This is a genomic window from Veillonella sp. KGMB01456 (genome assembly GCF_023051165.1).
Classification (GTDB): domain Bacteria; phylum Bacillota; class Negativicutes; order Veillonellales; family Veillonellaceae; genus Veillonella_A.
Genome location: NZ_JALKIG010000009.1, coordinates 1 through 57,671 on the forward strand (window position 1 = coordinate 1; position 57,671 = coordinate 57,671).

General features: G+C 44.0%; 42 protein-coding genes, 1 tRNA gene and 1 pseudogene. 4 read left to right on the plus strand and 40 right to left on the minus strand.

All coding sequences use genetic code 11. The annotated features are described in order from the left end of the window. Nucleotides 1-140: 140 nt before the first annotated feature. Nucleotides 141-229 (minus strand) — tRNA-Ser (locus MXE28_RS04075). A 231-nt stretch (nucleotides 230-460) separates the two neighbouring features. On the opposite strand from MXE28_RS04075, the gene MXE28_RS04080 reads away from it, so the two are divergent. From MXE28_RS04080 to MXE28_RS04090, 3 genes are read left to right on the plus strand one after another with little or no spacing between them, the layout of a single operon-like run. After that, nucleotides 461-1,924 (plus strand): hypothetical protein, encoded by a 1,464-nt coding sequence (locus tag MXE28_RS04080; RefSeq protein ID WP_156704359.1) that lies wholly within the window; start codon nucleotides 461-463, stop codon nucleotides 1,922-1,924. 21 nt (nucleotides 1,925-1,945) lie between these two features. Then, nucleotides 1,946-3,754, plus strand: coding sequence for an ABC transporter ATP-binding protein (locus MXE28_RS04085; protein ID WP_156704361.1), 1,809 nt, complete (start codon nucleotides 1,946-1,948; stop codon nucleotides 3,752-3,754). Beyond that, nucleotides 3,751-5,523 (plus strand): ABC transporter ATP-binding protein, encoded by a 1,773-nt coding sequence (locus tag MXE28_RS04090; RefSeq protein ID WP_021842267.1) that lies wholly within the window; start codon nucleotides 3,751-3,753, stop codon nucleotides 5,521-5,523. The genes MXE28_RS04085 and MXE28_RS04090 overlap by 4 nt, the downstream gene beginning before the upstream one ends. A 208-nt stretch (nucleotides 5,524-5,731) precedes the next feature. Here the strand turns inward: MXE28_RS04090 and MXE28_RS04095 are convergent, their stop codons facing one another. From MXE28_RS04095 to MXE28_RS04110, 4 genes are all read right to left on the minus strand, one after another. Next, entirely contained in the window at nucleotides 5,732-8,785 is a 3,054-nt protein-coding gene (locus MXE28_RS04095) for a YadA-like family protein (protein ID WP_156704363.1), read from the minus strand. Nucleotides 8,786-9,209: 424 nt separating this feature from the next. Then, complete coding sequence (locus MXE28_RS04100; protein ID WP_226974455.1) at nucleotides 9,210-9,995, minus strand: sulfite exporter TauE/SafE family protein; 786 nt, start codon at nucleotides 9,993-9,995, stop codon at nucleotides 9,210-9,212. Between the two features lie 332 nt (nucleotides 9,996-10,327). After that, complete coding sequence (locus MXE28_RS04105) at nucleotides 10,328-11,047, minus strand: LrgB family protein (protein WP_021842264.1); 720 nt, start codon at nucleotides 11,045-11,047, stop codon at nucleotides 10,328-10,330. Continuing rightward, entirely contained in the window at nucleotides 11,041-11,418 is a 378-nt protein-coding gene (locus MXE28_RS04110; RefSeq protein WP_021842263.1) for a CidA/LrgA family protein, read from the minus strand. Before MXE28_RS04110 ends, MXE28_RS04105 begins: the two co-directional genes overlap by 7 nt. Before the next feature lie 227 nt (nucleotides 11,419-11,645). On the opposite strand from MXE28_RS04110, the gene MXE28_RS04115 reads away from it, so the two are divergent. Then, nucleotides 11,646-12,596 (plus strand): LysR family transcriptional regulator, encoded by a 951-nt coding sequence (locus MXE28_RS04115; protein WP_156704367.1) that lies wholly within the window; start codon nucleotides 11,646-11,648, stop codon nucleotides 12,594-12,596. 247 nt (nucleotides 12,597-12,843) lie between these two features. On the opposite strand, the gene MXE28_RS04120 is transcribed toward MXE28_RS04115, so the two are convergent. The 35 genes and pseudogenes from MXE28_RS04120 to MXE28_RS04290 form a co-directional block, all read right to left on the minus strand. Then, on the minus strand, nucleotides 12,844-14,694 hold the full coding sequence (locus MXE28_RS04120) for a hypothetical protein (RefSeq protein WP_021842261.1): 1,851 nt from the start codon (nucleotides 14,692-14,694) through the stop codon (nucleotides 12,844-12,846). 215 nt (nucleotides 14,695-14,909) lie between these two features. Beyond that, nucleotides 14,910-16,205: a nickel-dependent lactate racemase gene (larA, locus tag MXE28_RS04125; protein WP_156704369.1), complete on the minus strand. Its 1,296-nt coding sequence runs from the start codon at nucleotides 16,203-16,205 to the stop codon at nucleotides 14,910-14,912. Continuing rightward, on the minus strand, nucleotides 16,192-17,388 hold the full coding sequence (locus tag MXE28_RS04130; protein ID WP_021842259.1) for a DNA polymerase IV: 1,197 nt from the start codon (nucleotides 17,386-17,388) through the stop codon (nucleotides 16,192-16,194). Before MXE28_RS04130 ends, larA begins: the two co-directional genes overlap by 14 nt. Before the next feature lie 18 nt (nucleotides 17,389-17,406). After that, nucleotides 17,407-17,742 carry a metalloregulator ArsR/SmtB family transcription factor gene (locus MXE28_RS04135; RefSeq protein ID WP_021842258.1) on the minus strand — a complete coding sequence of 112 codons (336 nt, stop codon included), beginning with the start codon at nucleotides 17,740-17,742 and terminating at the stop codon, nucleotides 17,407-17,409. A gap of 641 nt (nucleotides 17,743-18,383) precedes the next feature. Then, nucleotides 18,384-18,947, minus strand: a complete 564-nt coding sequence (gene ahpC, locus MXE28_RS04140) for an alkyl hydroperoxide reductase subunit C (RefSeq protein WP_021842257.1) — start codon at nucleotides 18,945-18,947, stop codon at nucleotides 18,384-18,386. 397 nt (nucleotides 18,948-19,344) lie between these two features. After that, complete coding sequence (locus MXE28_RS04145) at nucleotides 19,345-20,919, minus strand: glycine betaine ABC transporter substrate-binding protein (RefSeq protein ID WP_226974501.1); 1,575 nt, start codon at nucleotides 20,917-20,919, stop codon at nucleotides 19,345-19,347. Further along, complete coding sequence (locus MXE28_RS04150) at nucleotides 20,920-22,047, minus strand: ABC transporter ATP-binding protein (protein WP_247239835.1); 1,128 nt, start codon at nucleotides 22,045-22,047, stop codon at nucleotides 20,920-20,922. Between the two features lie 239 nt (nucleotides 22,048-22,286). Beyond that, nucleotides 22,287-22,928: a TrkA C-terminal domain-containing protein gene (locus MXE28_RS11620; protein WP_021842254.1), complete on the minus strand. Its 642-nt coding sequence runs from the start codon at nucleotides 22,926-22,928 to the stop codon at nucleotides 22,287-22,289. A 2-nt stretch (nucleotides 22,929-22,930) separates the two neighbouring features. Further along, nucleotides 22,931-24,544: a CTP synthase gene (locus MXE28_RS04160; RefSeq protein WP_127057858.1), complete on the minus strand. Its 1,614-nt coding sequence runs from the start codon at nucleotides 24,542-24,544 to the stop codon at nucleotides 22,931-22,933. Nucleotides 24,545-24,608: 64 nt separating this feature from the next. Beyond that, on the minus strand, nucleotides 24,609-26,273 hold the full coding sequence (gene argS / locus MXE28_RS04165; protein WP_226974499.1) for an arginine--tRNA ligase: 1,665 nt from the start codon (nucleotides 26,271-26,273) through the stop codon (nucleotides 24,609-24,611). Next, nucleotides 26,239-26,697: a DUF1934 domain-containing protein gene (locus tag MXE28_RS04170; RefSeq protein WP_226974498.1), complete on the minus strand. Its 459-nt coding sequence runs from the start codon at nucleotides 26,695-26,697 to the stop codon at nucleotides 26,239-26,241. Before MXE28_RS04170 ends, argS begins: the two co-directional genes overlap by 35 nt. 112 nt (nucleotides 26,698-26,809) lie before the next feature. Next, nucleotides 26,810-27,109: a GIY-YIG nuclease family protein gene (locus MXE28_RS04175; protein WP_021842250.1), complete on the minus strand. Its 300-nt coding sequence runs from the start codon at nucleotides 27,107-27,109 to the stop codon at nucleotides 26,810-26,812. A gap of 95 nt (nucleotides 27,110-27,204) precedes the next feature. Further along, nucleotides 27,205-27,867, minus strand: coding sequence for a peptidylprolyl isomerase (locus MXE28_RS04180; RefSeq protein WP_021842249.1), 663 nt, complete (start codon nucleotides 27,865-27,867; stop codon nucleotides 27,205-27,207). Between the two features lie 159 nt (nucleotides 27,868-28,026). Next, nucleotides 28,027-28,800 (minus strand): HAD-IIB family hydrolase, encoded by a 774-nt coding sequence (locus MXE28_RS04185; RefSeq protein ID WP_021842248.1) that lies wholly within the window; start codon nucleotides 28,798-28,800, stop codon nucleotides 28,027-28,029. A 53-nt stretch (nucleotides 28,801-28,853) separates the two neighbouring features. Further along, nucleotides 28,854-29,096, minus strand: coding sequence for a DUF1653 domain-containing protein (locus MXE28_RS04190; RefSeq protein ID WP_021842247.1), 243 nt, complete (start codon nucleotides 29,094-29,096; stop codon nucleotides 28,854-28,856). Between the two features lie 106 nt (nucleotides 29,097-29,202). Then, nucleotides 29,203-30,453, minus strand: coding sequence for an ATP-binding protein (locus MXE28_RS04195; RefSeq protein ID WP_226974497.1), 1,251 nt, complete (start codon nucleotides 30,451-30,453; stop codon nucleotides 29,203-29,205). Nucleotides 30,454-30,675: 222 nt separating this feature from the next. Further along, a complete protein-coding gene (gene ilvC / locus MXE28_RS04200) occupies nucleotides 30,676-31,686 on the minus strand; it encodes a ketol-acid reductoisomerase (protein ID WP_021842245.1) in 1,011 nt (336 codons plus the stop codon). A gap of 48 nt (nucleotides 31,687-31,734) precedes the next feature. Next, nucleotides 31,735-32,223, minus strand: coding sequence for an acetolactate synthase small subunit (gene ilvN / locus MXE28_RS04205; RefSeq protein ID WP_021842244.1), 489 nt, complete (start codon nucleotides 32,221-32,223; stop codon nucleotides 31,735-31,737). After that, on the minus strand, nucleotides 32,213-33,943 hold the full coding sequence (gene ilvB / locus MXE28_RS04210; RefSeq protein WP_226981830.1) for a biosynthetic-type acetolactate synthase large subunit: 1,731 nt from the start codon (nucleotides 33,941-33,943) through the stop codon (nucleotides 32,213-32,215). The genes ilvN and ilvB overlap by 11 nt, the downstream gene beginning before the upstream one ends. Nucleotides 33,944-34,187: 244 nt before the next feature. Continuing rightward, nucleotides 34,188-35,411 carry a threonine ammonia-lyase gene (gene ilvA / locus MXE28_RS04215; protein ID WP_247239836.1) on the minus strand — a complete coding sequence of 408 codons (1,224 nt, stop codon included), beginning with the start codon at nucleotides 35,409-35,411 and terminating at the stop codon, nucleotides 34,188-34,190. 250 nt (nucleotides 35,412-35,661) lie between these two features. Then, nucleotides 35,662-37,320, minus strand: coding sequence for a dihydroxy-acid dehydratase (gene ilvD / locus MXE28_RS04220; protein ID WP_156704379.1), 1,659 nt, complete (start codon nucleotides 37,318-37,320; stop codon nucleotides 35,662-35,664). A 251-nt stretch (nucleotides 37,321-37,571) separates the two neighbouring features. Further along, nucleotides 37,572-37,724 carry a hypothetical protein gene (locus MXE28_RS04225; RefSeq protein WP_021842240.1) on the minus strand — a complete coding sequence of 51 codons (153 nt, stop codon included), beginning with the start codon at nucleotides 37,722-37,724 and terminating at the stop codon, nucleotides 37,572-37,574. A gap of 254 nt (nucleotides 37,725-37,978) precedes the next feature. Beyond that, nucleotides 37,979-39,394: an amino acid permease gene (locus MXE28_RS04230; protein ID WP_156704382.1), complete on the minus strand. Its 1,416-nt coding sequence runs from the start codon at nucleotides 39,392-39,394 to the stop codon at nucleotides 37,979-37,981. A gap of 321 nt (nucleotides 39,395-39,715) precedes the next feature. Further along, nucleotides 39,716-41,077, minus strand: a complete 1,362-nt coding sequence (gene brnQ, locus MXE28_RS04235; protein ID WP_247239837.1) for a branched-chain amino acid transport system II carrier protein — start codon at nucleotides 41,075-41,077, stop codon at nucleotides 39,716-39,718. 286 nt (nucleotides 41,078-41,363) lie between these two features. Then, on the minus strand, nucleotides 41,364-43,373 hold the full coding sequence (locus tag MXE28_RS04240) for a molybdopterin-dependent oxidoreductase (protein ID WP_226974492.1): 2,010 nt from the start codon (nucleotides 43,371-43,373) through the stop codon (nucleotides 41,364-41,366). Between the two features lie 335 nt (nucleotides 43,374-43,708). Further along, the gene (locus MXE28_RS04245) at nucleotides 43,709-44,839 is read right to left on the minus strand and encodes an Ldh family oxidoreductase (RefSeq protein ID WP_021840102.1); all 1,131 of its coding nucleotides are present in this window, start codon (nucleotides 44,837-44,839) and stop codon (nucleotides 43,709-43,711) included. Nucleotides 44,840-45,381: 542 nt separating this feature from the next. Next, complete coding sequence (locus tag MXE28_RS04250; RefSeq protein ID WP_021842071.1) at nucleotides 45,382-46,578, minus strand: M48 family metalloprotease; 1,197 nt, start codon at nucleotides 46,576-46,578, stop codon at nucleotides 45,382-45,384. 12 nt (nucleotides 46,579-46,590) lie between these two features. After that, entirely contained in the window at nucleotides 46,591-47,937 is a 1,347-nt protein-coding gene (gene dnaB, locus MXE28_RS04255; RefSeq protein WP_021842070.1) for a replicative DNA helicase, read from the minus strand. 1 nt (nucleotide 47,938) lies between these two features. Then, complete coding sequence (gene rplI, locus MXE28_RS04260) at nucleotides 47,939-48,385, minus strand: 50S ribosomal protein L9 (protein ID WP_021842069.1); 447 nt, start codon at nucleotides 48,383-48,385, stop codon at nucleotides 47,939-47,941. Beyond that, on the minus strand, nucleotides 48,382-50,397 hold the full coding sequence (locus tag MXE28_RS04265; protein ID WP_127057870.1) for a DHH family phosphoesterase: 2,016 nt from the start codon (nucleotides 50,395-50,397) through the stop codon (nucleotides 48,382-48,384). Before MXE28_RS04265 ends, rplI begins: the two co-directional genes overlap by 4 nt. A gap of 24 nt (nucleotides 50,398-50,421) precedes the next feature. After that, nucleotides 50,422-51,378: a DUF2232 domain-containing protein gene (locus MXE28_RS04270; protein ID WP_021842067.1), complete on the minus strand. Its 957-nt coding sequence runs from the start codon at nucleotides 51,376-51,378 to the stop codon at nucleotides 50,422-50,424. Nucleotides 51,379-51,549: 171 nt separating this feature from the next. Beyond that, the gene (locus MXE28_RS04275) at nucleotides 51,550-53,688 is read right to left on the minus strand and encodes a ribonuclease J (RefSeq protein ID WP_156704103.1); all 2,139 of its coding nucleotides are present in this window, start codon (nucleotides 53,686-53,688) and stop codon (nucleotides 51,550-51,552) included. 503 nt (nucleotides 53,689-54,191) lie between these two features. After that, nucleotides 54,192-54,908, minus strand: coding sequence for a uracil-DNA glycosylase (locus tag MXE28_RS04280; protein ID WP_021842064.1), 717 nt, complete (start codon nucleotides 54,906-54,908; stop codon nucleotides 54,192-54,194). A gap of 135 nt (nucleotides 54,909-55,043) precedes the next feature. After that, nucleotides 55,044-56,759, minus strand: a complete 1,716-nt coding sequence (locus MXE28_RS04285) for a glycosyltransferase family 39 protein (protein WP_156704105.1) — start codon at nucleotides 56,757-56,759, stop codon at nucleotides 55,044-55,046. A 149-nt stretch (nucleotides 56,760-56,908) separates the two neighbouring features. Then, nucleotides 56,909-57,493: pseudogene (locus MXE28_RS04290) on the minus strand (DedA family protein); the annotation flags it as partial. Nucleotides 57,494-57,671 lie beyond the last annotated feature (178 nt).

A 57,671-nucleotide genomic window follows, 5' to 3' on the forward strand; every position in this document is an offset into this window, starting at 1 on the left:
TATCTATCTAGGTTTACAGCACTTTTTACACACACTTTTTGTCCTATAACTCAAATCATGCAGAAAGCAGGAATACCCCATTAACACAAAATCCCTTATAGAACTACTATTTAGCTCTATAAGGGATTTATATTTTCTTATGGCGGAGAGGGTGGGATTCGAACCCACGGCCCCTTGCGGAGTCACTGGTTTTCAAGACCAGCTCCTTAAACCACTCGGACACCTCTCCAAATTAAACTATTACCTTAATATATTACCGTGTTTTGTCCAACAAATCAAGCCCTTACCGCAACTTTCCGCTGAAACGTACCGTAAATCCTGTAATCCTCCTATTTACTTCATCAAAGTTTTCTTTGTACTCTCAGCTAAAACAGGCTATAATTAACATATCGAAATTTATAATTATTATGTGAAATTTACTCGAGTTTAATAAACGAATTAAACACATCTGAGGAGCTCCATGAAATACACAAATAAAAATCAAACAAATACAAACTCATCAAATACCGCCAATACTTCCGGCACTGCCCGTAAAAATCATAAACGCAAAGCTATTGCCGCTATAATGACGATTGCCTTAGCCATGTCCGCATCAGCCTATCCGCTCAATTCCGTACATGCAGTAGATCCGGTTAACGCCTATATCGCCGCCAAAATCATCCCCTCTTTCTCGTTACCGTCACTTAATCCGATTAAAGCGGCCGGCAAATTACTGGGTCTCGTAAGCGATTCCGATGATGCCGTGAAAAAAGGCAAAAAAGTGGACAACAACTACAAGTTTAAAGCCACTAAAGTAGCGAACGGCTCAAAGACTTTTAAAAATTCTCTCAACAATAACCAGAATAATCAAAATGTAATTTTAGTACAGAAAACCGGCAAGGCGAAAGTGAAAAAAGCGGAACTCATTAAAACCGGTCATAGCGACAGCGAAGGTCTCAGCCTGTGGCGCGGTCAAAACGCCGCTCTTCTAGTTGCGCCATATAGTCAGGCCACGATTGAAAACAGCACTATCACTACCAACGGCGACGGCGCTTCCGGCATCGTTGGTAGCGGTAAGAAAGTAAAAATTACCGCTAAGGATTTAACGATTCGCACGAATAACCGCGTATCCCAAGGCATCGGTGCTGCCTATGGTGCCGAAATTTCCTTAAAGCAGAGTAATATCAGCACCTACGGTTCTCAAAGTCCGGCCCTCGCCACCGCAACGAAAGTCGACAGTAGCCTCACTGCTGATGGCGTCACCCTTCGTACTTACGGCCAAAACAGCCCCCTCATCAGCTCAACCGGCACGATGAAGTTGAATGCTATTAACGGTGAAGCATCGAATGGCACATTCGGACTTTTGGAAGGCAATACGGACGTGACATTTACCAATTCACAGCTAAAAGGAGCCAATGGTTTTTACCTATATCAAACCGATTTAGGCACCGCTGAAAAAGGGACGACCAAGCTCACCATTAACCAAAGCCGACTCACCGAAACGGGCTCTACGCCGCTTTTTACCATTCTCGGTGCTAAAGCCCAAATAAAACTCCAAGGCAATACTATCAGCCAACCGAGCCGTGCTCCATTCTTGCAGGTACTATCCGGCACGGGCGATACATCCGACCTAAATCGTGCAGCGGCGGCTATCAACAGCACCGGCAACACTAACAGCCAAGTACGTTTACAAGCCAATCAACAGGCCATTAACGGCGATATACTAGCCGACCGCGGTAGCAAGCTGGACATTAAGCTTTCGCAAAACTCCACATTTACCGGTGCCATCAATCCGAACAACAGCGCTAAACAGGCTTCTTTAAGCCTTAGCAAGGATTCTGTGTGGAATGTAACCGGTGATTCCTATCTGACGGAACTTAACAACGACGATTCAACCAACAGCAATATCCATACTAACGGTCATACGGTAAAAATTGTAAAATAATTACCCAAAGGAACGATTTATATGAAATTTATCACAACTTATTTAAGCCCCGTAAAATGGGCTTTTTTAAGCGCCTGCCTGCTCTCCTTAATTCATGTAGTCAGTGCGCTTACTGTGCCGACTTTAACGGCCAGCATCATTAATGAAGGCGTTTTGCAAGGCGACTTGGACGCCATCAGTCGCCTCAGCGTTGCCATGCTCGCCGCCTCTTTGGTAACCGTCATCGGCTCACTCAGCGCCGTATACTTGGCCGCCCATATTGCGTCACGCGTCAGCCTCAACCTGCGGCAGCAACTCGTGCAGGCGTTGCAGGACTTCTCTTTGTCGGATTTTTCAAAATACGGCACCGGCACCTTGCTCATGCGTGCCACCCGTGATGTGGAAAAAATCCAGTCCGTCCTCGCCAAAGGCATCAATATGATTCTCCCCATGCCGCTCATGATTATAGTCGGTTTAGGACTCACTTTTTACAAAAGCTTCGAAATGGGGCTCATCATTTTAAGCCTCATGGTCATCATGGTAGTGCTCATGATAAGCATTCAAAAACGGGCCCTCCCTATCGTCATGGCCGTTCAGCAGCAATTAGATAAACTGACCGACCTCGTGCGCGACCATATTATCGGCATGTCCGTGATTCGAGCTTTTAATCGCACGGACGATGAAAAAGCTGCTGAAATTGGCATGTTCACGGAATTATCCAACAAGGAAACTCGTCTGGCCCGCACCTACGCCATCGGACTGCCCAGTATCCTCATTATTTTCAACATGAGCACCGTGGTTATCCTCTGGCTTGGCGGCTATCAGATTGACTCCGGTGTGCTCCAAATCGGTGATATTATGGCCATCATCGAGTACGCCACCCTCATTTTGATGAACCTCATTATGGCTGTATTCGTGCTTCTCGACGTGCCGGAAGCCATTATTTGCTATCGACGTATTAGAGAGTTATTAGTTCATTCTGAAAACCCGACAGTTAGTTCTAAGCAAAATACAGTAACTGATAACGTTTATTTACATGCAACGGAAAGTATCTCCGGCCAAGTACCACTGTTAGAATTTCGCAATGTTACCTTCCGCTATGACGATGCGGAAGAAGCGGCCTTAAAAGATATTTCCTTCACCCTCAACGCCGGCGAAACGCTGGCTATCATGGGTGACATCGGTTCCGGCAAAAGTACCTTGGCCAAGCTCATTTTAGGCCTGTATCCTATCGAGTGTGGCGACATTCTCTTTAACGGTCAGTCAATTTTTAGCCAACCCATTGAAGATGTGCGCTCACAAATCGGCTATGTGCCGCAAAAAGCCTATCTTTTCACCGGTACCATTGCCATGAATTTAGAATTTGGCAAAAGCCAAGCCTCGAATGCACCGCTGACACGTGAAGATATTGAAGAAGCGGCAAAATTAGCGGGCGCCCATGAATTTATCAGCCGTTTCGAAGACGGTTATGAGCACGAACTTGCTCAAGGCGGTACCAACCTATCCGGCGGTCAGCGCCAACGCCTCGCCATGGCTCGTGCCTTAGTTCGTAAACCTCGTCTTTTAATTTTTGACGACAGTTTCTCTGCCTTGGACGGCATCACCGAACAGCAAGTGCGTAAAGCCGTAGCCGAGGAGATTAGCAATAGCAACGGCAATAGAAACAGCGATGGCATTACCTCCGGCAGGGCATTCATATCTATTGAACAGAAGGTCAGCGCCGCCCGAAAAGCCGATAAAATCCTGGTCATCAACCAGGGTGAATCGATGGGCGTAGGCACGCACGAAGAACTCTTGGCTCATTGCCCAATCTATCAGCAGATTGTAACATCACAGGAGGTGGCACTATGAAACTGGTCAAACGATTCCTCCTGGACTCACGCAGTCAGTGGTGGCGCCTCGGTTTTCTAACCATAGCCTTAATCTTGGCCGCGAGCTTTGAAATTATCGCCCCGCGCCTCTTAGGTGACATTGTCGATGCCATCGTTCAGGGCCTCGAACAGCACCGTGAAATCAACGCCATTTTAGACGGTACAATCGATACAGTCCTTCTACTCATCATTTTTTACAGCTGCCACGCCGTATTCACATACGTTAGTGAATTTATCATCGCCGGCAGTGCACAACGCATGGTATTAGCTTTGCGCAGCCGCGTAAGCCATCAGATTCATCATTTACCGATGTCCTATTTCAATCAACACAACCGTGGCGATATGTTAAGTCGCCTTACGAGTGACTTAGACTCCGTCGGCGAAACGCTCCGTGAAGGCATTCCGGGCCTCATCTCATCGTTTATCGGCATCGTCGGTGCCGTCGCCATGATGATTTGGATTAGTCCGCTCCTGGCTGCGATTATTCTCGGCGTTATCATCGTCGGCGTTCTCGGCTTAACCTTTACGTCTAAAAAAGCGCGCACTATCTACCTGCGCAATCAAGAGGCTTTAGGTGCTGTGAACGGCGGCATTGAAGAATTAATTTCAGGCAAGCAAATCATACAGTCTTTTGGTCTTGAAAAAGTCTCCACCGACCACATGACGGATTTAAATACACGTCTCTTTACGCGTGAACGACAATCCGGTTTTATGGGGCAGCTCATCATGCCGTTGGTTAACTTCATCAACCAAATAGGCTACGTCCTCGTTGCCATCCAAGGCGGTCTCTTCGTGTTGCGCGGCTATATCACCCTTGGTGACATCCAAGCCTTTTTCCTCTACGTAACACAAGTATCCGACCCGATTTCGCGCAGTTCCTACATCTTAACCCGATTTCAAGAAACACACGCCGCCTTAGGTCGTATTTACGAGATTCTGGACGCTCCGATGGAGGATGACTCAGGAACCTTACAAGACGTGCCTAACTCTGTTGCGGGCGCCGCATCAAGTACTAATGCCATTGAATTTAGTCATGTGAACTTCGGTTACAGCGACGATAAACCGCTTATGACGGATGTAAACTTTGAAATCCCCAGCGGCCACGTCGTAGCTATTGTAGGCCCTACGGGGGCCGGCAAAACCACAATCATTAACCTGCTCATGCGTTTTTATGAAATATCCGGCGGTACCATTACTATTCACGGTACGGACATTCGCAAATTAAGCCGCGAAGCCTTGCATCGTCAAATCGGCATGGTATTGCAAGACACGTGGATTTTTACAGGCACCATTGCTGAAAACATCGCTTACGGTAAGCCGGATGCAACGCGGGAAGAAATTATCCATGTTGCGAAACTGGCCATGGCGGATCATTTTATCCGCACCTTGCCACAAGGCTATGATACGATCTTAAAAAATGGTGCCGATGACCTCTCGCAAGGGCAGCGCCAATTACTGACGATCGCTCGTGCCTTTTTGGTTAACCCAAGCATTCTCGTACTTGACGAAGCCACCGCCAACGTTGATACGCGTACAGAAGTGGAAGTGCAAAAAGCGATGAATCAACTCTTAAAAGGCCGTACCGGTATCGTCATCGCCCATCGATTATCCACCATTCGTGACGCCGATTTATTGCTCGTTGTGAATAACGGTCAAATCGTTGAGCAGGGTACTCACCAAGAACTCTTGGCTAAGGGTGGTTATTATACGGAATTGTATGAAAACTACGCCAAGGGGATGACGGTGTAAACATGCATTCTAAATGCAATTGAATAAAAGATTCTATATACGGACAAGGCCTTATCGGCGGTAGGACGTATAGACTTATAAAGTAAAACGGGATTGTTCCAAGGTTATTACCTCGGAACAATCCCGTTTTTATTTAATTAAAGAGAAGCCAATTTAACTATCTCACACAGCTACCATATTAGAAATTGATAGCAGCGGTTTAGTTCAACTATTTATTAGCCAACTGGCGCATAATTTCCTGAACTTGCGTACGTAATTCCGCATTTTCCTGAGCCTGCTGTTGAACCTGAGCCCGTAATTCTTCAATCGTAGAATTCTGGTTTGCTAATTGCTTAGACTGTTCAGATACAACTTCGGCTAAGGCAGATTTCGAGTAATTCGAATACTCGTTACTGCTACCGAACTTAACACTTACGCCGGCATTAAACATGTTTTCACCGCCGCCCATGCTGGTGCCGATGGAGAATAACAAGTCATTCGTCGGACGATAGAACGCACCAATTGCTACAGCATTAGCCGATTTGTAGTTACCGTAACCGGCGGCAAAATCCCATTTAGCAGTCGGATCGTAATCTTGCGGATGCAATGCTGCTAAAGCGGCCGCACCGGCACCGACACGATTAATACGATTGTCCAGTTTGTTAACCTGACTGTTCAAGCTGGTTACGTTATTGGTAATATTGCTTACTTCGTTGGAAATGGAAGTAATATTATTGGTGTTCTGCGTAATCTGAGTCGTATTAGCAGCTACTTGGCTATCTAAAGCACTCAGGTTTTGGCCGGCTGACTTAGATTTTTTCACGTAAGTACCGTCTTCAGCAACGCGTGTTTCATTATAAACAGTACCGCCGGTAACAATTCCTTTATTGTCTGCAACTACCTTGCCATCGGTGTTCACTTTGATTTTGTAATTAGTTCCGCCGATACTATTCTTTTCTGTGCTGTCGATAGTAATTGTGCTATCACCATCAGCATTGGCAATGGTATTTCTCGTATCAACGGCAGCTGCAATTGTAGACAAGTTAACGCTTCCGGAAATGATTTCTTTTCCATCGGAATTCTTAATAGATAGACCTAATTTATTATCTTTAAAGCTCAAAGCATCCGTACTTTCCTGTAGCCCTGTACCCGCAGCATCCAAAGCCGCTTTAAGCTGCGCCACGTTGACCGCATCGGTATCATTGGTACCGGCTGCAACATTGGTAATTTGACGAGTTAAACCTGTTTCACTATCACCAACGGAAACAGCCGCCGCACCGGATTGCCAAGCGGATGTAATCTGAGTTTTTTCCGATACAGCTGCCGTATAGGCTTTATTGGCATCATTCACGGCTGTTTCTGCCGTATCCATAGCGGCTCTTGCTTCATCATTGGCAGTCTTAGCAGCATCCATCCGTTCTTTAATTTTTTTACCTTGATTCGAATCATGGTCAATACTGTTATAAGCATTTACAGCCTGAACATAATCGGCATTTTTGGCCAGATAATCAGAAACCTTGGTTTCATAATCAGCTTTAGCTGTCGAAAGAGCGGATTCCAAATCAGGGATACTGCTATTTAATTCGGCAAATCGATCTTCTTTGCCGGCATAAGCAACAATAGCCACTTCATTTTCAAAATCTTTACCTGTAATCGGATTATAGCCAAATAACCCTTTGTCAACAGCCGATACAGAATTACTGCCGATAGCCACGCCACCATCATGTTGTACGTCCGTATTATAGCCGAGCATAACAGCGTTGCTGATATTTTCCGTATGTTCACGTAACGGTTTTTGCACCTTCACCGCATAGTGCAGCGTATCTCCTGTCCACTGTAAATTTCCGGTCACATGTTCAAAACTCTTAGGCGTATGAGATTGTTCTTCATAGCCTACTTTCGTTCCCATAGTTCCAAGAATTACGTTATTTTTGCTACCCGATAAGGTATGGTAATCACCGATGACAACATCCGTAGTTGCGTCGCTAAGCGTATTGCCGCTCCCCATGACAGAGACATGATTCACATTAGTGGCTTTATTTTGATAACCGGTAACCATATTATAATCACTGACTGCAGCTTCGGTGCCGCTTAAAGTATTGCCCGTTCCAAAGATGGAAGATCGTCTTGCATAATCCGACACATTGCCGTTCCCAAGTGCAAATACGGAACCCCCATTTAAAGTTGCAAACTCACCCATCACCTCGGAAGAACGATCTGTATAACCAAAATCGTCCCCTGCATGATAATAGAGCTCGCCCCAACGGCCCGTCATAAAACCGCCTTCAATACCTTCAGTCATATTACCGGCTGCATTGGTCACACGGTTACCGGTACCGAAAACCATGGAACTCAAAGACGAATCAACTTTATTCAAAGTCCCAAAAGTTCCGGTTGCAATCGAAACACCCATTCCATTCTCGGAACTAAGCTTATTATCCACGCCATAAAGAGAGGAATAAACAGTCATTCCCTCAATGGTTGAACGAGTGCCAACAGCTGTACTGAGAGGCCCTAAGCTCTGAACTCTATGCCCGATTGCTGTAGTGCCATCGGCTCCCAATGCATGGTAACCAATAACAACCATTTTCCGATTACCAACTCCGATAGTCTTCTTTTCTTCAGGTGATAAAGAGCCTATGATAATAGAATCCAGAATATTACTGCCTTTTTGATTATCACCGATAATAATACCTGCTGCCGCACCGTCAATATCATTATTATTACCGATAACCGTTAAGGAGTCCCATTCATTGCGATACGTATGATTACCGGTAAGGACATTACCGCGACCAATGGTTAAGTCGGAAATATTAGGTTCACGGCCTTCCGGATGACCATAGTCAGTAACGGTACCAACATCTCGACCGATTATTTTATTATTATCACCGATAACGTTTTGTTTACGACTCCCCCGTACTTCGTTGTTATTACCTAGAACACGAGTATCAACGCTGGCTTCATATCTTGTTCCACCCTGCCATGGGTAGCTCTTTGTTACCTTATTATCATTACCTACAATATTAACGCCATTGGTGTCTTCAACGGTATTGGTATCCCCAATAACATTGGCATCTTCACTGCCGGTCACTGAATTTTCCGTCCCCACGACACGAGCCGTTTTGTCATCAGTTACGGTATTCGTTGTCCCCGTAGCGGTACCACTGTCTACAACGATGTTTTCTGCTGCTAACACTTGCCCGCCTAATAACAGACTCAATAATACGGCACTGCTCAAAGAAGCTTTGACTATGCGACGACGATTTTGATGCTTTGTTTCCATCCTAAAACTCCTCTCATACCCTATACCATATAACACTTTTACCATGCGATGAACTCAAATTATACCCCTTATAAATTCATCAAATATTCACTATAATTAAATGCTAGCACTTTTATCATGTAGGGTCAATGAGAGTATTAGTTCATATTTATCACATTTGCCCAAAATACAATCAATATAGCATAATTTTCTTTGATAAAACAATCTATATCACTTCATCTAACCTTTACAAGCTTAACAAATTCACACTATAACCATCCCATTACAATCATCAATATTTTGCGATAATTCATTGATAAAATTTTAGTAAGTATCTTGTTTTCCAACAAAAAAAGAACCGCCAAAACAATTTATCTTGCCTTGTAACGGTTCCTATCATAGATGTCATCAATATTCAATTATAATTCACTAATAGCCGAGCATCTTACCACAACATTCCCGACGTCCAAATCAATCGCAATGCTAAAATCCCTACTCCTAAAGAGAACACCATAAGAATACTGGTAGCTTTAAGACGTTTAGCAATAGCCGCACCAAGTTGGGCCCCAATGACGGCCCCAATGCCGCAGGCAATGGCGATATTCCATTGAATATGACCCAAGGAATAATGTGTGACTACACCTGTAATCGTGGATAAGAATAATATAAACTGGCTCGTAGCCGTTGCCACATGTGTGGGGAAGCCCAAAATATACACGAGCGCCGCCACGTGAATGAGCCCGCCGCCGATGCCGAAAACGCTGGAAATAAAGCCGACTACCACACTGATTAAACAACCGATAGTTTTACTATAGGTCAACTCATGAAGTTGCAAAGATTCTTCCTTGCGTTGTCCTTTCGTCCAGTTTTTATAACCGATAAACGTCGACATGCAGAGTAGGAATAAACCGAACCAGAATTTCAACATGGATATGTCGAAGCCTTCCGACGCGACAGCGCCAAGATAGGATCCGGGAATCGTAGCCAGCGTAAACCAGATTGCCGCACTGTAGAGTATTTTTTTCTGCTTAATAAACGCTGTCGAAGCGGACATGGCATTGAACATAACAATAGTGAGCGAGGTACCGACTACCATGGCCGGCGACCAGTCGGTAAATAAATATAAGAATACCGGCACGAAAATTAAGCCTCCGCCGGCGCCTATGAGTGTCCCGAAGGCTCCTACACCAATACCCAGCACAATAAATCCCAAAAGCACGCCCCACGACATGCCCAAAATCAATCCTGTTGCCCCATCCATAGCCGACTCAACCTCATTTCTCTTTTTTCAAAACACCGACTTAAAATAGCGTAACTACTCTTAATACTGCAAATACACCACGTATTTGATTATATCCATATTTTTATTCAGTATATCGCAAAATAAACAGAAACGCCATCACTTCCTGGTTATAGCTGTTCGTGATTCAGCTACAATCCCGCAAATGATGGCGTTTTTGTTTACGTAAGTTTGTGTAAGTGTGTGTAAATACGTATATAGTTAACTGATTGTTCGTGTCAATCAAGGAACTACCTTAAATCGGTATATTTGGTTGTTTTTGCCTATAAAACGGCGGATACGGCTGTTACGATTGGCGCAATGACCGTTGTCATGATGCCCATGAAAATCATGGCCAAAGAGGCAATAGCACCGGTTTTAGGGCCGTCTTCATAGGCTTTAGCAGTACCGGTCCCATGAGCCGAAATACCGTAAAGCATGCCTTTTAACAAGCGGTTATGAATATGAGCCCGTTTAATCATCATGGTGGTCATAATCATACCGATAAGGCCGGTTGCAATTACGAGGATGGCCGTAATCGTAGGGTCGCCGCCCATTGTATCAGACGCAGCTAAGGCTAGCGGCGTCGTTACGGAACGCGGAGCAATACTGTGAACGAGTTCAGGGCTAAGTCCGATAAGTTCGGCGAGTCCCATAGAACCCAAGAACGCCACCGAACAACCCATGCCGATAACAACCAAGAGCGGAATAAAATATTCTTTTACTACGCCACGGAATTTATACAAAGGCACCGCAAAGGCCACGGTGGCCGGTTGCAACATCATCGTGATGTACTGGCTGCCTTCCTGATATACATCGTACGGAATATTCATAGTTACGAGGAATAAACCGATAACTACCGGCACGCCCAACAACGGGGTAAAATAGAGTTTTTTGCCGGAACGTTCATACAATTTTTTAAAAAGAAAATACAAAACTACAGTGCCCACTAACGATTCGATGATATGAATACTAATCATCTGAAACGGTGAATAATTTACCATAATTTGTACCCCTTTCTACGTAATTTCATAACACTCAAGGTAATAACCGTAACGGAAATCAAGAGTGTTACAATACTCGTTACGATAACGCCCAAGAGCATAGCCCCCGTACTGCCAAATAATTGTGTATATTGAATAACCCCTATAGCGGACGGAATGAAGAACAACAAAAGTTCCCCGATTAAAACGGCCGCTCCCTGTTCCACCCAGTTAAGCTTGATGATACCTGAGCAGAGCAACAAAAATAACAAAATCATGCCCACCAAAGTCCCCGGTAATGGCAGGTTCAACCACTCTTTCAAGTAGCCTCCCAACACTCCAATCAAGGCGAGCAATAGAATCTGACCTACTACAATCGCCACACGTTTCATCCTCAAACGCCTCCTACATATCGACTAATTTTTATTCTGCAATATACTGTGTCTTCATTCAATAAACGAATGTTGTATTTATTGTGTACTCGTATAGGGATTTTTCGATATTCCCTTTGTCATGACTTATTGTATCTCATTTTTTCTTAAAAAAATAATATTTTTTCCCTATACGGCCGTATTCTTTTTAGCTATAATAGATGTAGATTATATTGCAGGAGGATTATATGGATATTACCCATTTAAAATATTTTGTCGAAGTGGCTCGCCAGAAGAGTTTCACCAAAGCGGCCCAAACTTTACACGTAAGTCAGCCGTCACTAAGTAAAGCGGTACGCCTGTTGGAAGGGGAATGGAACAAGCAATTATTCCGCCGTCGCGGGCATCGCATCGAGCTTACCAATGAAGCGTGCGCCGTATTGCCGCAGATTGAAGCCTTAGTGAGGCAATTTGAAGTGCTTGAACACCAGATGCATCACACGAATGATACGGAATCGGGTGAATTGAGCCTCGGCATCCCGCCGATGATCGGTTCTTCCTTCTTATCGCCGATTATTCGCGACTTCATGGCCGCCTACCCGCAAATTTCGTTAAAGGTAAGTGAACACGGTTCACCGCAAATCGCCCAGCTTGTACAGGACAATCAATTGCAGGTTGGATTCGTTACCTTGCCGGTGTCTGACTTTACCAACCCGGATACACAAACCTATATCTTTAACCACCAGCCTTTATACTATGTGATGCAACCAGATTCACCATTCGCCCATTACGAGTCCGTTACTCTTCACGAAATTCGCAAAGAACCGCTTGTGTTCTTTCATCCGTCCTTTTCGTTATACGATATCATCTTAGGTCGTTTTCAAGAAATCGGCGTAGTACCGCAAATCGTAGCGCAAAGCAACAACTGGGACTTCATCACGGAGCTTGTAAAAAGTGGTCTCGGCACGGCTATTTTGCCACAGACAATCTGCGAACGTCTTAATAAGGAGCAGTTGGTTTCAATTCCTATCGAGCCCCGCATCAACTGGGTGCTCGGCATGATTTGGAACGAACAGTCCATGATTGTACCGGCAATTCGCCTGTGGGTTAACTATTTCCGCTCTCATGTGGTGGAAGAACGCCTGGTTCACGGCGAAGATCCGGGGCCTGCCCCTTCTATTTTATGTGATTCTAAATAATCACATAAAACAAGCCCCTTACAGCCAATCGCTGTAAGGGGCTATTTTCATTCACTATGCGAAACTATGCAGGTAATTAATTACTTTAATAGTTTCTCCAATGCACGTTGTCGTTTTTTGCATTTTTCTTTCACCGGTCGGCAATGGTTGCCGCACACTTGACAACGACCTTTACTGTCGGTCAGCAAGGCTTTCTTTTCCGCCTTGGTCGTCTCGTGTAGGTCCGGTAATTTCTTACCAAGGCGTTTTATTTTTTTGGATTTTTGTCATCCGAATTGCTATGTAATTTTTGCAGGGCATCATCGATGAAGTCCAATACGCCCAAAGCCGCACCGCGAGCGCTTTCTTTCATATTGTCCGCTACTTCGGAAATATGATCGGCTACTTTGTCAGCTACTTCTTGAGCTCGTTCAGATAATTCATCGGCTTTATCGGCAGCCTGGTCTTTCAAATCAGCCGCTTTATCGGCTAATTCATCTACTTTGTCCGATGCCTGTTCCTTTAAGTCTTGCGCTTTATCAATTGCTTGATCTTTCAAATCAGCCGCTTTGTCGGCTAATTCATCTACTTTGTCGGATGCCTGTTCTTTAAGCTCTTCCGCTTTATCGGATGCTTGGTCTTTCAAATCAGCCGCTTTGTCGGATAGTTCATCAACTTTATCGGCTGCTTGGTCTTTCAAATCAGTTGCTTTGTCGGCTAGTTCATCAACTTTGTCCGACGCTTTATCTTTTAACTCTTCTGCTTTATCAGTTGCTTGATCTTTTAATTCTTCAGCTTTATCAACAGCTTGGTCTTTCAAGTCTTCAGCTTTACCGGCCAATTCTTCAGCTTTATCGGAAACTTTTTCAACAACTTCTTCTGCTTTGCCATCAGTGGCTTGATTCAAATTCTTGGCTAATTCTTCTTTAGTGGACATTTCGTCTACCACCTTTCCTTTGACATCATTCACTTTTGACTGCACTGCTGTTGCTACACTGCCAGCTGTTTTGGAAATCTCTTTTGTTTTGTCAGCCGCGGTGTTAGCTACATCATCAGTCAACTCTTCCAAATTTTGATACCATTCTTCGCTGCGCTCTTGCACGCCTTTTTTGGCGTGTTTCGCTTTTTTCAATGCTTTTTTTGTTTCTTTTTCAGCCGCTTTAGCTGCTTTTTCAGCTTCTTTCGCGACTTTCTTAGCTTCTTTTTTCGCTGCTTTATGGGCTTTTTTAATAGATTTTTTTGCCTGTTTAGCGAGTTTTTTAAATTCTTTCCACTCCGTATGGAGCATCAAATCTTCAAGCGTCATTGTCCCCTCTTTGCCATCCGGCAAGTTTTGGCTCAACATGTCCAAAATATCTTGCAAAAAGATTTCCGATGTTGGGAATACGTTATGATCGTCATCCTCGTCATCATCCACCTCAGCTGCAAACGCCGCCGAATCGGCCGTTCTCACCCCCGCATTCAATACAGCATTCGTTCCTGCCAATAAATTGTCATCCGCATCGGCTTTTACACTATGAGTTAAAGATGATTGCGGAATATCTCTATCAGTAATGGCATCAGCTGCCACTGCCTGTGTTTTAGCTGCCGTCGGTTCAGCCACAAGGGTACCATCTTGACGTGGTACTACCGAGCCGTCACGGCGATTTACAACGGAACCATCCTGACGAGTCACTACTGTGCCATCTTGACGCGTAGCTACAGCACCTTCACGACGTGCCGCTACCGTACCGGCTTGGCGTAATGCAACCGGTCTTTCCGAAACATCTACATCCGCCAAATCCACTTGATCTATGTTTAATTCTTCACTGGTTAGTTCATCCCCTTGGGCCTGAAATTCATCTTCCAAGGAATCATATATATGAAGCTGCTCTAACAAGTCTTGCGTTTCATCGATTTCCTGCCACAAACTGTCCAATAACGCCGTATAAAATAAGCGTGCTTTCACTTCTTCATACGCCTGACGCGTAATATGAAGTTCTTCATATGTCAGGTCTTCAGTACTATCCAGCTCTTCTATTAACTGCTGAATATGACGATCCTCAGCATACTTATTCTGTAACGAACGACGAACCGATTCAATAACAGACTTACCAATGATGCCATGACGATTATGCATACTTCCAGCTCCCATCTTCCTATACCTTCGGTAATAAACATTAAGCTAAAAACAGTAAAAAGCAAATCTATATCATCGAGTGCTGGCTTTTTAGCCATCCCTACACACCCGGATTCGGTGAATCTATCTCTATCTTAAAACAAATTTCTTAAAAATACCAATCTAAACAGTTAAGCCATAACCTAATTCGCTATTAAAGTAATCCTTTGCAGGAATTATTTATTCAATAAAGGCACCGTGTTGCTGGCGAGTGGCATAACCGTTACGGTGTAATCATCGCGACCGATTAATTTGTTCGCAAGCTCAATGGCTTCATCGATGGATGTTACTACATCGATGCCCACGCGGTCACAAATTGCTTTATTTTCCGGTTTCGTCACCAAGATATGGCGATATTTCTGAAAATCTTCGCCTAAATGGAACGCAATAAAGCCCGGTACGGTAAAGCCATTACGCAATTTAATTTCACGTTCTTTCAAATCGCGGGTATCAAACCAACCGAGGAATTCTTCCGGTTCGTGAATATCCGGCAATTCCATAAGCAAAATAACCACGCCACCCGGCTTACATGCAAGCACTGCATTAACCTGGGTTTTAACACCTTGATACAAGTTAATATCTTTCGGATAACCGCCCGCCGAAGCGATAACGCAGTCAGCCAATTCATTAACCGGTACCCCGTAAATCTGTTTAACTAATTTCGTGCCTTCCAGCCATGCATCTTCCCAATGACCGGCCACGAATTTCGCTAATTTACCTTCCGTATTCGCTACGGAATTAATGAGGAAATCCGCTTCTACGGCACGACCATGTTGCATCTGATCGTCATGCATAATATTATTCGTAATATTACCGCTTACGATTTCAGGTTTCGTACCGCCACCAATCTCTTCCGACAAGCAAAGATTGTGGTTTTTTTGAATCGTCTGATAGGATGAAATACCCGGTAAAATGGCCTTACGACCGCCGCCAAAACCGGCAATCAAGTGGTATACGATACCGCCCGTCAAAATGAGACGATCCGCATCTAAAGCGAGTTCATTCACTTCAATCGGTACACCATGAGATGTTTCGCCGATATGACGGAAATGACTGTCCGGATTGATACCGCTACTGTGTTCAATACGAACGCGATTAACGACTTCGTCACCAAACTCGGAACGAGATTCCGCTTCCGATTGAAGACGATGAGCACCATAAGCGATTAAAAGGAAAATCTTTTCATCCGGCACACCTGCTTCGTTCAAATAATTAAGCAAAGTAGGTAAGTAAGCATCATAGCGAATCCAGGCGCGTGTAATGTCGGATACAACGATACATACCGTTTCATCATGCTGCACAATATCTTTTAGCGGCGCCGTGCCGATTGGATTATCCAAAGCTTCAAGAAGCGCTGCCGGAATATCTTCAATAGCGGGATAGTCCGCCCCTTCCACAACATCTACTACTTCTTGAGTGGGTAAATCAAATTCAACCTCGCCGTTGCCATACTTCAATTTAAAGTGTTTCATCGTTATTCTCTTCCTCTCTCTTTTGGTGGGCCAAGCGTTCCCAAAGGGCCCCTTTCATAACAATACCTTCACCGAATTTTTCTTCGAGGTCATCTACAGTCTTTGCCAATTCATCCTGTGACACTTCACTCTCAAATAAAGATGTCTGCCCCCATTCATCGGCAAAATCGCTGACCGTAAGCCCTAAAAGGCGAATCGGTTTATCAATGTTTAGTTTATTATACAACATCAATCCTATACGGTATAGTGTTTCTTCATTGTCAGTAGGCATATCTATGCGTTTTTGACGACTTATAGTCTTAAAATCGTTAAAACGGACCTTAATGGAAACGGTATGTCCTTTCAAACCTTGCTGCCGCAAACGTTTCGCCACTTTATGGGCAAAATAGTGCCATTCGCGGTCAATGACAGCTTCATCGGTCAAATCTGTTTCATACGTCAATTCATTGCCGATGGAATGAATCATGCGATCATATTCTATCGGCCGGTCATCAATGCCTCGGGACAAATCGTAGAGCCGTTTAGCCTGATTGCCCGCTACGGGGCGCAATTTCGACTCATCCCCTAGCGCCGCAATTTGACCGATTTTATAAAAACCCGCTTCATGTAGACGTTTTTCCGTTTGTTTGCCTACGCCCCACAAGCGTTTAACCGGCAGATTGGCAATAAATTTAGCTTCCTGTCCATAAGGTATTACCACCAAGCCATCGGGCTTTCTAATATCCGAAGCCAGTTTTGCCAAATACTTATTCGGTGCGAGACCAACCGAAGCTATAAGGCCGGTCGCATCTAATATATCCTTTTTAATAGCCTTACCGACCGCATAAGGGCCGTCAAAACGATTATGGAGGCCCGTTATATCCAAAAAAGCTTCATCTAGCGATAACGGCTCAATATAGGGTGAATAGCGTTCCATAATAGCATGGACCTGCTCTGAAACAGCATGGTACACTTCGAACCGGGGCCATAAATAAATACCGTCCGGACAAAGCTCACGGGCCTTGGCCATACTCATGGCCGAATGAACACCTAATTTACGAGCTTCGTACGACGCGGTAGATACCACACCACGCGAAGAAAGGCCGCCAACGATAACCGGGCGGCCTCTATACTCGGGATTATCGCGTTGTTCAACTGATGCATAAAAAGCATCCATATCCACGTGCATAATCCAGCGTCTCATATTAACTCCTGTTGTTTCTTATTCAGGTTTATCTTCTAAGCGACAATATTTAATCTGAGCGCAAATACATTCATCTTTGGTTTTGTACAAATCAGGTAAGATCTTAACTAACTCATCAAAAGTTTCTTCGTTGATTGAATAGCGTGTCCATAACCCGTTACGCTGCGAGTTAACAACACCTGCATCAATCAAAATTTTCATGTGATAGCTCAACGTAGACTGCGACAAATTGAAGCTTGCCAAAATGTCACAAGCACATAACTCATTACATGACAACATGTCAATGATATGCAATCTAGTTTCATCACTCAATGCTTTAAAAATCGTTGCCAATCTTTCGTATGATACTTCCATGCCCAATACTCCTTTTTTTAACCTTAGCCATTACCCTTTCGCCTTATTCTATGTAATATATTATATACTAAAACGCAAGATAAATCTAATAATTTCAATGTTTCAAGTTTTCGATAAATATATGAAAAAAAAGCACTAACTTACAAACACTTATTCGACAAAGGTTTTCACGGTTTGTTAATTCATAATTATTAATTATTTTGAATAAGTTAGCATATGAAAGTCAATCAATTTTACTGCATTTTTATGAGGTTTTACTGCTCTTAGCCTTGACAAAAACGACTTTGCAACAATATACAAAAGTAGTCTTTCATTATACATTCGCCACAATTATCTTGAATTCTGCTTTTCCGAACACAATTTCGGTAAAACTCATTGACTAAAGTTGAATATAGCCACAAAAAAATGAATAAATACCCAAATTTTTTCAAAACAAATCAGATTCGAATCATCATTTTTTCATTCAACATTCACATAAAATCAAATGTGTTCAAACAAAAAAATCAGCGGCCGAGACAAGCTCGCGCCGCTGATTTTAGGAAAAGGGATCTCCTAAATATGTCAATGAACAACCTTCTGTAGGGAGGGACTTGCTGTTCATTTATTAACCGGTTAAAAAGGGTTAACCGAATAGTTGAATCTTATAATTTACCTACAAGGTCAAGACCCGGTTTTAAAGTATCTGCACCCGGTTTCCATTTAGCCGGACAAACCTGGTCACCATGTTTAGCTACGAATTGAGCTGCCTGCACTTTACGAACCAATTCATCGGCAGAACGACCGATACCCATGTTGTGGATTTCAGCAGTTTCTACTTTGCCTTCCGGATTTACTACGAAAGAACCGCGGTATGCACGACCTTCTTCTTCGGAGAAAGTTTCGAAGAAGTCAGCCAGTTCATGTTTCTGATCAGCTAACATAGTGTACTGAATTTTTGCGATGTTTGGAGACGCATCAGCCCATGCTTTATGTACGAATTCGGAGTCAACGGATACGGAGAATACTTCTACGCCCATTTCCTGCAATTCTGCATAATGGGACTGTAAATCTTCCAATTCGGTAGGGCAAACAAATGTGAAATCGGCCGGATAGAATACGAATACGCTCCATTTGCCAACTACATCTGCTTTAGTTACTGTTACTACGTCCGGATTGCGGAAACCCTGTAAGGAAAAATCAGGTAATTCTTTGCCGATAATTGCCATTTGTGAGTCACTCCTTGTGTTTAATAAACTTACTATACTTTAAAAACTATCATGAGCTGCATTATTACCAAACAGTAAAAAGCAACCTAACTTGCTATTAGAACAAATATACAGTGCTCTCTATTTTGAATATACAATGTCGCTAATTGATAGTTATTAATAACGGATAATCTATATCGATTACATAATTATCATACACCACGCAACGAAAAAAATCAATACGAAATCGAGTTTCAGTTATGCAATTTATGAAAAAAGGCGATACATTTTTGCAATCTAAAAATAAAGCGATATAGTAATACCACTATACCGCTTTACCTCTTACATTATTCAGTTTTATACACCTTATGTCCCCGCAATCATTAAATCGGTTTATAAAGCCTCATATATCAGTTATTTATTTTACTAAGCCCTTAGCTACCAAAAAGTCATGAGCTACTTCTTTAGGACTCTTATGCTCCACGTCTACTTGATAATTTAACTCACGCATTGTGTCCGTGTCTAAGGTTGCCATCATACGATTAATAACATCTTGTAATTCAGGATGTTCTTCTATGGTTTCTTGGCGAACCAACGGTACACCGTAATACGGCGGAAAGAATCCTTTATCATCAGCCAAAACAGTCAGATTATATTTCTTTAATAACCCATCTGTAGAAAAGGCATCCACTACCTGTACATCACCGCTTGACAACGCCACATAGCGCGTGGCCCCGTCAATGCCTTTAGCATCTTTAAAAGTAAAACCATACTCATTTTGAACGCCGCGTAAACCATCCTGACGATTCAAAAACTCAAGGGTAGTACCGGCCTTCAAAGAGGAGGCAACCTGACTTAAATCACTCATGGTATGCAAATTATACGCCTGTGCCACAGCAGGATCTACCGCCAAGGTATAGGTATTGCTGAAAGGAGCCGCCGCCAACAAGGCAACATCATACTTCTTCGCCAATTCCTCTTTCGTTGTATCGTATACTTCCTGCTCATCGCTTATGGGATCATGTTTTAAAATATCCACATAGGCCGTACCGGTATAATCAATATACGCATCTAAATCGCCTTTTTCCATGGCACTAAACAGCACCTGGGTGCCGCCGGCACCTAAGTGACTTTCTATCTTAATATTTGTATTTTTTTCAATCATTTCACCCAGCATATTACCCAACACTAACTGTTCGGTAAACTGCTTACTCCCGATACGAATCGTATTAGGATCTTTAACTAAATTGGCATATACATTCTGCCCAAACATAAATACCAGTAAGGCTACTACGACGCCGACACTCCATTTCTGGCGACGTCGTTTAGCCGTAAGGGTCGAGCGAGTTTTCAACAACTCAGGCTGCAAACTGACCGGTGTTACCAATGACTCCACTTGAGACAGCACCCAGTCAATGGCCAAGGCCAATATACAGGCAGGAATCGCGCCGGCCAAAATCATACCGTTATTAACGGAACTGATGCCGCTAAAAACTAAAAAGCCCAAACCACCGGCGCCGATAAAGGCGGCAATTGTCATAAGGCCTACGGCCGTAACGGCTGAAATTCGTACACCCGCCATTAACATAGGCAATGTTAACGGTAACTGTACCTTCCATAAAATTTGTTGACGTGTTAAGCCAATCCCGCGAGCCGCCTCAATGGTGCCCGGCGAAATCTGACTGATGCCGATATAGGTATTTTTGACAATCGGCAAGAGGGAATACAAAAACACCACAATGACCGACGGCAAGGTACCAATCCCTAAGAGTGGAATGGCAAAACCCAATAAGGCCATGCTGGGAACCGCTTGAATTAAGTTAGTAGCCCCCATGACCGGCTTATTTAAAGGCTTTACGTAGCTGATTAAAATCCCCAGCGGCAAGCCCACCAGAATAGCTAACCCCACCGCAATGGCAGTTAGCTGGATATGCTCTAACAAAAGACGCATAATCTGATCTATATTTTCAAACATATAACTAAATATACCCAATTATATTACCTCCGCATCATCTACATACTGACTTCCTAAGGTGGTAATTAAACTACTTTGTGTAATGACCCCCGCCAGGCGTTCAGAATCATCCAGTACAATCATATACGGACGGTGCAAGGTCTGAATTGTTTCTACCACATCTAATAAGGAATCCCCCACATGAGCCAATTTCTTCGGCTGGGCCATAATTTCACTGACAGGTCCTTGTAAACTTATTTGCTCACGAATCATACGGGCATTAACTAAGCCTCTAAAACGACGCGTGCCGCGGTCTACAATAATAAGGAAATCTTGAGGGATATCTTTAATTTTTTTCATACAACGGAATAAACTGTCCGTCGGATAGGCGATATTGGTGGCATCAATCATGATGTCTTCCGCTTTGATGAACTCCGGCGAGTTCCAAATACGATTTTTACCAATAAAGCTTTCTACATATTCCGTAGCGGGATTCCGTAAAATTTGTTCCGGCGTATCGTATTGTTCTACATGACCTTCACGCATTAAACAAATACGATCCGAGATTTTAATGGCTTCATCCATATCATGGGTTACGAAAACAATCGTTTTCTTTAATGTTTCTTGTAAACTGCGAAGCTCATCCTGCAAGGACACACGCGTAATAGGGTCAATCGCAGAGAAAGGTTCATCCATCAAAATAACATCCGAATCGACAATAAGCGCTCGTGCTACGCCGACACGTTGCTGCTGACCACCGGATAATTCGATGGGATAACGATTCAATAAATCACAGGATAAATCAACGAGGTCCATCATTTCATTAATCTTCTCAGCCCGACCTTCTTGCGGCATCTTATGAAGATCCATAACTAATTCTAAATTTTTACGAATTGTCATATGCGGGAATAAACCCGTTTGTTGGATAACATAACCAATCTTACGACGCAAGGTTACAGGTTCCATATCATGAATATTTTTACCATTTACATAAATATCGCCACCTGTAATAGGAATCAAGCGATTAATCATTTTAAGCAATGTGGATTTACCACAACCACTACCGCCGATGAGCGAAACAATTTCACCATCGGGAATAGTCAAACTAATATCATGTAATACTTCTTTTTTGCCATATCGTTTCTTTACGTTTTTAATTTCTATCATTCAATACCTCCCTAAAGTAACAACTCAATTCTAACATCAAGTTGTTACTTTAGTCAAATATCGACTTTTATAAATATAGTATAGTATATATTACTTTATGTCATAATGTCCTATATAATACAAAAAAGCGCCCGACTCATGTCAGGCGCTTATTGCGTTATATTGTAAATAAAATTATTAAATTATATAGTCAACCTTTAGTTAACCTTAAAACGTTACCGATTATCTGCCACAGACTGTTAAGCCTCATTTTCATCGGTATTATACAAAAAGCGTTCCAATCGCAACCAGCTGTCAGCGGGGCCGATAAAATAGATTTCTTCGCCCGCCGTAAAGGTAGCATACGGTCCCGGCGATATAATCATAGTCTTATCTTGATTTTCAATCGCCACAATGGTAACACCGGTATGTTGCCATAATTGAATGGATCCTATGGACTGTCCTAAATAACGACAGTCCTCCGTAATGGACATTTTCATAGGTTGCAAAGGATTTTTATATTGGTAATGCCCCACCGAATCAGTTAATTTTTGTATCGTTTCTTTTAATCCCTGCAGGGATTTTGTTTGATTCTCAATTTGCTGAGTCAGCTCGCGTCGCAAAGAGTCCACCGAATCAAAATCGCTAAATTGCATGCGGAATTGTTCGGCTTTCTCTTTAGATAAAACTGTACAGCCACTCCCTTTAGTCACTTCGACAATGCCTAAATCTGCCAGCAAAGCGATGGCACGGCGCGAAGTTTCGGGCGACACACCGTAGTGAACCGATAGAGCGGAGCGCGCAAAAATACGCTCTCCTTCCTTATACCCGCCGGATACAATTTTACCGGCCACATCGGCTGCAATTTGTTGATAACGAGCTGTACGTACAGTTTTACTCACTATTACATTCCTTTAATTTTCAAAATAGCATCAACAAAGCCTTTGAATAACGGATGTGCTTTAGTAGGACGGGATTTCAATTCCGGATGGAACTGAACACCTACGAACCAAGGATGATCTTTGAGTTCCACACATTCAACTAAACGGTTATCAGGGGATGTACCACTGATTACGAGGCCTTTTTCCGTTAATTCCTGACGGAATGCATTGTTGAATTCATAACGATGACGATGACGTTCGTAAATGAGGTCTTCGCCATAAGCTTCACGCACTTTGGTGCCTTCTACAGTCTTACATGGATAGATACCAAGACGCATAGTACCGCCTTTTTGATCTACATCTACCTGATCCGGCATCAAGTCGATTACAGGGTTCATGCAGTCTTCGTCGAATTCGGTAGAGTTAGCAGCTTCAAGGCCGGCTACGTTACGAGCAAATTCCATTACCGCAGACTGCATGCCGAGGCACAAGCCGAGGTAAGGGACTTTGTTTTCACGAGCATATTGGATAGTGCGAATCTTACCTTCTACCCCGCGATAACCGAAGCCGCCCGGTACTACAATACCGTCAACATCTTCATATAACTTAGCCACATTGCATGCGTTTTCTTCCAATTCTTCCGCATCAATCCATTTAATATTAACCTTTGTATCCGTTGCGATACCGGCATGAGTCAAGGCTTCAGCTACGCTGAGATACGCATCGTGAAGGGCTACATATTTACCAACCAAGGCCACGGTGATTTCTTTGTTAGGATGAAGAATTTTATCTACCATTTCTTTCCAAGCTACCATATCGGCCGGCTTATCAGGTAATTGTAATTTTTTAACAACGATGTCATCAAGGCCTTCTTCCTGCATCATCAAAGGCACTTCATAAATCGTGTTACAAGTGCGGTTTTCAATAACGGCTTCCGGATCGATGTCACAGAATAAAGCCAATTTATCTTTCATTTCGTCGGAAATGTGTTTTTCCGTACGGCAAACGATGATATCCGGTTGAATACCGATACTGCGCAATTCTTTTACGCTGTGCTGAGTCGGTTTAGTTTTTAACTCGCCCGCTGCACTGATGTATGGCACCAAGGTTACGTGAATGTAGAGCACGTCGTTACGACCTACTTCTTTTTTAACCTGACGAATGGCTTCGAGGAACGGTAAGCTTTCAATATCACCTACCGTACCACCGATTTCCGTAATAACTACGTCCGCGTTATCTTCTTTACCTACGCGATATACGTTTTGTTTGATTTCATTCGTAATATGAGGGATAACCTGAACGGTACCGCCTAAATAATCACCTTTACGTTCTTTGTTAATAACGGACCAATATACTTTACCGGCCGTTACATTCGAGCGTTTACCGAGGTTGATATCGATAAAACGTTCATAGTGACCAAGATCAAGGTCTGTTTCAGCGCCGTCATCGGTAACGAACACTTCACCGTGTTGATACGGACTCATTGTACCAGGGTCGATATTGATGTACGGGTCAAATTTCTGAATGGTTACATTCATACCGCGGTTCTTAAGCAAACGGCCTAAGGATGCTGCAGTAATACCCTTACCTAACGACGAAACAACCCCACCTGTTACGAAAATATACTTTGTTGCCATGATTCCTCCCAAAGCTATGAATGTATCTACACACTATCGCACGCTGCGACAGTTTTAAAAAATCTTACATTTTTTCCGGTGCGGAAATACCTAAAATACCGAGGCCGTTACGCAATACATCGGCAATCGCCGTGATAAGGCCTAAACGCGCCTGTTGTAAATCGCTGTCTACGCCCATAATACGACCTTGTTTGTAGAACGAATGGAACATGCCGGCCAATTCGTATAAGTAACGAGCAATACGATGTGGCGCACGATGTTCGGCAGCCTCACGAATTTCTTCAGGGTAAGCGCCTAGTTTTTTAATAATATCGAGTTCCAATTCGCTCGTTAAGGTATCAAATTTTACGCCGGCCCAATCGCCGTATTTGATGCCCGCTTCATTCACCTGATTAAAAATGCTGTGAATACGTGCATGCGCATACTGGATGTAGTATACCGGGTTATCATTGCTCTTTGAGGCTGCCAAGTTGATATCAAAATCCAATTGGCTGTCCAAGGAACGCATGAGGAAGAAATAGCGCGCCGCATCTACGCCTACTTCTTCAATCAATTCATCCAAGGTTACGGATTGGCCGGTACGTTTCGACATTTTTACAAGTTCGCCGTCACGATATAAGGCCACCATTTGTAATAACAAAATTTCCAAGCGGTCCGGATTATAGCCGAGGGCCTGCATGGACGCTTTAACGCGCGTCACATAACCGTGATGGTCGGCGCCCCAGATATTAATCATCTTTTTAAAACCGCGTTCAAATTTATTGCGATGGTACGCAATATCCGATGCCAAGTACGTAGGTTCACCGTTTTCGCGGATAACTACGCGGTCTTTGTCGTCGCCGTAGCGCGTGGACGCAAACCACAAAGCACCGTCTTTTTCATACACATCGCCGGTGTCTTTTAAGAATTGAATAGCTTTGGTTACTTCACCGCTTCTATGCAAGGATCGTTCGCTGAACCAGTGATCAAAGTCCACATTGAAATTGCGAAGGCTTACACGCAAGGCATTAAGCTTTTCAGTCAAACCGAATTCTTTAAAGAACGGCAAACGTTCTTCTTCACTCAATACGGCAAAGAAATCGCCACCCCAGTTGATGATACTCTGTGCCGTATCAATGATATCCTGGCCATGATAGCCGTTTTCAGGGAATTCACTCTTCATATCGAGAAGTTCCATATAGCGAGCATCAATGGATTTCGCCAAGTTATCAATCTGATTACCGGCGTCATTAATGTAGTATTCCGATTCTACCTTGTAACCGGCGGCACGCAATAAGTTAACAAGCGCACTGCCGTACGCGGCACCGCGACCGTGGCCTACATGAAGTGGGCCCGTCGGATTGGCACTTACATATTCAACCTGAATCGTATCTTCATCACGAGTAGCTTGAGCACCATAGCAAACGCCTTGTTCCAACACGGATTTCAACGTATCGTAAACAGCGTCTGTTTTCACAAAGAAATTGATAAAACCGGCACCGGCTTTTTCAGCTTTTTCAAGCCAATCATAGTCCATATTGGCAATGATGATATCCGCAATAGCTGCCGGATTCATGCGGGCTACACGGGCCGATTGCATGGCAATATTCGTAGAAAAATCGCCGAATTCTTTCTGTGGCGGTACTTCCAAAACTACTTCAGGGTACGTTCCTTCCGGTAATGCGCCGTCAGCTAATGCTTTTGCTACTGCCGCCTCAATTCCTTGCTTGAGCTTGTCCTTTAGTTCCATACTCTAAATCCTCCTGTAATACGATATCTAATTGATTATAATATTGCCATTCGCCACTGACCGAAATGTCGTAGCCTAAGTGTATTTTACCAATGCCGTCCTCTAAGTCAGACTCCAATTCATGAGTTTTAAACGCCATGTGAAGCTCACCGAAGGGAGTTTCATACACTGATTGCCGTGTCTCGCCGAGCACATACTCATGTCGCACAGACACTTTGCCATTGCGAATTAATACAATGGAACGAGGCTTTAACTTAATCGTTGTATGGGAGCCTTCCATTCCGGATAATTCGGTTTCATTATACATAATATATTTTGTATCATTTTTTTCGTGATATTCACCGGGAGAAACCATTTCAATGACTGTATCATGCCCGTCCGCATCCCGTTGAATACTCTTTACACCAACTAAAACGCGCTTCATCGAAGTCCTCCTTTCCACTTTTGACACATCAGTTTGTTATCAAAAATTTTATTAAACTATACATCAGTTAATTATACCATAGAAAGAGCTTTATTTTAAGAAAATTCTTCGCTTAAACGCCTTGAAGAATGTCCTCAATTACCGTAGGATTCGCCTTTTTAAAAGCCGCCACCAAGGCTCTTTTTTGGTCCCTCGGCATGCGTTTTACCTGGTATTCCATGGACTGCGCATCCTGTTTGCGCTCAAAGGCGGTAAACCACACGAGGCTCACCGGCCGGCGTGTTCTGGTATATTTGGCGCCGCCCGGAATTTCGCCGTTATGAGCCGCCACACGTTGCTTCAAATCAACCGTCCAGCCCGTATACAACGATCCGTCCGCGCATTCTACCATGTATGTGTAAAATTGACTCATAACTGCCTCCCCTCATACAGTTTGCACTACTTTAATATCTTTATTATTGTTCTATTTACAGCTAATAATTGCTCTATTTACAGCTAATAATTACTCTATTTGCTACTACCTTGAGTGTCCGTAATCGGCTCCAAAGTAATAGACTTGATCACAACCGGCGCCAACGGCTTGTCATTTTTATCGGTCTGTACTTTGCCGATTTTAGCGACTACATCCATGCCCTGCGTAACAACGCCGAAAATGGTATGCTTATTATCGAGCCACGGCGTAGGCCCCAAGGTGATAAAGAACTGTGCCCCACCTGTATTCGGCCCGCGGTTGGCCATGGCCAAAAGGCCCATTTTGTTAAAATGTAAATCATTTACAAATTCATCCGGAATAGTATACCCCGGACCACCTTTACCGTCATCGCCGCCTTGAATCATGAATCCGTCAATAACGCGATGGAATGTTAAATCGTTATAATAACCTTGTTTTACCAAGTAGTCGAAGTTTTTAACCGTAATCGGTGTTTTAGTGCCGTATAAACGAACTTTAAACGTGCCTTCCGTAGTGTTAAACACGGCATAATGATCTTTGACCGGCGTGTTATCAAGCGTCGGTGCTTGCAAGGTACCGGTCTGGCTGTTCTGTGCTGTATTTTGGTCGGCCGAGCTGCCTGCAGCCGTACCGCAAGCGGCGGTTACGAGCATGGTCATCCCCAACAAACCAACCGAGCACAAACGTCGCCAATTTGTATAAAAATACGTCAGCTTCATCTGTACCTCCAATATATGAAAAACCGCTCACAAACAATATGAGCGGTACTTTCGACATTTCATTATAGCACAGAGTATTAAATTAGGCTAGAGGAATTTTTAAATTCTTCGATTTTCATTTGTGAAGCGCGGCCCTATGGGCATCAACAGAGCAACAACTTAAATCCAACCGAAATTTTTACAAGCTTCGTAAATGCCGTCATTATTACAATCGGCCGTAATATAATCAGCCGCCGCTTTAAGCTCTTCACGGGCATTCCCCATGGCGATGTTAAGCCATTCCGGATTAAACATGGACAAATCATTATAGCCGTCGCCGAACACTACCACATCGGCCGGTTCCATGCCGTAATGGGCAATCATGCGACGCACGCCTTCCCCTTTAACCATAGGTTCAAACAAGATACAATCATTGCCATAGCGAATGATGTCATTCGACATATGAACGACGCCGGTGGCAGCTTCCTGTTCCGGTGTCATGTAGGCATAAATTTTGTAAAAATGTTCTACCTTACGATAGTCAAAATTCGGATCGTATTTGGTCGTGCATACATCCCAAACCGGATGCCAGTTAAGCACTTCTTCATACGGTGTAACTCGGACCAATTCATTCACATCGGTTACGGCCCAGTGAAGCCCCAACCTGTCCAGTTGTGCCAAGTAGTTAAGGCACGCTTCTCTATCCAAGCCTTCCATAAATAATATCTCATTATTAACGGTCACACTCTTACCGCCATCAGCCACAAAGTCATGCACATTCGCCATATCGGCAAAGCGTTTCGCATCGATTTGCAAGCGCCCCGTCGCCAAGGCTACGCGATGACCGTTCGCCTTTAACGTATCGAGCGTCATTTGAGCACTTTTTGGAATAATGCCATCCGGCCAAACAGCCAGCGTGTTATCAACGTCAAAAAAGAAGAATTTCTTTTTCATCAATGCCTCCCATCACATTAATATTTCATATAATTATACAGTTAAATGTGTTTTTATGCTTTGTCACGGCCCGACATCAGTTTAAACCGTTCTTTCTGTGTTACATCAGGATATTTTTCATGGTCTACCGGACTGGCAAACATAGACAACGGACGAATGTACGTCTTACGTTCACCATATAACTGCTGATACACAACGAAAGGTTCCCCCGTTTCCGAATGAACGGCGATGTCTTTTACGTAATAATACATGCCTTTGAAGTGGCGATATAAGCCACCTACTACGATTTCGTGCATACGACCTCCCATAAGTTGTGATTAAGAATAAAACTCATTGTTTCGCTTTTTTTATTGTAACATATGAGGGCGAAAATAAATACTTTTAAACTTATTTCACTACGGTTTATCTCTTATAACGAGTAGCTCGCCCCAATCCTATTTTAGTAATATATTGTTTTTCTATTAACGAATTAAGTAATCGAATTACTTTACCACGCTTATATCCTAAATGTTCAACTACTTCTGCTGTTGTTAGTTCTCTATTTTCGTTAAATGCAGATAATACAACCCTTTCATCATCAGTTAATCTTTCCCTATCAGTTACTACCGGCAACACAACCGTAATTGTGTTGTCCATAACGATAAATTGGGGTTGTATTGCTTTTCCTTTATAAGCTTCTTTAATACGACGAATACCGGTTCCCAATCTTTCAATTAAATGTAACCTATAAAATAAACTTCCCAAAATCGGGTTTCTTAAACTTGAAATATAGCCTTCTAAATATTCTTCCTTGCTCAAGCCATTAGGTAAGCCGCCCGGTGATGATATTTCAATCCGATCCTCAAACATAGCTACTCTAACATGTATATTTATATCCCAAGTACGATGTACCAATGCATTAGCCATGACCTCACGAAAAGCGGTTTCCGGAATTTTTTCTACTACTGTCCGCTCTACGCCTCTAACTTCTTCATAGCGGTAGTATAACTTATAAAACTCAATCGCTTCTTCATATTGCTTAAAAATCGATTGTTTATCTATTGTACGGCGACTTAAAATTTGATTAATATCTACGCCAAATTTAACTATATCCGTTCCATAAAACGGATTTTCATCAGCTACAATAGCCGCCGCATTATTGAGTTCATGTTTTTTGGTATAAAAGCCCAACGTTCTCAGTATATCCGTTGTAAACTCTTCAATATTTAATCGTTCTTTTACTAATTTTTCAAGCAAAGTAAACTTTAAGTCTTGATCCAAGGAAGGTAAATCTTCAAACTCCATGTTTTTTCCGGCTAATACTAATCGTTTCAATTCTACTTGATCAACTTTAACCGTAGATGTATCACTACGTCGATAGGCCGTACCATTGTATAAATATGGTTTATATTCACCTTCTTTAACTAATAATTCAATCGTTCTATTTTTTTCATTTACAATCAATTCAAAATCCGGCTTTGGTAAAATACTATCATTTATTTTGTTTTCAATAGCCAGACAATCTCCATTTAAATCAGAGAGACCCTTAACAGTCCCATCATCGGCAATACCAAAAATAATTTTCCCATCGCCAAAATTAGCATAGGCACTAACCGTTTTCAAAAAATTATTATTAGTATTTTCTTTATATTCTAATATTTTTGACTCCTTCATACATTCACCCCACTTTATATTCCCTATTATAATGGAACGAAAAATAGAACGCAAATTTTTTCATTCCATTTTTCGTTCTATTTTAGAACGTATTTTTACATTTCGTTCCATCTTGCGTTTCATTTTTGAAACAAAAAAGCAATTTGCGTTCCAAACGAAATGGAACGCAAATTGCTTTCATAGGATTTTATATGCTCTAAAGGAGTATTAAATTCTTAATTCTTATTTTTTAATCCAGCTCATCAAGCCGCGAAGTTCGGCGCCCACTTTTTCAGATTCATGATTAGCCGCTTTTTCACGACGAGCATACAATTTCTTGAAGCCGTCATTATAATCGGCCAAGAATTCATCGGCAAACGCACCGGATTGAATATCTTTCAAGATTTCTTCCATCTTTTTACGTGTTTCAGCGGTGATTAATTTGGTACCGGTTGCATAGTCACCGTATTCGGCGGTGTTGGAAATGGAATTACGCATAGTATGGAAACCACCTTCGTAGATGAGGTCTACGATAAGTTTCATTTCGTGAACGCATTCAAAATAAGCGTTAACCGGATGGTAACCAGCTTTCGTCAAGGTTTCAAAACCGGCTTGCATCAATTCGCAGATACCGCCGCAAAGAACGGCTTGTTCACCGAACAAATCGGTTTCTGTTTCTTCGCGGAAGGTTGTGCCCAAGATGCCCGCACGACCGGCGCCGATACCGGCCGCCCACGCCAAAGCCAATTCTTTAGTATCACCGGACGGATCTTTTTCTACCGCATAAAGGCTCGGTACACCGCTGCCTTCTTGGAAGGTACGACGAACGAGATGGCCCGGTCCTTTAGGGGCTACCATAAATACATTCACATCAGCCGGTGGTACGATTTTTTTGAAATGAACGTTAAAACCGTGAGCAAAGCCGAGATAGGCACCTTTTTTAAGATTCGGTTCTACGTCTTTTTTATAGGTTTCCGCCTGCAATTCATCAGGAATAAGCACCATAACTACGTCAGCGTCTTTTACCGCATCAGCCGTCACTTTAACCGGTAACCCGTCTTTTTCGGCTACTTGCCAAGATTTAGAGCCTTCACGAAGGCCTACGGTAACATCCATGCCGTTTTCTTTTAAATTAAGCGCATGGGCATGCCCTTGTGAACCGTAACCAAGTACGGTGATTTTTTTACCTTTTAATGCGTCCAAATTGCAATCTGCATCATAATAAACTGTTGCTCCATAGATTGTTCCTGCCATAATTGTTCCTCTCTCTCTGCCAGCTTCCCGGCTAACCTAATCTATCGCTTATAATCGTTCGCCCCGGCTCATTGCCGTCACGCCCGTTTTAGCCATTTCAAGCACCCCGTAGGGTTTCATAATATCAATAAAGCCGCGTAGTTTTTCTTCATCCCCCGTCAGTTCAATGATGAGCGATGTTGGTGCCACATCGAGCACATTGCCGCGATAAATATTGGCAATCTGCACGATTTGTGAGCGGGTCTGGTCGTCAGCCTTTACTTTAATCAGCATCAGCTCACGTCGTACCACATCGGTCTTGGGGAATACTTTCACTTTAACTACGTCGATAATTTTATAAATCTGTTTTTGGATTTGATCCAGTGTATCCGAATCGGCATCCACCGTAAGGGTCATACGGGCATAGCCCGGTTGAACCGTCACGCCGGAGGTCATTTTTTTCACGGAATAGCCGCGCCGGTTAAAAAGCGCCAGCACGCGAGCGCCGATGCCGGATGTGTTTTTAGTTATCACCAGAATTTGATGCTCATTCGACATCGTCAGCCACCCCTTCCTTACCGCGCATATCCGCTACCGTCATACCGGCCGGAATCATAGGATACACATTTTCTTCGCGCGCTACGACACATTCGATGAGCACGCCATCGTCCGCATCAAGCGCTGCTTTTAACTTTGATTTTAAATCTGTTTCCCCTTCGATTTTCACACTGCGTACGCCATACGCCGCCGCCAATGTTTGAAAATCCGGATTACAGGATAAGTCTACATAGGAATAACGCTTATCGTTAAAAAGCTCTTGCCACTGCCGTACCATGCCCAAGTAGGAATTATTAAGGAGTACGATTTTCACCGGCAATTTATACTGATTAATGATCATTAATTCATGAGCCGTCATCTGAAAACCACCATCGCCTGCCACAAGGACTACTTTGCTCTTTGGCATCCCCACTTGCGCCCCGATGGCGGCCGGTAAGCCAAACCCCATCGTACCGGCGCCGCCAGATGTAACGATGCTGTTCGGTTTCCGATAGGTAAAATACTGAGCTGCCCACATTTGATGTTGCCCTACATCGGTGACGATAACCGCATCACCTTGAAGCAATTCATTAAGTGTTTTTAACACTTGCTGCGGTGGCAAAGTACCGTCAGGTTGCTTGTTATAACGCAACGCATATTGTTTTTGCCAAGCCTTAATCTGTGTGAGCCAAGCCTCATGGGCGGCCACCTTAGCCTCGTCTTCGCCGATCTTCAGCTCCTTATTCAACGCCTGTAAAACCTGCTTTACATCACCTACAATCGGCACATCCACCTTACGGTTTTTCTCAATTTCCGCCGGATCGATGTCGATGTGAATAATGGTAGCGTTTTTACAAAACGCTTCCGGATTACCGGCGATACGGTCATCGAAGCGAATCCCTGCGGCCAATACTACATCAGCTTCATCAGTAGCGAAGTTTGCAGCTGCCGTTCCGTGCATGCCGAGCATCCCCAAGAATAACTCATGGTTCCCCGGAAATGATCCCAAACCAAGCAATGTATTTGTCACCGGAATTTGGGCTTTTGCAGCCAGTTCAAAAAGTTCCGCCGAAGCACGGCCTTTTAAGACACCGGCGCCGGCAATAATCAACGGGCGTTTCGCATTTTTCAAGACCTTGGCCGCTTTTTTTATCTGCTTAGGATGACCTTTATAATTCGGTTCATAGCCTTCGAGAGCGAAGGGCTCTTCATAAAGCTTATCGAATTCATCCCGCGTAATCTCTTTTAGCTGAACATCTTTCGGAATATCTACGAGCACCGGCCCCGGCCGCCCCGTCGTTGCTATATAATAGGCTTCGCGCAAGATGCGAGGCAAATCGTAAATTGATTTTACGAGGTAATTATTTTTCGTAATCGGCATCGTAATCCCCACAATGTCGGACTCTTGGAACGCATCTTTACCGAGTAAAGCACAACCGACCTGGCCTGTAATAGCCAGCACCGGCACGGAATCCATATGTGCCGTCATGAGCCCGGTCACTAAATTAGTCGCCCCCGGTCCCGATGTCGCGAGGCACACACCGCATTTACCGGTAGCTCTGGCGTAACCATCGGCCTCATGTGCCGCCCCTTGTTCGTGGCGGGCAAAATAATGGTTCAGCTTCGGGTATTTATAGATCTCATCGTAAATCGGGATAACGGCACCGCCGGGATACCCGAAAAAATCGGTCACTCCCATGCGATGAAGCGTTTCCAATACGATGCGCGCCCCGTTTATCATGGCGTCCCCCATTCGCTCACATCCTCTCTCTGTTTTCTCAAAACAGTACTTTTTCTTTTAGATTTCTAAAAAATTTCTCTCAATTTTTTCTCATCGTTTGCTTGTCTTTGCAAGCCATCACTTCGAACGTTTTCTCAGATTTTATTTAATACTGTATAATTCTTTTTTGATTTACTGCAACCTATTTTAATTGTTTCGTATAACTAATTTTTCATAACTGATTCTTTAAAAATAATTAAATCTGTTAACGTTCGTTTATTTCGCTCGTATTAATACGGCGAATTGTGTAGCCCTGTTTAGCAAACTCTTCGGTAATGCGGCGAATATGTTCTTCACCGTTAGTTTCTACCGTTACTTGTAATTCTACTTCGTGGAAACGATCCAAGTTTTTGAACTGATTATGTTCCAATTTAATAACATTGGCATTTTGACCGGCCAGGATTTCCGATACCGCTACCAGTTGGCCCGGTTTATCCGGTAAGTTTACGGAAAAGGTAAAAATACGGCCCCGCAATACCAAACCTTTATTAATCATGGAAGCGATAGTCAATACATCGATGTTCCCGCCGCTTAATATAGATACTACCTTTTTGCCTTTTTCTTTCAGTTTCTTTAACCCCGCAACGGATAAAAGTCCTGCATTTTCACCGACAATTTTATGTTTTTCCGCAAGCAACAAGAAGGCTTCCATCAATTCGTAATCGGATACGGTGACGATTTCATCGACATACTCTTTAATATACTTCAAGGTCACATCGCCGATTTGCTTAACCGCCGCCCCATCAGCAATCGTACTGACACTGTCAAGCACCACCGCTTTATCGGCTTTTAATGCAGCTACCGCACTGGCCGCACCTTCCGGTTCGACACCGACTACTTTAATGGACGGATTTTTTAATTTGGCCGCTGCCGCTACGCCTGCAACTAAGCCGCCGCCACCGATTGGCACAAGCAAGATATCTGCATCCGGCAATTCTTCAAGCACTTCCAAAGCAATTGTCCCCTGACCTTCGATGACGTCTTCATCATTGAAAGGATGTACAAACACATAGCCGTTTTCCTCTTGCAAGCGAACCGCTTCGGCATAGGCTTCATCATATACTTCCCCGGCCAGCACAACTTCGGCACCATATTGGCGAGTTGCTTCAATCTTGATGAGCGGGCTTGGCTTCGGCATTACGATAACTGCTTTAGTCCCCAATCGTTGAGCCCCGAGCGCCACGCCTTGTGCGTGATTGCCGGCGGAGGAAGCAATAACGCCACGCGCTTTTTCATCCTTCGTAAGCTTAGCAATCTTGTTGTACGCCCCTCTTAATTTGAAGGAGCCGGTCCGTTGTAAATTCTCCGGTTTAATATACACATCATTGCCCGATTCATCTGAAAATACCGTGCTGTGTATTAGCTTTGTTTTGACCGTTACCGTCTGCAAACGCTCTCTTACTTCTATAAAATCATACAGTGTTAACATCCTACCCATCCTTTTTGCTCAATTCTCTCTATATTAAGGTTTCTCACGCCTCATTTAATGTTCTCTCTCGATTTTTCTCGCTATGGCTAAGGTTTCTCAGGTCTTAGTCAAAACTCTCTCAATTTCTCTATATAAAAGGTTTCTCACACCTTATAAAATGTTCTCTCTCTTCTTTTCTCTGAATCGGCCAGGTCTCTCAGGTCTTGCCGATTAACGCGCCTTTTTAGTAGCTTCCCCGGTTATTAAACGCTTAATATTTTTCAATAGCTCCTTCGGCTGCCGACGATACGAATGTAGCATATTTTTTCAAGTAACCCGTAGCACCGGAATCATGAGGCTTTAGATTGGCTCTTCGTTTTGCCATTTCTTCTTCCGTCAAACGCACCGACAAGCTGCGGTTTGGAATATCGATGTCAATCACATCGCCCTCCTGCACCAGTGCCAACGGCCCCCCGGCCGCCGCTTCCGGTGAAATATGACCGATGGAAGCGCCTCGGGTAGCGCCCGAGAAGCGTCCGTCCGTAATAAGTGCCACATCCTTACCAAGGCCCATGCCGGTAATCGTGGATGTTGGGGTCAACATTTCCGGCATCCCCGGTCCACCTTTCGGTCCGGCGTAGCGAATAACCACCACATCGCCTTTCTTAATTTGATTCGATGTAATGGCTTCGCAAGCCGCTTCTTCCGAATCAAATACCCTGGCCGGACCACTGTGTACCAACATTTCCGGATCCACCGCACCGGCTTTAACGACCGAACCGTCCGGCGCCAAATTACCTTTCAGAACGGCGATACCACCGGTTTCATACACCGGATTGGACCACGGATGAACTACATCTTCATCCAGCACTTTAGCTACTTTAGCAAGTTCCCCTTGCGTAACCAAAGTTACGGATTTGGCATCTTCGTGTAACTTGCCCGCTTCCTGTAAACGATGAAGTACGGCAGGAATGCCGCCCGCTGCATACAAGTCTTCAATGAAGTACGAACCGGATGGTGATAATTTTGCCAGCTGCGGTGTAACTTCAGCGAGTCGGTTAAAATCATCCAAGCTTAGTTTTACACCCGCCTCATGGGCTACTGCCGGTAAATGTAAGGCCGTGTTCGTCGAACCGCCAAGCACCATGTCGACGGCTACGGCGTTTTCAAAAGCATCTTTGGTAAGTACATCCCGTGGTCTTAAATCCGCTTTCAAAACCTCCATCACTTGAAGTCCTGCCCGCTTAGCCAATCTTAGTCGTTCCGAGTATACCGCCGGTATCGTACCGTTCCCCGGAAGAGCCATGCCCAAAGCTTCGGTGAGGCAGTTCATGGTGTTCGCCGTGTACATCCCGGAGCAGGAGCCGCAAGTCGGACAAGCTGTATCTTCGAGCTGTGCTAATTCCGCCTCGCTCATGAGCCCCGCTTCTACCTTGCCTACCGCTTCGAATACATCGCTGAGGCCTACCCGTTTGCCTTGATGTCGCCCGGCGAGCATCGCTCCGCCGCTGACGAAAACACTTGGCAGATTCAATCTGGCTGCCGCCATCAACATGCCCGGTACGATCTTGTCGCAGTTCGGAATGAACACGAGCCCGTCAAACGGTGTAGCCATGGCCGTCGCTTCAATCGAGTCGGCTACAATCTGCCGTGTCACCAGCGAGTACTTCATGCCGATGTGATTCATGGCCGTGCCATCGCAAATCCCGATAGTGTTGAATTCCATGGGAATACCACCGGCTTCACGAATCCCGTCTTTCACAGCCTGCACCAAATTACGTAAGTGCATATGGCCCGGGATGATTTCATTGAACGAATTGGCGATACCGATGACCGGTTTGCCGATTTCTTCATTCACAAAACCCAACGCTTTTAGTAACGACCGATGTGGTGCTCTTGCCACCCCTTTTGAAAAATTATCACTTCGCATGTTTCTCGCTCCTTTTCCTAATCGAATAACTTGCAAGGCCTTCGCCTGTAGTTTAAGCTCTTGGTACTTAATAAAAATTAACGATGTCACTTCATAATTGCCATTCAATCTTTGGCATCTTCTTGAAATATCGTGTTAGTAATAAAAAAAGACGATTCCGAAGAATCGTCTTAAAAATATCCGGCTAAATGTTCTCTTGTCTCTCACAAATATACGAAATACAGTATACGGTTTATGGCCCAAGCTCTTTATTAGCTTGCCTTCCCTTGCATCAAGGGGAGCTCAGGGCCATGATTTGTGGAAACTTTTAAGACGATGTCTGTTAAGTTTTGTTCACGGCTAATGACGATAATAATGTCAATAATAATGAGCAAGCTAATAATGAGCACGACTAAACCTAACATAACATTGTCCTCCTTTCCACAGTATTTTATGTGCCTTGGCACGTAACTTAAATCGATATCTGAAAATCCCAACGACCAACTGTCCACTGACCTTGTATCGTTGTTCATTATATTAGCACTTCATTTTTAAAATTGCAAGTACTAATTTTCAATTTTTTTAAAATAATAGACAAAAATCCATATCTAATAAACAACACAAAAATGCGCCACGAGCATACATACTCATGGCGCACCATAACTAAGCTTTTATTAAATTATTGAGCCTCCTGAAGCGACTCCGTAGCCTCACGGTTACCGTTAAGCAAGACGCTATGCTTGCGGCCGTAGCCCATGTAAACCAAAAAGCCTAAAACACTCCAACCCACGAAGAGCTCTATAGTATGAGCCGATAATTGTGAGAATACAAAGAGGCAGAAAATTATAGCGAGCGGTGCTACCACATACACGGCAGGGCAACGGAAATCGCGTTTAACATCCGGATATACCCGACGTAACACCATAACCCCGAGAGCCGAACACATGAAGGCAAACAAGGTACCGGCCGAACACATCTCAGCTACGATATGAATCGGCGTGAAGCCCGCAATCAATGAAACCACCACACCTACAATCATCGTAATAATGTGGGGCGTGTGAAACTTTTTATGAATGCGGCATAAGCTGCGCGGAATCAAACCGTCACGACTCATGGCGTAAAAAGCACGGGTCTGCGCATAGATCATAACCAAGAGCACCGTGGACAAACCACAAAGCGCACCGGTCCCGACGATAGCCGAACCGGCTCGCATGCCTACATATTCAAGTACGTAGGACGCCGGTGCCGCCGTATCAAGCTGTTGATACGGTACCACACCGGTCATGACAATGCTGACCGCAATATATAAAACCGTGCAGATAAGCAGTGACGCGATGATGCCCACCGGCATATCCACTTTAGGATTCTTTGTTTCTTCCGCCGCCGTCGCAATGGAGTCAACCCCGAGATAGGCAAAGAATAAAATGCCCGTACCGGCTGCGACGCCTTGCCAACCATATGGTAAAAACGGCTCCCAATTAATTGGGTCCACATGAGGGGCCGCCAAGAAAAGGAACAAGAAAATCGTACCCACTTTGATTAAAACCAGTATGCGATTAACTCGCGCACTTTCACGAATCCCCAGAACCAAGAGCCCTGTAACGAACAGCACCACCAACATGGCCGGCAAATTCACAATGCCCCCTTCATAGGGAACCGCCGTTAAAGCCTTCGGCAAGTCGATGCCCGCTGCATGCAAGATGCCCACCAAGTACGCCGACCAGCCGCCGGCTACCGCACTGGCTCCGACCGAGTATTCAAGGACCAAGCCCCAGCCGACCCACCAGCCGAAGAATTCGCCCAAGGACGCATAGGTGTAGGTATAAGCACTGCCCGAAACCGGCAACATGGCCACCAGCTCCGCATAGGCCAAACATACAAAGGCACAAGTAACAGCTGCCAATACGAATGATAACATGAGGCCCGGCCCCGCATAATTAGCAGCTCCGATACCGGTAAGTACGAAAATACCCGTCCCGATAATAACGCCTAAACCTAATAGGGTAACATCCAAAGCGCTCAATGCTTTGGTTAATTTTTTCTCCGCCGCCGCTGCAGTCAAATCAGCCAACGGCTTCCTACGCAACGAAATCACAAAATTCCTCCTATACTACTTACGCTACTTGCCCGGATCCGGCCATTAACACTTTGATACTCCATATCAAACAAATTACATGACAAACTATCAAGTTTTTAACCGCACATTACCCAGGCTTTACCTAACTATTATACACTATTTACAAAGATAACCAAAACGATTCCACCGGAAGATAACCAAAACGATTCCACCGGAAGATTCCCTACGCGACTCTGACTAATTTTCTTGCAAACGTTACCGGCACACAAAAAAGGCAGCCCCCCCAAGGACTGCCTTTTGTTGTTATTTCTAAACAATGACTAATGCATTATTCAATGATTATGCAGTTTTTTCTTCACCATTTACGGCCGATTTAGATACTAAAGCTTTATTGATAAAGCCTACCACAAAACCTACCACAGTAAATGGAATCCAGCCCATACCTACGTTATGGAACGGTACATAATTAGCGAACCATTCGCCGAAGGCACCAAGGCTTACACCGGCTGTTTCAGCACCGCTGACAAAGGCCGCTACACAGGTCAAACCGATAGTCCAAACATATACACATTGACGACCTTGGAATGTGTTATTCAAGAATGCCAAAGCGATGATGGCAATAGTCAACGGATATAAGAACATCAATACCGGAATGGCAGCTACGATGATAGTTTTCAAACCATACATACCGATGAAGAACGATACAACGGTGAAAATTACGGCATAGGATTTATAACCGATAACCGGGAATACACGTTGGAAATATTTAGCACAAGATGTGATCAAACCGATACTGGTTGTCAAACATGCCAACAATACAATAACGGCCAAGATTAAAGCACCGATACTGCCAAAGAGGTATTTAGCACTTTCAGCCAATACAGGTGCACCTGTTTCCAAGATGCCAAGTTGCTGCACACTGGTAGCCCCCAAATTAGCTACGAAAATGTATACAAAACCAAGGCAAGCAACGGCGATGATGCCCGCTTTAAAAGTAGCACTAGTAACTTCTTCTTTCGTCTTAGCACCGGATAATTTTACAAAGTCAATTACAAGAATCGCAAATACCAAGGAAGCCAACGCATCCATTGTGTTATAACCGTCAAGGATACCTTGAACAACCGCAACACCTGCGGTAGCATAGGATTCAGTCGGATTCATATAAGAACCCATTGGTGTAACCAAAGATTTTACAATCAAAGCACAGATACTGATTAACAATAATGGCGTTAACACTTTACCGATACGGTCTACCAATTTGGCAGGGTTAATGGATAACCAAAGAGATATTACGAAGAATACCACCAAGAAAATCGTCTGTGACATATCACTGCCACCGCCAGCTAAGAACGGACGAACAGCAATTTCATAAGATACGGTACCGGTACGCGGAATAGCGAAGGCAGGTCCGATAGTTAAATATAATAATACCGTGAAAAGAAATCCGTATAACGGATGAACTCGGCCGGCCAATGCCTGTAAGTCTTTGGCCCCGGAATAACCCATAGCCATAACACCGAGGAGCGGTAAGCCTACGCCTGTCACAATGAAGCCCAGAACAGCCCACCACACATTAACCCCGGCCTGTTGTCCCAATGACGCCGGGAAAATTAAATTGCCCGCACCAAAAAACAATGCGAACAACATCAAGCCTATAGCTATATAAGCTCGATTACTCAATTTTACATTTTCTGTATTCATAAGTCCCCATCCTCTCTCAATTAAAATAGGTTTGCAATAGATTATACAACGTTTTTACATATTGTACAAATGTATTTTAAAACTTTTTACCGGTTTATTCATTACTTTTTCGCATAAATTTATAACAAACATCATATACTTATCAAAAAAGCCGAAACATAAATTCCCCGGAACGCCCATTTTAACTGAATAATATGTGTAATCATCATTTTATCATAAAGTTGACAATTCTCATTCAACTTCTAAAAACTCATCATTTTATTTTGTAAATGGAGACAGTTTAATCCTATAGGGGTGTAATATCCACTTTTACGTCATAAAAAGTGCTGCCTTCCGCATAATCGGTCAGTCTTGATGAGGTTAACGCATTAATGCTGTTTCGGGGATCCGAAGAGTAGCGTTGCCACCAAACACCATAAGAAACTACCGTTTTAGGGCTAATTCCTTCATCCAAATATACGGGCATCTGTAGGGTTCCTTGCTCATTATAAAGGCGTACCAAATCACCTTCAACAACGCCGAGTCTCTCCGCATCAATCGGATTAAGCCACGCGCCCATCATCGGTTTCGACGTATCAAAGACCCGTTCATTAAATGATGAATCAAGAATTCGCAAATCAGGTGCATTAATAAGGGCGAACTCACCTTTTGCCACCGTATCACTGTGAGACTCAACATAGCGCGGAAGCGGCTCAGCCAGTATCGGATTTAAGATTTCAATCTTATGGGACGCCGTTTTAAAAGTCATTTTGTAATTATTTGGAACCGGCATTTCCACCGGTTCGCCTTGTAGTAATTTCTCTTTCAATTCCGCCGGTACATTAACGGCCCCGTCAAGCGTATCGTGGATTAAATCTAAAGCTGTTTTATCAAAAAACGGATCCGTAATCCCCATTGCTTTAGCGATAAGACGAATCGTGTCCCAGTTCGACTTGCTTTCACCGATCGGTTCAATCGCTTTATAACCTATAGCACTGGTGTAATGACCATAGGAATTATAAATATCATCCGCTTCTACTGACGAAGTAGCAGGCAAAACAATATCCGCATATTTAGCCGTATCGGTCAAAAAGCGCTCATGCACGACGGTAAATAAATCTTCGCGAGCTAGCCCTTGGCGCACCAAATTCTGGTCTGGTGCCGTAATCGCCGGATTGGATGAATAGATATAAAGACAGCGGATTGGCTCTTCTTCCTGGTTCAAAATTTCGCCTAGTTTAACCATCGGTACCATCGGCACGACCTTGCCGGCATGAACATCCCAGGACATAACTTTATCATTAACGTAAAAACTGCCCTTCGCGTCGCTCAAAAGGCCACCGCCCAACGTTTCATAAGCTCCGACCACGGCCGGTAAACAGGTTATGGCACGAACGGTCATGGCTCCGTTGCCATAGCGGGACAGACCGCTGCCCAGGCGGATAAACGGTGCTTTTGCCTGGCCGTAAGCATGCGCCAACGCTTCAATTTGTGCTGCCGGCACGCCCGTAATGGCGGATACCTTTTCAGGTGTATATTCAGGTAATGATTCTTTAACAAGTTCATCATAACCAATAACATTATTGGCTATAAACTCACGATTTACCAAGTTATCCCGTTCTAAAATATGAAGAATCCCCAACGCCAAGGCACCGTCTGTTCCCGGTTTGGTAATGATTACTTCATCGGCTTGTGCACAAGTGGTGGTTTTGTAAATATCAATGACCCATACTTTGGCGCCCCGTGCCTTCGCTGCCTTCACATCATGCATGATGTGAATTTCTGTAGCCAACGCGTTCAGACTCCAAAGAATAACAAGGTCACTGTGACTCATTTCCTGTGGTCGCGTGCCGAATGTATCACCCATAACCATATTCCACCCGTATGTTTTGGCCGGCGAGCATATCCCCCGATTATGTCGCACTGCCCCCAGACGGGCAAACAGCGGAAAAGCGGCGGCTTTTTGAATCAGCCCCATAGTTCCTGCATAGGAATAAGGCATGATACTCCGGCCACCGTATTTTTGTAGACTGTCCTTAAAACGAGCAGCAATCGTTGCCACTGCTTCTTCCCAAGTAATCGGTTCAAACTCACCGCTGCCTTTCGGACCGACACGTTTTAACGGTGTCCGCAAGCGTTCCGGCGAGTGAATTGTATCTTCATAATGCACCATTTTAGGGCATAAAGTACCGCGCGTAAACGCATGATCCGGATTGCCCTTTACGCTTAACACGGTGTTATTCTCTACCGTTAATACCAAACCACATGCATCGGGGCAGTCATAAGGGCACACAGCATTGATTTCTCGTTTACTCATAAAGCTCTCTCCTTTTCAAGTTAACTCTTTTACCTCAAATTATAGTTCTCCACTATAATCTCATGCTAAGGTTTTATTTTAATGTATCTACTCAACATTGTAAACCTCTGATATTGTATCAGTTGTTGCATATATCACCGGCATGCATTCTTTTGATTCCTGATTCAACAAAAAACAGCCCGCACGTTACCGTGCGAGCTGCTCTTCTTCTTACTGCTTAATAGGCTCTGCCCTTCCTATTAAACTGCACAATATCATCATTGCGCTATATGTGCTAGGTGCATTATTTACTGAGAGTCAAGGGACTCCTATTAATAGGGCTCAATGGCCGTCTATTAATAGTTACCGGTGAACATATCGCCGGCTACAGGTGGTTTGTAGTCGCCGAAGTATTTGCTGAAGTCAAGACCTAAGTACTGGCAAAGTTCATAAACTTCAGTCATAGTTTTGTCGATTACAGGGATACCGTTTTCTTCACGGTCTTTAACTGCTTCAACTTCTTTTTCACCATGAGTGTAAATACGTGCTTCACCTTCAGCTTTAGGAGCTTCACGAAGTTCAGTTAAGAAAGTGGAGAAATGTTTTTTGATAGCGTCAGCATCGCCGAAGAATGCAGGGTTAATAGCCATGAAGCCGTGGCAAATATTGGATTTGCCGTCTTTCATGCAGTGGTTGGAAGTGCCGCCCATGGAAAGGATAGCTGCGAACAATTCAACAACCATACCGTTACCATAACCTTTATGGGAACCTAATTGTTCAGTGTTACCGCCAAGTGGCATGATACCGCCGCCTACGTGAGCGGAGATATTTTTCAATACATCAGCTGCGTCAGTGGATGGGTTACCATCTTTATTCAATGCCCAGCCATCAGGTAATTGTTTACCTAATTTATTGTACATTTCCAATTTACCACGAGTTACTACTGTAGTAGAAGCATCGAAGAAGAAGTTGTAAGGTTCAGCAGGAGCTGCCCAAGCTTGTGGGTTGGAACCCAACATAGCTTTACGAGCATATGTAGGAACCATGATAGCTTCGGAGTTAGTGCAGGAGAAACCGATTAAGCCTTCTTCTACTGCCATGTTAGCGTAGTAACCGGCAATACCGTAGTGGTTGGAGTTACGTGCAGAAACGATACCTACACCGGATTCTTTAGCTTTTTTAATAGCTAATTCCATTGCATAGTGACCAATCAATTGGCCCATGCCGTCATGACCGTCGATAACTGCGGATACTGGAGTTTCGAAAACAACTTCAGGTTGAGCGTCAACTTTGATTGTACCTTTTTCGATACCTTTGTGGTAACGAACAAGACGCTGCATACCATGACTCTGAATGCCGTACATATCGGACATCAACAATACGTCACGAATAATTTTAGAATCTTTTTCAGAGAAACCAAATTTCATGAATGCATCTAATAAAAGTTGGTCAAGTTGTTCATACTTAAATTTTACTACGTTTCCCATTTGTCTAATCCTCTTTTCCGAAAACATATACCTGGAACAAGCTCTTCAAGAAATCCTTAATCCTAATTACTGACGTTTTTTGGTCCCCTTCTCAAATTGCTTATTTCCTTTTAAAGACAAGTTCATTATAGCACAGGGTTTTTGATTGTTGAATACTCCGAAGCCCTAAAAACGTCCAAAAACCATTACTAAATCTGCATAGAAAAGGCATTTTTGACGAATAATTGACGGTATGAGAGTCGATAACTGCTAGTTATCACTAGCTTTATCCATGAATGCGTTTTGATAATAGGAACGATGAATTTTTTAAAATTTTACGCTATTTTTTCTATAAATTTTCTGTTTTATTACTATATTTGTCTACTACAAAACGTATAAATCAAACATTTTTCATGTTTTTAGTCAAAATTCAAAACCCTATTTTAAGGCGTTTCTCATGATTCACGGAAAATTTTTTAGTGTATTATTGCACTATATTGCATAAAAAAACGCCTGTCAAAGCATTCGCTTAACAGGCGTTCCGGTTAGAAGATTAATTAATACTATTCAAAGTTTGCTTTCGAAGCGGCCGTATTGTCGGTTTTTACCTTAGTATCAGCCTTAACTTTAGCTTTCTTGTCTTTCTTATCTGCTTTTGACTTATCGTCAGCTTTTACCTTTTTGCTGCTCTTAGAGTCAATAGCCGCTTTTAAATCCTGTTCCATGGTCACCGCTTTATCGGCGGAACTTAACGTTACCAAAGAAGTGCCATTCATAAGAACTTGGTTGCCCTGAGCTACCGGGATTCCCACATTATTATCATGATAGTATCTTGCCAATTTGCCGGCCACCAAATAAGCCCGCATGGCGCCCGTATATTGCCCGCTGGCCTCACCCGTATAAACAGGCTTTTTATTGACATAGACTACATCATCCGTAACACTTACATGTTTCCCGGAGTAGTCCTCAATACGTTTCAAATGATCGAGAATACGCTGACTCATCTTCGGATGGTTATTGGGATTGACAATTTGCCCCAAACCATCGGTGTACAAATCGCCGTATTTATCGCGCAGAACCGCCATGGCCACAGCCGCAGCGCCCACATTATAACCGGCATCGGCCAATAGTTTAAAGCCCCATTCATCAGCCGCTTTTTCTTGACTTACGCTGAATACCTGCTGGTTAACATAGTTACCCGCCACATTGCCGAGGAGCACACTAAGACCGCCCGCATTTGCCGTGGCAGCACCAACTGCCGTCTGCAAGGCTACGCTTTTGCGAATGCCCCGGATGGCATCCTTGTTTTCACCATGACCGATTTCATGACCCACAACGGACGCAATCGCCGCATCATCCATCATATCCATGAGACCTTTATTGATAGACATGACACGACCAAGGCTCATAGCCGCATTGGCATCTTCTTCCGGTGTTACATATACTACATACGTCCGCTTTACATCAGGTGTATCGGTTAGACTTTCAAAAATCCGCTTAGCTCGATCCTGATAGGCATAATTATTATAATATCCGGTATTTTTCTGACGTTCTTCGAGCATTTGCTGCTGACCGTCATCGGTATCATCGATACGAGATAATTCCGTATTGACCGTTACCATGGCCAATGTACCGCCCAACAATACATCAAACACACCGGCTGCCTCTGCTTTAAAGCCCGCCAAACCGGTAAAACCGCTACCGCCGGCCAAAGTTAAGCCAATAGCCGCCGCCAATACAGTTCGTCCCCAGCGTTTCATACAGTGCCTCCCCTACATCTCATCCGTACGCATAGTAATATCGCGGAATCTGGTGAATTCCCCTTGGAATAAGAGATTAACCGTGCCCAATGCGCCGTTACGATGTTTACGAATAATAACTTCCGTTACATCTTCCTGATTTTCATCTTTACTGTAATATTTATCACGATATAAAAAGACTACAATGTCCGCATCCTGTTCCAACGAACCCGATTCACGAAGGTCACTCAAGACCGGTCGTTTATCGGTACGCGATTCAACACCGCGGCTAAGCTGCGACAAAGCAATCAAAGGTACGTCCATTTCACGGGCAATCAATTTAAGGTTTCGGGAAATTTCCGAAATCTCCTGCTGACGGTTATCGCTATTACCGCCATTGCGCCCTGTCATGAGCTGCACATAGTCGACGATAATAAGATCCAAACCCTGTTCAACTTTCAGACGACGCAGTTTGGATCGCATCATTTGAACCGTAAGGCCCGGCGTATCATCAATATATAACTTGGATTCACCAAGTTGTTCCAATTGCCCGATAAGTTTCGGCCAATCTTCCTGTAAGAGGCGCCCCGTACGCAAACGGTCCGAAGGCACTTCCGTAGCGGATGACAAAATACGACCTACCAATTGTTCGGCAGACATTTCCAAGGAGAAAAAGGCAACGGACCCTTTACCTTTTACGGCCACATTATAGGCCAAGTTCAAAGTGAACGCTGTTTTACCCATGGAGGGGCGAGCGGCCACAAGGATTAAGTCAGAGCGCTGCAAGCCATTAGTTATCTTGTCCAAATCTTTGAAGCCCGTGGAAATACCGGTCAAGCTGTCACCATAGTTCTGTAATTCACCGATTCGTTTCATAACATTGGTCATTACGTCACCAAGGCTGACAAACGAAGTTTCCGCTTTTACCGCACCGGTTACATTTAAAATACTGCTTTCCGCATCATTTAAAATGTCCGGCACTGTTTTGTCCCCATTGTAGCTTTCACCGACGATGCGATTACCCGCGTCAATGAGGCGACGCAAGGTTGATTTTTCAGCCACAATACGAGCATGCTCTTCTACATTAAAGGACGACATAGCATCATTGGTGAGTTCCGCAATGTAATTAATACCGCCCACTTCGTCGAGTTTTTTCATGCGCGTCAATTCTTCTGTCAAAAGGACCATATCGACGCGACGATTACCGCGGCGCACGATATTTTCAATGGCTTCATAGATAATACGGTGCGCATCGCGATAAAAATCACTGCGACCTACAATACTGCTGACGGAATCATAGATATCATTCTCGGTTAAAAGAGCCCCGAGAACAGCCTTCTCCGCCTCAATACTATGGGGTGGAATGCGCGCTTCCGCCATATTATGCCTCCACTAATTCAACTTTAATAGTAGTCGTAATTTCAGGATGTACGCGAATCAACACATCATGAACGCCCAAAGTTTTGAGCGGTTCTTTGAGTTCAATTTTCTTTTTATCAACGGCTACATCGAATTGAGCGGCCAAAGCATCGGAAATATCTTTACCTGTAACGGAACCGAATACACGGCCCGCATCCCCCATTTTTACAGGAATGCGTACTTCTACTTTAGCCAACTGGCTGGCCAAAATCTTCGCTTCATCAGCATTTACTTGTTTCTTGTGAGCTGCCGAAGCTTGTTGCTGCTTAGCATTATTCAAGTTAGCAGGCGTACCTTCTAAAGCCTGGCCTTTTTTAATCAACACATTGCGGCCGTAACCTTCACTGACCTCAATGATTTCGCCTTTTTTACCTACTTTTTTTACATCTTCCAACAAAATTACTTTCATTCTGCTTTTTCCTCCTTCTTCATAGAAGCAAGCTGGCCTTTAGCTACACTTTTTACAGCTTCCACCGCTTCTTCCATGGTCATATCATATAGCTGGGCGCCGGCTACGGTACGATGACCGCCACCGCCCAAGGCTTCCATAACAAGCTGAATATTCATAGCCCCTTGCGAACGGGCACTTACGCCGATACCGCCATCCGACAAAGTATAGAGCACATAGCTGGCTTCGATACCTTCAATGGTGATAAGCTTATCTGCCGTTTGAGCCGACAGAATGGACGCGTTCTGGATACCCGCCGGACAAGTGGTAATCGCCATGCCGTCAAAACGTTCCGCATCGGCCAACATTTTAGCCCGCAATTGGATGCTGTCAAAACTTTCCATAAACAAATGGCGCACAATGGATAAATCCGCACCGGAACGGCGCAAGAAAGACGCCGCATCAAAAGTACGCGATCCCGTTTGTACCACAAAGTTCTTCGTATCCACTACGATACCGGCATATAACGCACTCGCTTCCACCACATTGAGTGAAATCGGGTCTACGAAATACTGAATTAATTCTGTTACCAGCTCACTGGTGGACGACGAAGCCGGTTCCAAATAAGTGAGCAATGGTTTTTCAATAAAGTCGGAGGCACGACGGTGATGGTCAATAACAACGCGACGTTTAGACTTCTGCAAGGCTTTTGGCGCCGCTACCATATCCGGTCGATGCACGTCCACTACAAATACGAGGGTTGTATCGGTTACAAAATCTTCAGCCGCTTGTGGCGTGATTAACAGACTTTCAAAACCCGGTTCGGTAGGGAATAAATCTGACAATTTCTTAATAGCCACAGTTTGATCGCTTACAGCTACGTGAACGGATTTACCGGCCGCTCTAGCCATGGCGGCTACGCCGATGGCACCGCCGATACTGTCATAATCTTCACGCTCATGGCCCATGACGATAACATTATCGGCATCATCCATGAGTTCTTTAATGGCTTGTGCTACCACGCGGGCACGGACACGAGTATTCTTTTCGGCGCCTTGCGTTTTACCGCCGTAGAATTTCAATTCTTCGCCGATATATACGCTGGCCTGGTCACCACCGCGACCAAGGGCTAATTCGAGACCGGAACGAGCTCGTTCCGATTGTTCTTTAATCGTAGCCGCACCGGCTGCAATACCGATACTGATAGTCGCCGGAATACGACGACTGGTCGGAATATTATGAACCTTCGCCAAAAGTGGGAAATTTTGTTCAATCATATTCATTAGCGCTTTTTTAGAAATACAGAAGATGTACGAATCATCCGCATAGTTACGGACAAAACCGTCGTAACGGTCAATTTCTTCTACGATGGCATTATTAATTTCCGCCCAGAGGTTAGTGTATTCAACGTCACTGAGACCTTTCGTCACATCTTCGATGTTATCCATCATGAGGAACCCGAATACCGGTGCCATCGCTTCTGCTTCATGGCGCAATTGTTCCGATTCGGTTACATCGTCAAAGTAGAACGCCATATATGATTCCACTTCGGAGTCAGGCGCCCCTTTATAATCCGTGCCATCAATGAATTTATAGATAACACGATAATATTTATTTTCAATTTTTTCATTAAAATAGCCGGACTTGCCCCAGATTTTATCGAGGCGCAAACTCGGAATAAAACCGTTAAGGCGTTGTGTTTTATCCGGATCTTGCGGCATCCAATCACGGAACACGCTATTATACCAGCAAACACGAGCCTTACTGTCAATAATAACTATTGCTGTCGGCAAGTTCTGCAAAGCAAAATTCGACGCTTGGGTAATCCCCTTCGCAATCGTATTAAATTGCTCATACCGTTGCTGTCGTTGTTTACACACCGCTCGGCTGCTGTATAAATAGGCCACAACGACAAACAAAAGGCCAAATAGCGCCATCTGCCAGTTAAGCCAGGCAATCACTAATAGTAAAACGATGATAACAACGAAGGCGGTTTTTTCAAAGGCTCCAAAAAAGCCTTCATTCCCATTCATAAGATCGCTCCCTACTTTTTCTCTTTACTCATCGCCGATTCGTCTCGACAGACGACGACGTAAATTTAAAATTAAATCTAAAATGCCAATCCACATCGTGGCGAACTGCATTAATAAAGTAATAAATATCAAAACTAAACGGATGCCGTTTGACAATCCATAGCTTTTAAAAATAGTCCACAAACAACCGATACCCTGCAGTACCAACATGTACGATCCCAGCGCGTACATATTATAAGCCACAATATTAATGGCTTCCGATTGCAGTTCGTTACCCCAATACGTCAACAGCACACCGAGGGCAAACATGTATAAGGTCCACTGCGGTACACGCCACTCTTCAAGGGGCGGTAAGGTTACGCCTTCACCACCGGTGCGGCGCATGATAATATTCGCTACGGCGCAAATGAAGTAGCTAATTACTACGGACGACATAAATAGGGCGGCCAAAAGCACATAGGCCATTTGCTTAAGCATGGCCTGCACACTGGTCATCATGGCGGTCACTTGTTCATCCATGAGACCCTGTTCACGATAAGCGGTTTCCATTTCGGTCAACGCTTCCTGCTGAAAATTTTGCCACATCGTAACTATATCCATCTGCATCACATATTGCGCAATCATAAGCTGTATACCGATGGTAACCATCATTGTTACGGCCGGCAATACCAAAAGCCGACTGGTCGACCAGCGATGTATATAACCATAGGCCAAGACAATACCGGGTATGCCCGATGTCATCACTTGCATGAGTGCCCCTAAGGGTGTCAATACAACCGACATAACCAGCCCCATCGTAACGGTCGCCAAAATACTCCAACGAACACCATGGCGAGCGCCCAACACTACAAGTACGGCGGGCATCAAGATGGAAGCAAGGAATCCCATAAACGGTACCGTAACTCCCACAAAGGTAAATACCATAATAAGAGCCGTCAAAAATCCTGTTTCCACTACGGCTCGCGTATCTGTATATCTCATAAATTACTCCTGACAAAATAGACGTATGACCGAGGTCATACGCCTATTATAACATTTTGTATTGTTTTTGAATATCATTAACCACAAAATCACAAATTACGACCTATATAGGAGGGTAAATTACCACTTATAAACAAGCTTGAATTTACCGCATCACTCAGCCGATGCGACTTATACGTCTTGGATAATCGGTAAAATCATCGGACGACGACGGGTCTTTTCATACAAGAATTTACCCAAAGTATCGCGTACTTGAGATTTAATGGTAGCCCAATCTTTCATCTGACTGGCTTCGCATTTTTCAATCACTTGTTCAATGCGTTTTTGCGCTTCGTTCATGAGATCTTCCGCATCACGTACATATACGAAACCGCGCGATACGATATCAGGACCGGCTACAATCTGGCCGCTGGCACGGTCCATGGCCATAACTACGATAACCATACCTTCCTGCGCCAATTGCTGACGATCGCGAATTACGATATTGCCAACATCGCCAACACCGAGACCGTCAACGAACACCTTGCCGGCCGTAACGTGACCGCCTTTGCGGCCTGTACGACTGGTGAATTCAAAAATCTGCCCATTGTCGCCTACAAGCACGTGATTTGGTTTCACAATGCCCATGGATACAGCAAGTTCACCATGTTTCTTCAACATGCGATACTCACCGTGTACCGGAATGAAGAATTTAGGACGAACCAAGTTGAGCATGGTTTTCAAATCTTCTTGGCTGCCATGACCGGATACGTGAATGCCGCGGTCACGACCATAAATTACATCCGCACCTAAGCGCAATAGATTGTCGATGGTACGACCAACCGCTGCTTCATTGCCCGGAATCGGCGTGGCGGAGATAATAATCGTATCATTCGGAGTAATTTCGATAGTACGATGATTATTGGTTGCCATACGGGATAAGCCTGCCATAGGTTCCCCTTGACTGCCGGTTGTCAAAATCATGATTTCGTCATCACGGTAACGACCCATTTCATCAACATCAATCAAAGTTCCTTCCGGAATATTCAAGTAACCGCGTTCCTGCGCAATTTCCGTTACGTTAACCATACTGCGGCCCAACACGATAACTTTACGCTTGAAGGCAACCGCCGCATCAACAGCCTGCTGCAAACGAGATACGTTGGACGCAAAAGTAGCGAGTACTACACGGCCGCGAGCTTCCCCTACAGCACGAAGTAAAGCAGGTCCTACGGTGCTTTCAGATGGAGTAAATCCCGGTTTTTCCACATTCGTGGAGTCGGACATCAAGGCTAATACGCCTTTGTTGCCCAGTTCGGCAAATTTATGAACGTCCATCAATTTACCGTCTACCGGCGTCTGGTCCACTTTGAAGTCACCGGTGTGAACAACAGTACCTACCGGCGTTTCAAAATAAACGGCGCAAGCATCAGGAATAGAGTGGTTCGTCTGAATGAAACCTACTTTGAAAGACCCTACACGAATTTCATCGCCCGCTTTTACAATATTAAGTTTTACGCCGCCTACTTTATTTTCTTTCAATTTGCCTTCGATTAAACCGCAAACAAGGTTAGTAGCATATACCGGCACATTGATTTCTTTCAAGAGATACGCCAAGGAACCGATATGGTCTTCATGACCGTGAGTGATAACTACGGCACGTACTTTATCTTGGTTTTCAATCAAATAACTCATGTCAGGGATGACAATGTCAACGCCCGGCATATCGTTTTCAGGGAACGCAAGACCTGCATCCAATACGATAATATCATCGCCATATTGGAATACGGTCATGTTCTTACCGATTTCACCGAGACCGCCCAACGGAATAATCATGAGCTTATCTTTTTTGCTCGAATGATGTTGATGATTCGCATGTGCATCACCATTGCTGTGGGATGTGTGACGGCCATTAATATTGGCACGATCGCCGGTATTTTTTTCATTGCGATTGTTATAACGTGTAGAGTTAGTACGATTATTCGTACGGTTGTTGGTACGAGCCGGTTTAGCTGTGCCTTCCGCATTAGCCGCAGCATTGGCAGAATTTGTGTTCTTACGACGCGGTGCGGACTGTTTAGCGCCTTCGCCGGATGCATTCGTTGTACGGCGTGTGCTTGGTCGACGAGTTTCCCCGGTATTGCGATTACTATTTGTGCGACGCGTGGTGCGACGAGTGGTTTCGCCGCCCTGTTGTGCTTGATCGGCACCTGTCGTTTCAGTAGCCACAACATTTTTAGCTACCGGTGCTTTTTTCTCAGCCGCCGGTTTAGGCTCATTAGCAGTATTATTGCTTTGGCCTGTTAATTGATTCAATAATTCTTTTAACATATATGTATTACTCCTCCTAAATTTTATATTTCCTTAAATATATACCTTAATCATGTACGTCCGTCCGGAGTATACCTATTCTCCGCGTTCCTTTGTGGGATGTACGTAAAAAGATTCACTCGTTCATTATTAACTTGTCATCACATAAGCGTATGGATGCAACACAAAAGCAAGGACCGTTCTTTGTAAGACACGCCTCTTCGTCTGCAAACTGCTTCTGTAAAGTTAAAGGGTAAAATGTGAAAAAACTGCACGATTACACATATTGTGTACCTGAAAAAAGAGCCGAATTATGACTCTTTGCACATTATATTAACCCAAAGCCGAACAAATATCTTACGAATAGTATACCATAAGTCATATAAAACGAAAAGAACCCCCGACAAATTAATCGAAGATTCTCTATATATAAAACTTTTTTATTCTATGTCTTTTGCGTATACTAACCGGCGCTTACACTAATTTTATGCCAAGCAACACGTCTTCGCCCTTACATACTGTCATTAACGCTCAATCGCAGCCTTGAACTGCTCGCGATACTGCTTGGCGCCGCCATTGGCAGGATGCCGCAGTGCATGAGCCACAATGCCCTGCCGCGCCAAAATATCCGCCGACTTGCGCCCTACGGCACAAATAATCTGTCGGTCACCATTGTACGCTTCAATCAAGGCCATTAAGTCCTCGGTAAACTGACCGCCGATAACAATTTCTGTCTCCGTAGGCGTGCGATTCGTCAAAGGCTGATTCGCTACATGGGGATGAAAAGGAAAAATATTCCACAATATAGCATCATAGGTAGAGATATTATTCTCCAAAAGAGCTGACCATACTACCGTATCCGTCGGTTCGTTAAACCCTTCCAAGCGTTGTTTATTATTAAGCAACAATGGGCTATCGGCACGACTCGTCCGTTTGCCTATGCCGTCCGGCAAAATCATAGCGGGTTTCACATCATTATGAAAACCGAGGAGCATGCGCTCACAGGTAATGGCAATACCGGAAAAGCGCCCACCCTGATAGCCTACGGCTTCAGCCACAATAAGATAACGGCTTTGTTTTAAGCGTGCTCTTAAATAACTCTCTAATTGCTCCCGTCGCCACTGAGGCGCCGCCTGCGATACATCGAGGGCCGGATCGTAATCACGCCACGGATTAAATACCGTATCAGAGCCTTCATAAGCTGCCAGTTTATCTATAAACCGACTAATTGAATCTTTCATAGAACCTCCTCTACGGCATTTAACACCCATTTAACACACATTTAACACGCATTCAACACACTTTTGACATGTATCTTTCCTGCTATAACAATTTGATAAAAATCCGCCAATCAATATAGTTAACAAACTGATTGTTTATCGTGTTTCGTAAATAAATATCTTATTCTCAACGCGCAACAATTTCACCATTGGCGCTAACGAAGATTTTTCAAAATGTCCCCGATACTTTTCAGGCACAAGAATCAGCGCATGAAGCGCTACCGGATTATCGATCGGCATCGGTTCCGTCGGATTTTTCCCCATCGGCAAGCGGGTTGCTTGTCCCTTATCATTCGTTACACTTTGTAAAACTCGTGCTTCATTATTAAGGGCCGCCTGAAAACGCTCCGTCACTTCTTCTACCGTTTGAGCAGGCATCTTGTTTTTACCTTCCCAAGCATTACTACGTTCCTTATTTTTATTAGGTAACGCATCGTCTTCAATTTTAGTAACTTCTTTGTCCGTATAATACACGAGCGACGCACTATAGTCACCATAATAATAGATATCGCCGTCATACTGAGCCACAACAGGTGCATAAGCTACCGATGAGCGTTGTTCTACCAGCGGTTGTATCCCTTCATGAATAACAAGCCCTGCAATGGCCATAGTCATAAAAGTAACTACTACCGGCAGCATATAGCGTTTCTGGTTCCAATACATCAGGCCGGTCAAAATAAAACCGACTACAATCAGTACATACAACAAGTACCAGAAGCCCCAAGGCACATAAAAACTGGCCACGCCCAAAACGAGCCACAAGAAGAAGGCCGGCCCCATAATGAGCCAAGACAACTTACGCGGGCGACCGGGACGCAATATTTTTACAACCCCAAAAGCACCTAAAAAGCTAAACGGTACCAAGCTGATAAATGTATACGTCGGGTACTTAGTGGCCATTAACGTATAGAATAATAATGTCCCCCACCCCATAATCATGGAATAAATATAGAACGGCTGTTTAAAACGCCAACCGTAATACATACCGTATAATACGGCGCCTGTCCACGGCAACGAAGCCAACGGGAACATAACTAAGTAATACCACCAATGATTAGCTTCCGGATGCTCCGACTGGGTGGCGCGCACCACATTATGAAGGCCCAAGAAACCATCAATAAAGTCTTGCCCGTGTGTCATGTACATATAGCCGTACCAAGGCATAACGACAACTAAAAAGGCTAAAATGCCTTGCCACGAAAAGATGTAGCGAAGCATACGGCCCGAACGCATTACAGCGGCATATACCAAGAGCAAAATCCCCGGCAATACGAGTGCCACCGGTCCTTTGGTCAAAACACCGATGCCCGCAAAAAGGTATGCCCACACCATAAACAAGGTGCGGCGTTCCGTAAGCCCGCGATAAGCATAGGCCAAGGTGCCGATAGTCGCCCACAAGAGCACCATATCCGTTACGATGCCTCGCGCCAAAATCCAGAATTCAAGGGATGAACCGAGAATCATGGCACTCCACAGCGATACCAAACGACGGCCGGAAATGCTGCGCACTACCTGGTAGAAGAACCCTACCGACAAGGCCCCGAATAAAGCGGCCGGAAAACGAGCAGCAAAATCGGAAAAGCCGAAAATTTTATAACTTAACGCAATAAGCCAATAAATCATTATCGGCTTATCATACCAATATTCATGATAAATCTGTGGCGATAACCAATCGCCGGACATGACCATTTCTTTAGCTGTCAATGCATAGTTCGACTCAACCGGATCGGTAATCGGCAAACTGCCATTGCCGATAGCAAACATGGCGAAGGCGATTAAGAAGCAAATGACGCTCAAGCGATGAAGTCGCATCTAATCCCTCCTTAGCGCTGTGTTGTATTATCCTGCACAGCATTGTCTTTCATTTCGGTTGTTGCCTCATCCGTAAGGTCTGCCTCTTCTTTGGTTTCAATCTTCGAGTCATGAGCAACTGAATTTACACCGTCTGTATCTTGCTTGCGCTTTTTGTTGCGATAGTAACGAATGCCGAAGAAGACCGCAATGATAGCAAAAACAACTATCATAATAACTAAGAATTCATGATTGTACTCAATCAAATCCTGCCAATGTTCACCCAATTTTACGCCGAGCCATACGAGCAAAATCGTCCAAGGAATTGTGCCGAGTAAAGTCCAAATGATAAAACGCCCCATCGGATAACGGGCGATACCGGCCGGGAAAGAAATAAAGGTACGAATCCCCGGCAACAAACGGCCAAAGAACACCGCAGCACCGCCGTATTTATTAAACATTTTCTCAGCCATTTCAAATTTATGTTCATTGAAGAAAATATAGCGACCATATTTTCTAAGCAACGGACGGCCCCCATGTTCCCCCATCCAATAGGATAAAATAGAGCCAACCACACCGGCAGCCGTAGCTACAATCATGGTCATATTCATCTCGAATACGCCTTGCGCAATCAAATACCCCGAGAAGCCCAACACAATCTCACTGGGAATCGGAACATTGGCATTTTCCAATACCATCGTAATAAACATGGCCGCATAGCCGTATGTCTCCAAAAATGAAATCAGGTAATCCACTGTTAATATCTCCTTTTACTTGTTTACAACTTACCAAACTATATTTCTCTTACAGAGTGTGTTAATTTCTCACATTATCTTTTATTTTACCATAATTTCTGTCTTTTTAACACAAAGTTATTACCAAAACGCATAGTTTATAAAAAGTTTATAAATTGTAAAATCCGGTTTAGCAAAG

What these genes read in the sequence shown, in the direction of transcription:
- MXE28_RS04195 (WP_226974497.1), bottom strand. Translation starts at nt 30,453, where the DNA reads ATGAAGGAGTCAAAAATATTAGAATATAAAGAAAATACTAATAATAAT.
- dnaB (WP_021842070.1), bottom strand. Translation starts at nt 47,937, where the DNA reads ATGGCGGAAGCGCGCATTCCACCCCATAGTATTGAGGCGGAGAAGGCT.
- rplI (WP_021842069.1), bottom strand. Translation starts at nt 48,385, where the DNA reads ATGAAAGTAATTTTGTTGGAAGATGTAAAAAAAGTAGGTAAAAAAGGC.
- ilvN (WP_021842244.1), bottom strand. Translation starts at nt 32,223, where the DNA reads ATGTCGAATGAGCATCAAATTCTGGTGATAACTAAAAACACATCCGGC.
- ilvD (WP_156704379.1), bottom strand. Translation starts at nt 37,320, where the DNA reads ATGCGAAGTGATAATTTTTCAAAAGGGGTGGCAAGAGCACCACATCGG.
- larA (WP_156704369.1), bottom strand. Translation starts at nt 16,205, where the DNA reads ATGAAACACTTTAAATTGAAGTATGGCAACGGCGAGGTTGAATTTGAT.
- MXE28_RS04265 (WP_127057870.1), bottom strand. Translation starts at nt 50,397, where the DNA reads ATGAATGGGAATGAAGGCTTTTTTGGAGCCTTTGAAAAAACCGCCTTC.
- MXE28_RS04240 (WP_226974492.1), bottom strand. Translation starts at nt 43,373, where the DNA reads ATGAGTAAACGAGAAATCAATGCTGTGTGCCCTTATGACTGCCCCGAT.
- MXE28_RS04130 (WP_021842259.1), bottom strand. Translation starts at nt 17,388, where the DNA reads ATGAGACGCTGGATTATGCACGTGGATATGGATGCTTTTTATGCATCA.
- MXE28_RS04120 (WP_021842261.1), bottom strand. Translation starts at nt 14,694, where the DNA reads ATGCATAATCGTCATGGCATCATTGGTAAGTCTGTTATTGAATCGGTT.
- MXE28_RS04095 (WP_156704363.1), bottom strand. Translation starts at nt 8,785, where the DNA reads ATGGAAACAAAGCATCAAAATCGTCGTCGCATAGTCAAAGCTTCTTTG.
- MXE28_RS04160 (WP_127057858.1), bottom strand. Translation starts at nt 24,544, where the DNA reads ATGGCAACAAAGTATATTTTCGTAACAGGTGGGGTTGTTTCGTCGTTA.
- MXE28_RS04225 (WP_021842240.1), bottom strand. Translation starts at nt 37,724, where the DNA reads ATGTTAGGTTTAGTCGTGCTCATTATTAGCTTGCTCATTATTATTGAC.
- MXE28_RS04090 (WP_021842267.1), top strand. Translation starts at nt 3,751, where the DNA reads ATGAAACTGGTCAAACGATTCCTCCTGGACTCACGCAGTCAGTGGTGG.
- MXE28_RS04115 (WP_156704367.1), top strand. Translation starts at nt 11,646, where the DNA reads ATGGATATTACCCATTTAAAATATTTTGTCGAAGTGGCTCGCCAGAAG.
- MXE28_RS04190 (WP_021842247.1), bottom strand. Translation starts at nt 29,096, where the DNA reads ATGCACGAAATCGTAGTAGGTGGCTTATATCGCCACTTCAAAGGCATG.
- MXE28_RS04275 (WP_156704103.1), bottom strand. Translation starts at nt 53,688, where the DNA reads ATGTTAAAAGAATTATTGAATCAATTAACAGGCCAAAGCAATAATACT.
- MXE28_RS04285 (WP_156704105.1), bottom strand. Translation starts at nt 56,759, where the DNA reads ATGCGACTTCATCGCTTGAGCGTCATTTGCTTCTTAATCGCCTTCGCC.
- MXE28_RS04270 (WP_021842067.1), bottom strand. Translation starts at nt 51,378, where the DNA reads ATGAGATATACAGATACGCGAGCCGTAGTGGAAACAGGATTTTTGACG.
- MXE28_RS04110 (WP_021842263.1), bottom strand. Translation starts at nt 11,418, where the DNA reads ATGAAACGTGTGGCGATTGTAGTAGGTCAGATTCTATTGCTCGCCTTG.
- MXE28_RS04100 (WP_226974455.1), bottom strand. Translation starts at nt 9,995, where the DNA reads ATGTCGTGGGGCGTGCTTTTGGGATTTATTGTGCTGGGTATTGGTGTA.
- MXE28_RS04105 (WP_021842264.1), bottom strand. Translation starts at nt 11,047, where the DNA reads ATGGTAAATTATTCACCGTTTCAGATGATTAGTATTCATATCATCGAA.
- MXE28_RS04175 (WP_021842250.1), bottom strand. Translation starts at nt 27,109, where the DNA reads ATGAGTCAATTTTACACATACATGGTAGAATGCGCGGACGGATCGTTG.
- ilvA (WP_247239836.1), bottom strand. Translation starts at nt 35,411, where the DNA reads ATGTTAACACTGTATGATTTTATAGAAGTAAGAGAGCGTTTGCAGACG.
- MXE28_RS04085 (WP_156704361.1), top strand. Translation starts at nt 1,946, where the DNA reads ATGAAATTTATCACAACTTATTTAAGCCCCGTAAAATGGGCTTTTTTA.
- MXE28_RS04245 (WP_021840102.1), bottom strand. Translation starts at nt 44,839, where the DNA reads ATGGGAAACGTAGTAAAATTTAAGTATGAACAACTTGACCAACTTTTA.
- ahpC (WP_021842257.1), bottom strand. Translation starts at nt 18,947, where the DNA reads ATGGCAATTATCGGCAAAGAATTACCTGATTTTTCCTTACAGGGTTTC.
- ilvC (WP_021842245.1), bottom strand. Translation starts at nt 31,686, where the DNA reads ATGGCAGGAACAATCTATGGAGCAACAGTTTATTATGATGCAGATTGC.
- MXE28_RS04170 (WP_226974498.1), bottom strand. Translation starts at nt 26,697, where the DNA reads ATGAAGCGCGTTTTAGTTGGTGTAAAGAGTATTCAACGGGATGCGGAC.
- MXE28_RS04280 (WP_021842064.1), bottom strand. Translation starts at nt 54,908, where the DNA reads ATGAAAGATTCAATTAGTCGGTTTATAGATAAACTGGCAGCTTATGAA.
- MXE28_RS04250 (WP_021842071.1), bottom strand. Translation starts at nt 46,578, where the DNA reads ATGAAACGCTGGGGACGAACTGTATTGGCGGCGGCTATTGGCTTAACT.
- ilvB (WP_226981830.1), bottom strand. Translation starts at nt 33,943, where the DNA reads ATGATAAACGGGGCGCGCATCGTATTGGAAACGCTTCATCGCATGGGA.
- MXE28_RS04080 (WP_156704359.1), top strand. Translation starts at nt 461, where the DNA reads ATGAAATACACAAATAAAAATCAAACAAATACAAACTCATCAAATACC.
- MXE28_RS04150 (WP_247239835.1), bottom strand. Translation starts at nt 22,047, where the DNA reads ATGATAGAAATTAAAAACGTAAAGAAACGATATGGCAAAAAAGAAGTA.
- MXE28_RS04180 (WP_021842249.1), bottom strand. Translation starts at nt 27,867, where the DNA reads ATGAAGCTGACGTATTTTTATACAAATTGGCGACGTTTGTGCTCGGTT.
- MXE28_RS04135 (WP_021842258.1), bottom strand. Translation starts at nt 17,742, where the DNA reads ATGGAAGTATCATACGAAAGATTGGCAACGATTTTTAAAGCATTGAGT.
- brnQ (WP_247239837.1), bottom strand. Translation starts at nt 41,077, where the DNA reads ATGAATACAGAAAATGTAAAATTGAGTAATCGAGCTTATATAGCTATA.
- MXE28_RS04185 (WP_021842248.1), bottom strand. Translation starts at nt 28,800, where the DNA reads ATGAAAAAGAAATTCTTCTTTTTTGACGTTGATAACACGCTGGCTGTT.
- argS (WP_226974499.1), bottom strand. Translation starts at nt 26,273, where the DNA reads ATGGAACTAAAGGACAAGCTCAAGCAAGGAATTGAGGCGGCAGTAGCA.